Genomic DNA, 52,479 nt, shown 5'->3' with positions numbered 1-52,479 from the left:
TTGATGGTGTTCTTCAGCTCCAGGATCTCGCCGCGCACGTCCACGGTGATCTTCTTGGACAGGTCGCCGTTGGCCACCGCCGTCGTCACGTCCGCGATATTGCGCACCTGGGCCGTCAGGTTGGTCGCCATGGCATTGACGGAGTCGGTCAGGTCCTTCCAGATGCCGGCCACGCCGCGCCCTTGCGCCTGGCCGCCAAGCTTGCCGTCCGTGCCCACCTCGCGGGCCACGCGGGTCACCTCTGAAGCGAAGCCGTTGAGCTGGTCCACCATGGTGTTGATGGTGTTCTTCAGCTCCAGGATCTCGCCGCGCACGTCCACGGTGATCTTCTTGGACAGGTCGCCGTTGGCCACGGCCGTCGTCACTTCGGCGATGTTGCGCACCTGGCCCGTCAGGTTGGACGCCATGAAGTTGACGTTGTCGGTCAGGTCCTTCCAGGTGCCGGCAACACCTGGCACCTGCGCCTGGCCGCCGAGCTTGCCGTCGGTGCCCACCTCACGGGCCACGCGGCTCACTTCGCCGGCAAAGCCGTTGAGCTGGTCCACCATCGTGTTCATGGTGTTTTTCAGGGCAAGAATCTCTCCCTTCACCTCCACGGTGATCTTCTTGGAAAGGTCGCCGTTGGCCACGGCCGTCGCCACGTCGGCGATGTTGCGCACCTGGCCGGTCAGGTTGGACGCCATCGAGTTCACGTTGTCGGTCAGGTCCTTCCAGGTGCCGGAAACGCCCTTCACCTGTGCCTGCCCGCCCAGCTTGCCCTCGGTGCCGACCTCGCGCGCCACCCGCGTCACCTCGGAAGAGAAGCCGTTGAGCTGGTCCACCATGGTGTTGATGGTTTCCTTCAGCTCCAGGATCTCGCCCTTCACGTCCACGGTGATCTTGCGCGACAGGTCGCCGCGCGCCACGGCCGTCGTGACGGTCGCAATATTTCGCACCTGGGCCGTCAGGTTGGTGGCCATGGCGTTGACCGAGTCGGTCAGGTCCTTCCAGGTACCGGCAACACCTGGCACCACGGCCTGGCCGCCCAGGCGCCCGTCGGTGCCCACCTCGCGGGCCACGCGCGTCACTTCCGAGGCGAAGGAACGCAGCTGGTCCACCATGGTGTTGGTGGCTTCCTTCAGCTGCAGGATCTCGCCGCGCACGTCCACCGTGATCTTCTTGGACAGGTCGCCATTGGCCACCGCGATGGTCACGTCGGCGATGTTGCGCACCTGGGCCGTCAGGTTGCCGGCCATCTGGTTGACGGAGTCGGTCAGCTCCTTCCACACCCCCGACACGCCCTTGACCTGGGCCTGTCCGCCCAGCTTGCCCTCGGTGCCCACCTCGCGCGCCACGCGGGTCACCTCGCTGGTGAACACCGACAGCTGCTCGATCATGGTGTTGACCAGGCGGGCCGAGCGCAGGAATTCGCCCTTCAGCTCGCGGCCGTCGACCTCCAGCTCCATGGACTGGCTCAGGTCGCCCTTGGCCACCGCGCCGATGGTGCGGGCGATCTCGGCCGTCGGGCGGACAAGGTCATCCAGCAGCATGTTGATGGACTCGACCTTGGTGGCCCAGCCGCCGATGGAGCCCGGCAGCGACATGCGGTGCTTGAGCCGGCCTTCCTTGCCCACCGTGGCCGACAGGCGGGTCACCTCGGCGGCAATGCGCGCCTCCTGGGTCGTGATCTGGTTGAAGGCCGCGGCGATCTGGCCGTCGAGGCCGTCCCAGTCATTGGGCAGGCGGACCGAGAAGTCGCCATCGCGGAAGGCCGTCATGGCCGCCAGCACCTGGCGCGAGCGCGGCGCCGTCAGCTCAGCACCCGCCCGAACGCCGTCGACCGCTGCGGACTTGGAAACCGTCTTGGAGGTGACGCGCTTCTTGCGTGGTTGCTGCGCGATGTCGACACTCATGAGCCCGCCCGATCCAGAAGTTAAGAGTCATTTCATTCGCACCCGCCGTGGCTGTCCCTGACGCCGCCGCCGATGCGAAAAGTGCCCGCTTCTAGCATGGCAACCTAGGGGGATCAAGTCCCTCGTCCGGGTCGCCCGCGCCGGTTGGCGCGAGTCATTTCATTCCGGCTTCGCGGGCATGCTCGACGGCATAGCGGATCAGCTCCGCCTGGCCTTCCAGATCGAGCTTGCGCTTGATGCTCTGGCGATGCGCCTCGACGGTGCGCACCGACAGATCCAGCTCGCGGGCGATCTGCTTGCTGGAGGCGCCGTGGCCCAGCCGGCTCAAGATCTCGCCCTCGCGCGGCGTCAGCACCGGCTTGGGCGCCTGGCCGCGGAAGAGGCGGCCCGACACCGCCGCGCTGAGGAAGGTGCCGCCGGCCGCCACCGCATCGATGGCCGACACGATCTCGGTCGCCGGCGCGTCCTTCAGCACATAGCCGCGCGCACCGGCGGTCAGGGCGCGCTGCACATACTCGGGGTTGTCATACATGCTGAACATCAGCAGCTTGATGGCCGGCCGGGCGGCCAGCATCTCGGCGCCCAGCGCGATGCCGTTGCCGTCCTTCAGCCCCACGTCCATCAGCACGACGTCGGGCGCCGTGCGCGCCAATTGCTCCAGGGCCTCGGCGCGGCCGCCGGCCTCGCCCACGACCTCGAAACGCGGCACCGAGGCCAGGCGCACGGACAGGCCCTCGCGCACCATGGGATGGTCGTCGACAAGCAGGATGCGGATGGGTGGCGTGGTCATGCAGCCGCCAGTTTGACCGTGAGCCGGCTGCCGAGTCCAGGCGCAGTGATCATGGTCAGGCGCGCGCCAAGGGCCGCGGCGCGTTCACGCATGCTGCGCAGGCCCAGGCCCTGGTCGGCCACGGCTTGGGCCGCCTCGGCATCGAAGCCCTGGCCATCGTCATGGACCTCCAGCGTGATGCCACCGTCGGGCTCGAAGCGCAGCACGGCACTCACCGTCGTGGCATGGGCATGGCGGGCGGCGTTGTTGAGGGCCTCCTGGGCGATGCGGAACAAGGCCGTCTTGACGGCCTCGGGCAGCTCGATCTCCTCGCCCTCCACGCTGGCCTGGAAGTGCGTGCCGCCGGCGGCGTCGAACTCGGCCGCCAGATGCTGCAGCGCGGCGGCGAGGCCGAGGGTGTCCAGCAGGGCCGGGCGCAGCGCATGCGAGATATGCCGCACCTCGGCCAGCGTGCCGTTGAGCTGCTTCAGCGCCAGTTCCTGCAGCCGCGCGGCGCCTGCGGGCTCGTGCTGGGCCGACTCGATCAGCAGCTTGGTCGCCACCAGGGCCTGGCTGACGCCGTCATGCAGCTCGCGGGCCAGGCGGGCGCGCTCGTCCTCCTGGCTCTGCACGACCTGGCGGGCCAGGGCGCGCAGCTTGGCCTCGGCGCTGCGGTGTTCGCTGAGATTGAGGGCCAGGGCGCCGGCGCTGATCAGCGCGACGCCGAAGACGGCCACGGCGCCCACCCACAGCATGGTCGCCGTGATGTTCTGGCGCGCGCCGCGCTCCAGTTCGGCCATGGTGGCCTCGATGCCGTCCATGTAGAGGCCGGTGCCCAGCATCCATTCCCACTGCGGCACGGTCACGACATAGCCCAGCTTGGGCGCGAGCAGGCTGCTGGAGGGCTTGCGCCACAGGTACTCGACATAGCCACCGCCGGCGCGGGCCTGGGCGATCAGCTGCTGGATGGTGGGCCGGCCGCGCGGATCGCGCAGCTCCCACAGGTTCTGGCCGATGAGCTCGGGCTGGCGCGAATGCATCAGCACGCGGCCCTGCAGGTCGTAGACGAAGAAATAGCCGTCGCGGCCATAGTCCAGCGAAGACAGGATGGCCAGCGCCCTCTCCTGCCCGCCCGGCTGGCCCAGCAGCGGCTGGATGGTGCTGACGGCGAGGTCGACGTAATGCTTGAGCTCGGTGCGACGCGCATCCATGTAGCTGGCGCGCACCAGGGCGTGTTCACGCTCGGCCAGCTCGCTTTCCTGCTGGCGCACCGCTAACGCGATCAGCGCCAACGAGGCCAGCAGGGGCAGCAGGGCCAGCAGGAAGAGGCGGCCTCGCAGGCTGAAGCTTGGCCATCGCGGGCCTGGCTCTCTCGAGGTGGCCTGTCTATCGGTAGCACCCATACCAGCCCGTCACAAAGACATCCGCCACCGGCCGATCCGGAAACTCGCCTTCAAACCGGACGTCCATATCGACCTTGCTGGTGGTGACGCCAAATGCCTTCACCAGTTCGCGAAGGTAGGCGGCTCGCGCCTGGCCCAGCTTCAGGCGTTGGCCCGGCGAACCTTCCGCAGATGAGGTTCTGATCGTCAGTGCGAGTGAGTCGTCGTTGCAGTCGCTCGGGCCGCGGAGCTGGGCAAGTCTGCCCCCCAGGGCCTGGCGCTGCATGGCGTCGAGGGCGACCGCCCCGGGTTCGAACTGCACGAAGGCCGCTCGCTGCCACCGAGGCGGCGTCGTCGCCAACGCCGGACAGGCTACCGCAGCCAAGCACGGCAGCAGCAACAGGCGGCGCAGTCTGATCGGAACGAGCCGGCCAGACATGCGCGCCTACAGCAAAGACATTGATCGCAGCGACGATCTCATCGCCCGAGTGTCGCCGCAGCGGGCGCCGCCTTGCGCTGGATCGGCTTCCACGCCTCCAGGCGCTTCATGACGTCGGCAATCGCCGCATCCAGCTGCGTGTCCTCGCCGCGGTTGACGGCGGCCGGATCGAGGTCGACGTCGATGTCCGGCGACACGCCTTCGTTCTCGATGCGCCATTCGCCTTCCGGCGTGTAGAAGCGGAAGTAGGGCACGGTCAGGAAGCCGCCGTCGATGAGGTTGGGGTTCACCGAGATGCCGATCAGCCCGCCCCAGGTGCGCTTGCCGATCAGCGGCCCCAGGCCCACGCGCTTGAAGGCATAGGGCATGAAGTCGCCGCCCGAGCCGGCGTCCTGGTCGATCAGCATGGCCTTGGGACCGTAAATGGCGCCACCCGGCGTGTCGAAGACCAGGCCGTCACGGTCCTTCCAGCTGCCGAGATAGGGCCGGGCCAGCAGCTCGGTCACGTAGTTGGCCGCCTGGCCGCCGCCGTTGCGGCGGTCGTCGACGATGAGCCCTTGCTTGTCGACCTGGGCGAAGAACATGCGGTTGAAGTGCTCGAAGCCCTGGCCGGCCGTGTCGGGCATGTAGACATAGGCGACCTTGCCGCCGGTCTTCTGCTGCACCTTCTGGCGGTTGCCTTCGATCCAGGCCCAGCGGCGCAGCAGGGACTCGTTGGCAATGGGCTCGACGGTGATGTCGCGGCGGCCCTTGCCCGCGGCGTCCTGCGCCAGCGCGACGGTGACCTGCTTGCCGACCATGTTCTCCAGCAGCGCATAGATGTTGGTCTTGGCGTCCAGCTCATGGCCGTTGATGGCGAGGATGAAATCGCCCTCCTTCACGCCCAGGCCCGGCACGCTCAGCGGCGAACGCAGATTGGGGTTGAGGCGGTCGCCGGCATAGAGCTTGGCGATCCTGTAGCGGCCCTGCTCGACAGCGAAATCGGCGCCCAGCAGGCCGACGGCGACGCTGGCCTCCTGGTGCACATCGCCACCGCCGGTGCGGTTGTGGCCCACCTGCAGCTCGGCAATCATCTGCACCAGCAGGTCGTTCAGGTCCTCGCGGCGCTGCACATGGGCCAGCTGCGGCAGATAGCGGTCGTAGACGGCCTGCCAGTTCAGGCCGTGCATGCTGGCGTCGTAGAAGAAGTCCTTCTCCATCCACCAGGCCTCGTCGAAGATCTGCTTCCACTCGGCCCGGGGGTCGACGCGGGCGCGCAGGCCGGAGGTGTCCAGGGGCTTGCTGTCGCCCTTGTCATTGGCGTCGCCCACCTCGAGCTTGCCGCCGGCCACGGTCAGCAGCAGCTTCTTGCGGTCCTCGCTGAGCGAGAACTCCGCGACGCTGCTGCGCAGCAGCTTGGCCTTGCGCTCCTCGAAGTCGAAGCGCCACAGCTCGGCCGTCGCGCGGCGCTCGGCCTGCGGCGGCTCGTTGCTGGCGCCGGGCTGCGGACGCTGCAGGTAATACAGCGCACCGTCGGAGGCGACGGCGAGGCTGTCGTAGTTGCGCTCGGCCACCGGCAGGGCCACGACGCGGTCGGCCAGGCCTTCCAGGTCGATCTTGATGGGCTTGACCGGCTTCACGGGTTCGGGCTTGGCCTTGTCGTCCTTCTTGGCGTCGGCCTTCTTGTCGTCCTTCTTGGCCTCTTCCTTCTTGTCGTCGTCCTTCTTCTCGTCCTTCTTGCCATCCTCGTCGCCGGCCTTGGGCGCCAGCGGCGACTTGCCGTCGGCGGCCAGCACCAGGGCATACAGGCCGACGCGGCGCGGGCGTTCCTGCGTGGACAGATCCAGCCCCACCGCCGTCGGGCCGGAGTTGATGGAGGCCGTGAAGTAGAGGTAGTCGCCCTTGGCCGAGAAGGTCGGGTTGGCGGCATGGGCCAGGCCGTCGGTGACGGCATGGTTGCGCCCCGTGGTCATGTCATGCAGCCAGACGCGGCCGAAATAGTTGTCGCCCGAGCTCGTGAAGGCCAGCCAGCGGCTGTCCGGCGAGATGGAGAGGTCAATGCCACCACGGCGCACGTCGGTGGCGACCTTGACGAGCTGGCCGCGCTGCGGACCGGCCGCCAGTCCCAGGCGGTAGAGGTTGAGGTGGTTGTCCACCAGCACGATCTGGTGGCCGTCGGCCGACCAGTCCGCCAGCGTGAAGTAACCCTCGCGGGGCAAGGCAAAGCGCTCCTTGGCGCCCTGCCCGTTCTGGGCCGCCAGCACCAGCTCGTGGCGCATGCCGGGGGCGTCGGAGATGTAGGCGATGCGCTGGCCGTCGTTGCTCCACAGCGCGTCCTTCTCGCGCACGCCGGCCGTCTCGGTCAGGTTGCGCACCGTGCCGTCCTTGACCGGCACCGTGAAGACTTCGCCGCGGGCGCTCACCACCACGCGCTTGCCCGTGGCCGACAGACGGGCCTGGGTGATGGTCTTGCTCGCGTCCTTCCACTGCGCCCGGGCCTGGGGCGCCGTGCTGGCGAGCTGGATGTCCAGCAGGCGGGGCGTGCCGCCAGCCAGCTCGATCTGCTTGATGCGGCCGCCCGATTCATAGACCAGGGTCGTGCCGATGGCGTCGACGCTGCGCACATCCCACTGCGTCTCTTTCGTCAGCTGGCGCAGCGATTGCGTCGCCGGGTTGAAGGCGAAGAGATTGGCCGCGCCGTCGGCCCGGTCGGAGATGAAGACGACCTCGCCGCCGGCCCAGATGGGGGCCGAATCGCTGGCATTGACGTGAGGGATCTGCTGCCATTTCTGGCTGGCCATGTCCATGATCCAGACCGGCGGCGTCGTGCCGCCACGGCTCTGGCGCCAGCCGGACTCCGCCACATAGGCCGCGCGATAGGGCCGGTAGGCGAGCTGCTTGCCGTCGGCCGACCAGGCGCCCTCGGCCGCCACGGCCTTCATGACCTGCTTCTCGTAGCCGCCCTCGACGCTGACCTCGTAGAGCTGGTTGCTGCGGTTGTTCAGCACCTCGCGCGGCGAGGCGAACAGCACGCGCTTGCCATCCGGGCTCCAGCCGCTGACGACATCGGGCGTGGGGTGCCAGGTCAGGCGCTTGGGCTGGCCGCCATCGAGGCCGATGACATAGACGTCGGTGTTGCCGTCATAGCTGGCCGAGAAGGCGATCTGCTTGCCGTCGGGCGAGAAGCGCGGCGCGAACTCGCTGGCCGCATGGCTGGTCAGGCGGCGGGCGTTGCCGCCATTGCGGTCGGCCAGCCAGAGGTCGCCGGCGTAGACGAAGGCCAGGTGGTCCTTGGAGACGGCGGGCTGGCGCAGCATCAGCGTCGGCTCGGCAGCCTGGGCCAGGCCGGAGGTCATCCAGGCACAGGCCAAGGCAAGGGCGATACGGGACAGGGTCATCGGGATCTCCGACTGAGTCGCAAAACCCGCGACTCTAGTGCCCCGCAAGCGCACGGGAGAAAAGTCAGCCCGATCAGCCCGGTTGGCGCTTGAACTTGCTCCTGATGCCGCCGGCGATGACGACCAGGCCGGGGATGAGGATCATGGCCCAGATGATCTTGTCCAGATTGGTCTTGACCCAGGGCACATTGCCGAAGACATAGCCCACCCCGATGATGCCGCAGACCCAGAGGATGCCGCCGCCCACGTCGTACAGCGTGAACTTGCTGCGCGTCATCTGCGCCACGCCGGCCACGAAGGGGGCGAAGGTGCGCAGGAAGGGCATGAAGCGCGCCGCGACGATGGTGACGCCGCCGTATTTCTCATAGAAGGCATGGGCCTTGTCGAAGGCCGCCTTGTTGAAGAAGCGCGAGTTCTCCCACTGGAAGACGCGCGGCCCGAAATAGCGCCCGATGGTGTAGTTGCTCTGGTTGCCGGCGATGGCCGCCACCGTCAGCAGGCCCATGGACAGCCACAGGTCCATCAGCCCGACGCCGCACATGGCGCCGACGACGAAAAGCAGGGAATCGCCCGGCAGGAAGGGCATGACGACGACGCCGGTCTCCACGAAGATGATCAGGAAGAGCAAGGCATAGACCCAGGCGCCATAGGTCTGCACGAAGGTCGCCAGATGCTGGTCGACGTGCAGGATGAAATCGAGGAGGAAGGTCAGGAAATCCATGGCGCGGCATTATCCCGACGAGTCCATGACACGCCGCCGATAATCCAGGGGATGGATTTGTCCCTGCCCGAAGTCCCCGCTCCCCGAGCCATCCGCGAACTGCCCGACGAGCTGATCAGCCAGATCGCCGCCGGCGAGGTGGTCGAACGCCCCGCTTCGGTGGTGCGCGAGCTGGTGGACAACGCGCTGGACGCCGGCGCCCGCAATGTCCTCATCAAGCTGATGGCCGGTGGCGTGCGCAGCATCGTCGTCGAGGATGACGGCTGCGGCATCCCGGTTTCCCAGCTGCCGCTGGCGCTCAAGCGCCACGCCACCAGCAAGATCGCCTCGCTGCACGAGCTGGAGTCGGTCGCCACCATGGGCTTCCGCGGCGAGGCCCTGGCGGCCATCGCCTCGGTGTCCGAGATGGCCATCGCCAGCCGCACGGCCGACGCCAACCATGCCCACCGCCTGGACGCCCGCAGCGGCGAGCTGGGCGCCGCCGCCCGCTCGCGCGGCACCAGCGTCGAGGTGCGCGAGCTCTTCTTCGCCACGCCGGCCCGCCGCAAGTTCCTGAAGACCGACGCCACCGAGCTGGCCCATTGCGTCGAGGCGGTGCGCCGCCATGCCCTGGCCCGGCCCGACGTCGGTTTCGCGATCTGGCACGAAGGCAAGCTCGTCGACCAATGGCGGGCCGGCTCCAGCGAGCAGCGCATTGCCGACGTGCTGGGCGAGGACTTCATCGCCGAGAGCCGCGCCTTCGAGCACTGCGCCGGGCCGCTGGCCCTGACCGGCCGCGCTGGTCTGCCGGAAGCCGCGCGTTCGCGGGCCGACCAGCAGTATGTCTGGGTCAACGGCCGCCATGTGCGCGACAAGCTCATCAGCCATGCCATCCGCTCGGCTTATGAAGACGTGCTGCACGGCCAGCGCCAGCCCTGCTATGTGCTCTTCATCGAGATCGCGCCCGAGCTGGTGGACGTGAACGTGCACCCGACCAAGATCGAGGTGCGCTTCCGCGACGGCCGCGCCATCCATCAATCGGTGCGCCGCGCCTTCATCGACGCGCTGGCCCAGTCGCGCGCCGACGCCGCGGGCGTCGAATCGGCCATGGCGCCGCTGGGCTTCGAGCCGACCATGCCGGCCACTCTCTTCGTCGCCGAGTCGCGCCCGGCCTACCAGGCTGCCCCGGCCTTCGTGGCGCCGGTGCCGCCGACGGCCGAACAGGTCAGGCTGTCCCTGGTCCAGCACGAGGCGCTGTGGAATCCCGCCGAAGCGCCCGAGCCCGCGCCCACGACCGCCGCGCCGACCATCACGCTGAAGATGAATCTGCCCGATGAAGACTGGCCGCTGGGCCGGGCCATCGCGCAGATCCAGGGCGTCTACATCCTGGCCGAGAACAAGCAGGGCCTCGTCATCGTCGACATGCATGCGGCCCACGAGCGCGTCGTCTACGAGCGCCTCAAGGCCCGCCTCGGCGCGACGCAGATCGAAAGCCAGCCCCTGCTGATCCCCGTCAGCTTCGCCGCCACGGCCGAGGAGGTCGCCGCGGCCGAGCAGCATGCCGAGACCCTGGGCAAGCTCGGCCTGGACGTGTCGCCGCTGTCCACCCGCACGCTGGCCGTGCGCTCACGCCCGGCCCTGCTGGCGGCCAGCGACCTCGTCGCCCTGACCCGCGAGCTGCTGGCCGAGATGGCCCAGTTCGATGCCAGCTCGGTGCTGGAGCGCGCCCAGCACGAGATCCTGGCCACCATGGCCTGCCACGGCGCCGTGCGCGCCAACCGCCAGTTGACGCTGGACGAGATGAACGCCCTGCTGCGCGACATGGAAACCACCGAGCGCGCCGACCAATGCAACCACGGCCGCCCGACCTGGCGCCAGCTCGACATGCGCGAGCTGGACGCCCTGTTCCTGCGCGGCCGTTGAAAGAAGAAGACCGAAATGGCCACCATCACCCTCAAGGGCAAGCCCAAGCCCGCCGCCAAGACCCGCAACGCCGAGGGCGAGAAGCGCGCGCCGGTGCGCGGCAAGGGCGTCTCCAAACCCCGCACGACGCTCGCCAAGGCGCAGGCCGACCGCGCCGAGCGCGAGGAACAGTTCCAGAAAGCCCAGCAGCAGCGCGAGCGGCCTGCGCCTTCCCGCGAGGAGCGCCCGGCCCGGCCCAAGACCGGCAGCGCCTTCAAGCCCGAGCGCCCGCAAGGCCCGCGTGGCGATGCACCGCCGCGTCCCGAGCGCGGCGCCCGCCCGCCCTACCGTGACGAAGCGCCGCAGCGGGCCGAACGCGGCCCCCGCTCGCGCCCCGACGAGCGCCCGCCGACGGACCGCCCACCGCGCGTCGACCAGCGCCGTTCGTCCAACCGCGGCCCCGGCTTCGAGCCGCCGCAGCGCCCGCAGCAGCGCAACAACCCGGCCCGCGAAGTCGCACCCGAGGACGGCGAGCGCCTGTCCAAGCGCATGGGCGAGTTGAAGCTCGCTTCGCGCCGCGAGGCCGACGAATGGATCGCGGCCGGCTGGGTGCGCGTGAACGGCAAGGTCGCGGTGCTGGGCCAACGCGTCCACGCCGACGCGCAGATCGATATCGATCCCGCCGCGCGCCAGCAGCAGGCCGAGCTCGTCACCGTGCTGCTGCACAAGCCCATCGGCTACGTCTCCGGCCAGGCCGAGGACGGCTACGAGCCGGCCGTCGTGCTGTTCCAGCCCGAGAACCGCTGGAAGGAAGACCCGTCCGGCATCAAGCCCAACGCGGGCCACCACCGCAACCTCGCTCCCGCCGGCCGCCTGGACATCGACTCCACCGGCCTGCTGGTGCTGACCCAGGACGGCCGCATCGCCCGCGTGCTGATCGGCGACGACTCCGACGTCGAGAAGGAATACCTCGTCCGTGTCGAGTTCGTCGGTCTGCCGGGTGCCGAGCCGGTGCCCGAAGGCACGCTGCCCAATGCAGCGCTGTCAAACAACAAGCTCGCCCTGCTGAACCATGGCCTGGAACTGGACGGCGAGCTGCTCAAGCCCGCCAAGGTCAGCTGGCAGAACGAGCAGCAGCTGCGCTTCGTGCTGCGCGAGGGCAAGAAGCGCCAGATCCGCCGCATGTGCGAGCTGGTCGGCCTCAAGGTCGTCGGCCTGAAGCGCGTGCGCATCGGCCGCATTCCGCTCGGCCATCTGCCCGTCGGCCAGTGGCGCTATCTCGCCCCATGGGAAAAATTCTGACCACCCCCTACCGGCTTCGCCGGCCCCGTCAAGGGGGCGCAGCTGGTGGCCCGGCCAAGCCGGTTCCACGGCTGCCGCTGGGGAAGGCACCGCATCTGCGATGAATCCTGTCTGTTTGGCCGGCCCCACCGGCTGCGGCAAGACGGCGGCGGCCCTCGCCATTGCCGAGGTGCTGCCGGTCGAGATCATCAGCGTCGACTCGGCGCTGGTGTACCGCGGCATGGACATCGGCACGGCCAAGCCAACGGCGGCCGAGCAGGCCGCCGTGCCCCATCACCTCATCGACATCCTCGATCCGCTGGAGAGCTATTCCGCGGCCGAGTTCGTGCGTGAAGCCAAGCGCCTGGCTGCCGAGATCGCCGCACGCGGCAAGCTGCCCCTGCTGGTCGGCGGCACCATGCTGTATTTCAAGGCCCTGTTCGACGGTCTGTCCGCCCTGCCCCAGGCCGATGCCGAGCTGCGCGCCGCCATCGATGCCGAAGCGGCCCAGCGCGGCTGGCCGGCCCTGCACGCCGAGCTGACCCAGCTCGATCCCGAGACGGGCGCCCGTCTCGCCCCCAACGACAGCCAGCGCATCCAGCGCGCGCTGGAAGTCATCCGCCTGACCGGCCAGCCGCTGAGCGCCCTGCACGCGGCCTCGCGCGACGAAGGCGTCGACTGGCCGCTGTTTTCGCTGGAGCCCGGCGACCGCGCCTGGCTGCACGAGCGGCTGGCGCAGCGCTTCGACGTGATGCTCGAGCAAGGCCTGGTCGATGAAGTGAAGGCCCTGCGCGCCCGCGGCGACCTGTGCCTGGCCCTGCCGTCCATGCGCTGCGTCGGCTATCGGCAGACCTGGGAAGCCTTGGACGCCAACGACTTCTCCGACCTGCGCGACCGCGGCATCGCCGCCACCCGCCAGCTCGCCAAGCGCCAGATCACCTGGCTGCGCAGCATGCCCCAGCGCCGCGTCATCGACTGCGACGGCCCCCAGCCCATCGCCGAACTGCTCGCCGGCCTGCAGCGCCTGCTCGGTTAGTTTTCACGCCCTGCTTGCGTTGCGCCCGCAGCCCCGCTAGAGTGATATCACTTTGATTCACTTTTGAGACGAGACCACCATGCCCACGCCCGCCGCGCCCCGCAATCTCGTGACCGAGAAGCCGGCCCACGCCGCCAATGGCTATCTGATGGTCGTCATCGGCCTGGCCCTGGGAGGAACGGGGGCACAGATGCTGGTGCGCGGCGCACCCGTGATCGGCGTGCCGCTGATCCTGCTCGGGGTGCTCGTGTTGGCCGGTCTCTACATGCTCAACCCCAACCAGGCCGCCGCGCTGACGCTGTTCGGCGCCTATATCGGCAGCGACCGCGGTGCCGGCCTGCGCTGGGCCAACCCGCTGGCGATCAAGAAGCGCATCTCGCTGCGCGACCGCAACCTGAACGCACCCATCCTCAAGGTCAACGACCAGCGCGGCAACCCGATCGAGATCAGCGCCGTCGTCGTCTGGCAGGTGCGCGACACCGCCCAGGCCCTGTTCCAGGTCGATGACTACGAAGCCTATGTGCGCGTGCAGGCCGAGGCAGCCATCCGCCATCTGGCCGCCTGCTATGCCTATGACCACTCGGACGACGCCGACGAAGCCAGCGTGACGCTGCGCGGCGGCCAGGATGCCGTGGCCCAGGCGCTGCGCGCCGAGCTGCAGGCCCGCTTCGCCGACGCCGGCGTCGACGTGCTGGACGCCAAGATCAGCCACCTGGCCTACGCTCCGGAAATCGCCCAGGTCATGCTGCGCCGCCAGCAGGCCGAGGCCATCGTCGGCGCGCGCAGCAAGATCGTGCAGGGCGCGGTGGGCATGGTCGAGGCCGCGCTGAAGGGCCTGAGCGAGCGCGAGATCGTCAACCTGGACGACGAACGCCGCGCGGCCATGGTCAGCAACCTGCTGGTGGTGCTGTGCTCTGATCGCGAGACCCAGCCCGTGGTAAACACCGGCACGCTCTACACCTGAGCCCATGAAGCGGCGCCTCTTCAACATCGCCTGGCCCCTCACGGCCCTGCTGATGCTGGCCACGCTGCCCTGGCTGCCCGAGCAGGTGGGCGACCCGGGCAAGCAGGCCTCGCGGGCGGTCTTCCTCGGCATCATGCTGTCCTGCGTGGCCCTGGGCGGCCTGTTCAGCAGCGCCTTCGTGCACTGGGCGGACCGCACCCGCCCCGGCCAGCTCAGCGTGCCCCACGGCGAGCACTGGATGGCGCCCGAACGGCGCCCGGCCACGCTGGCGCGATTGATCGAGCACCTCGCCGGCGCCGGCCTGATGCTGCTGGCGCTGCTGGGCGGCATCCACGCGTTTGCGCTGCTGCAGGGCCAGCCGGGCTGGCCGCAACCGCCACTCATCACCTGGCAGCTCGGCGCGGCCGGCCTGGCCTTGTGGTTCCTGGTGTGGTTCTGGCAGTTCTACCGCCTCTTTCCAGCGCCGCCGGCCGACCCGACCCCGACGCCGCATCACCGCCCGCGCCGCCCCGGCAGGCCCGGGTGAACACTGCACATGGCCAGTCCTGACAAGAAGTCCTTCCCGCTGCGCATCGACCCCGCCCTGTGGGCCGAGGTCGAGCGCCTCGCCGCGATGGAGCTGCGCAGCGCCAATGCCCAGGCCGAGCTGCTGCTGCGCGAGGCCCTGGCCAAACGCGGCATCAAGCTCGCACCGCCCCAGGGTCGGGCCGGCACCGCTCGCAAGGACCCAGAATCCGGGTCATGAGTCTCTTGAGTGCGCGCCGCCTGGCCAAGTCCTATGGCGAGGTGGCGGTTTTTTCCGATGTGGACCTGGACCTGGAAGCCGGCGAGATCGTCGCCCTGCTCGGTGAATCGGGCAGTGGCAAGTCCACGCTGCTGAACTGCCTGGCCGGCCTGGACGAAGCCGATGCCGGCGCCATCACACTGGCAGGCCAGGACCTGCGCGCCCTGGACGACGAGGCCCGCTCGGCGCTGCGCCGCAAGGAACTGGGCTTCATCTTCCAGGCCTTCCACCTGCTGCCCCACCTGAGCGTGGCCGACAACGTCGCCCTGCCTCTGCGCCTGCTGGGCCAGCGTGACGACGGGCGCGTGCAGCAGATGCTCGCCGCCGTCGAGCTGGACTGCCTCGCGGCGCGCATGCCGCGGCAGCTGTCCGGCGGGCAGCTGCAGCGCGTGGCGATCGCGCGGGCCCTGGTGCACCGCCCGCGCCTGGTGCTGGCCGACGAGCCCACCGGCAATCTCGACCCCCGCCACGCCGGCGAAGTGCTGGACCTGCTGCGGCGCTGCACCCAGGAGGCCGGTGCGGCCTGCCTGCTGGTGACGCATTCGGAGCGCGCCGCCGAGGCGACGGACCGGCGCTTGCGCCTGGATGCGAGCGGCCTGCACGCAGCATGAACCTCTGGCGCCATTTCTGCTGGCCCGCCTGGCGCGACCAGCCCGGCCGCGTCGTGCTGGCCGTCATCGCCGTCATGCTCGGCGTGGCCCTGGCCTTCGGCGTACATCTGCTCAATGGTGCGGCCCTGACCGAATTCGCGCGCGCGGCGCGCGGCGTCGACGGCCAGCCCGACCTGGTGCTCAAGGCCCGCGACGGCGCGCTGACCGATGCCGATCTCGTCGAGCTGCTGAACCGCCCCGAGGTCGCCGCCGCCAGCCCCGTCGTCGAAGCCATGGCCCTGTGGCCCGGCCAAGCCGGCCCGGGTGGCCGCGGCCTGTCCATCCACCTCATCGGCCTGGACCCGCTGGCCCTGCTGGCCTCGGCCGCCCAGGGCCGGCCGCTCGCCGCCGAGCTGACGCCCCAGGTCGACGGCGGCCCGGCCGAGTTGATGGGCGCCAACGTCGTCCACCTGAACGCCGCCGCCCGCAAGCTGCTGGCTGAAGGCGCCAGGACGCTGACGCTGCGCCTGCCTGGCAACGGCAAGCCGCGCGACATCCAGCTCGCCATCGGCGGCCGCGTCGCGGCCGACAACACGCCGCTGGGCGTGCTGGACATCGCCGATGCCCAGGCCCTGTTCGGCCGCCTGGCCAGCCTGGACCGCATCGACGTGCAGCTCTCGCCCGGTGTCGACGCCAAGGCCTGGACGTCCACCCTGCCTGCGCGCTGGAAGGCCGAGCCACCCGACGACGCCGGCGCCCGGCTGAACGACATGACGCGCTCCTACCGCGTCAACCTCGGCCTGCTGTCGCTGATGGCGCTCTTCACCGGCAGCTTCCTGGTCTACGCGGTGCTGTCCCTGGCGACGGCCCAGCGCCTGCCTCAATGGGCCCTGGTGGGCGTGCTCGGCGTGTCGGCGCGCATGCGCTGGCGGCTGATCCTGACCGAAGGCCTCGTCATCGGCGTCGCCGGCACGGCCCTGGGCCTGTTGCTGGGCGTGGGGTTGGCGGCGGGAGCCCTCAAGCTGATGGGGAGTGATCTGGGCCTGCATGGCGCCACCGACTCGTCGGCCGAGCTGGTCTTCAACCAGCCCTTGCTGCTGCCGGCCCTGGCCTATGGCGCCCTCGGCCTCGCCGCCGCCCTGGTCGCCGCGCTGGCGCCGGCGCTGACGGTCAAGCGCATCGCGCCGGCCCTGGTGCTCAAAGGCCTGGGCCTGCCGGCGGCGCGCACGCTGCCGGCCTGGGCCGGGCTCGCGCTGTTGGCCCTGGGCGCGGCCCTGGCCTGGCTGCCCCCCGTGTGGAACGACACGCCGGTCGCCGCCTATGCGGCCATGTTCTTCCTGTTGATGGGCGGGCTGGCCCTGGTGCCGGCCCTGGTGCAGGCCATGACGGCCCTGCTCGCGCATCTGCCCGAAAGCGCACAGAGCGCCCTGCTGCTGCTGGCCCGCGAGCGCAGCCGCGACCAGGCCACCGAGGCACGCCGCTCGCTGGCCGGCGTCCTCGTCGCCCTGGCCCTGGCGGTGGCCATGACGGTCATGATCGGCAGCTTCCGGGAGTCGCTGATGCGCTGGCTGGACGAGGCCCTGCCGGCCGACCTCTATGTGCGCAGCTCGCTGCGGAGCGCCAACGGCATGCCCGATGCGCTGCCGCCGGCCCTGCTGCAAGACCTGACCCGATTGCCCGAAGTGGCCCGCACATCGCCGCAGATCACGGCCCGGCTGCGCCTGGCTTCCAGCGGCCAGGCCGTGGCCCTGACGGCGCGCGACATCAGCGCCGGCGGCCTGCCGCTTATCGAGCGCTGGAGCGGCGCGGCCGACGGCAGCGCCCTGCCCATCTGGGTCAACGAGGCCGCGCGGGACCGTGACGGGCTCAAGCCGGGCCGCGTCATCCAGGGCCAGCTGGTCGACGGCGGCCGCACGCTGAAGATGCAGGTGCACGGCGTCTGGCGCGACTACTCGCGCCAGAACACCGCGCTGTGGATCAACCTGGCCGACTACCGCCGCGCCAGCGGCGATGCACGTACCGCCGAGCTGGCCCTGTGGCTGGCGCCGGGCCAATCGCTCGAGGCAGTGCAGGCTGCGGTGCGCCGCCTGGGCGGCGAGGATGTCGAGATGGCCGCCGCGGGCGAGTTGCGCGCGCTGTCGCTGAAGATCTTCGACCGCAGCTTCGCCATCACCGTCTGGCTGCAGGCCGTGGCCCTGGCCGTGGGCTTGTTCGGCGTCATCGCCAGCCAGTCGGCCCAGGCCCTGGCCCGCAAGCGCGAGTTCGGCCTGCTGCGCCATCTCGGCCTGTCCCGGCGTCAGCTGATGCGGCTGCTGCTCCTCGAGGCCAGCCTGCAGGGCGGCGCCGGCGCCTTGGCCGGCCTGGCGCTGGGCCTGGGCCTGAGCGCCATCCTGGTCTACGTCGTCAACCCGCAGAGCTTTCACTGGAGCATGGAGATGCATCTGCCGCTGCTGCGCCTGGCCGTCCTCGTCGGCCTGGCCTTTGCCGCCGCCGTCGGCGCCTCGCTGCTGGCCGGCCGGCGCGCCCTCGGCCAGGACGCGGTGCGCGCCGTCAGGGAGGATGCTTGATGAAGCGCCGCGCCCTGCTGCTGGCCGCCCTGCCCCTGCACGCCCGCGCCGTCGCGCTGCGCTTCCCGGCCGACTTCGGCGCCCATCCGGCCCAGGGTGTCGAGTGGTGGTATCTGACGGGCCTGCTGGCCGACCGTGAAGGCGCGGCGCCGCGCTTCGGCTACCAGCTGACCTTCTTCCAACTGCCCGGACCGGCGCCGGCCGGCCATCCCAGCGGCCTGGCGGCGCGCCAGCTGATCCTCGGCCATGTCGCCCTGTCCGACCTCGGCGCGAAGCAGCAGCGCCATGGCCAGCGCCTGCTGCGCGTGCTCCCCGGCGCCGCGCAGGCGCTGGAGGGCGACTGCGACGTCAAGCTGCGCGACTGGACACTGAAGCGCGAGGGCGATGGCTATCGTGCCGCCTTCAACGGCCCGGGTTTCGCGCTGGAGCTGCGGCTGGCCACGCCCGAGCCGCCCCTGCTGCAGGGCGAGGCCGGCCTGTCGCGCAAGGGCTCCGATCCCAAGCAGTTCAGCCACTACTACTCCCGCCCCCAGCTCGCCACCCAGGCCGAGCTGACGCTGGATGGCCGCCGGTCCCGGCTCGCCGGCCGCTCCTGGCTGGACCACGAATGGAGCGACCGCTATCTCGGCGACACCGCGGGCTGGGACTGGCTGGGCGTCAACCTGCACGACGGCCGCGCGCTGACCCTGTTCCAGCTGCGCCGCAAGGACGGCAGCCGCGACTGGGCCGGCGGCAGCCTGCGCACACCCGGCCAGCCCGACCGCAGCTTCAGGCCCGAGGACGTCGACATGCAGCCGACGCGCCACTGGACCAGCCCGGCCACCGGTGCGCGCTACCCGATGGAGTGGCGGCTGAAAAGCCCCGCCGGCGAGATGCTGCTCGCCAGCTATTTCGACACGCAGGAGATCGATGCCCGCAACAGCAGCGGCCTGGTCTACTGGGAAGGCGCCGCCCAGCTGTTGGACCGCCAAAAGCGGCCACTCGGCGCCGGCTATCTGGAGTTGACCGGCTACGCGGGACGCCCGCCGCTGCTCTGACCCACAATCCGCGCCCGATGACCCGTCAACCCACAAGGCCCACCTTCGGCTGGGACAACCTCGGCGGCGAGCGCGCCGCGGGCCTGCCCGCCGTCGACGACCTGCCCCACAAGCGGCTGCTGACCAGCGGCCGCGCCGCCCTGTTTGCCGCCATGAAGGCCCTGGGCGTGCAGGCCGGCGACAGCGTGCTGGCCCCCAGCTACCACTGCCCGACGCTGATCGCGCCGCTGCGCGCGGCCGGCGCCCAGGTGCAGTTCTATCCCCTCGGCCCCGACGGCCTGCCGGTGCTGGACGCCATCACGCCGGCGCCGCGCACCCGCGCCCTTGTCGTGGCCCAGCTTTTCGGCCTGCCGCGCTCGCTGGCGGCAGCCCGCGCCTGGTGCGACCGCCATGGCATCGCGCTGGTGGAAGACTGCGCCCACAGCTTTTTCGGCCAGGCCGGCGAGCGCGCCGTCGGCCATTGGGGCGACCTGGCGACGGCCAGCGTCTCCAAGTTCTTTCCGGTGCCCGAGGGCGGCCTGCTGGCCTCGGCCCTGCCCTTGCCCGCGCAAGCCCTGCAGCCGGCCGGTGCCAGGCAGCAGCTCAAGGCCTGGGTGGACTTGCTGGAGCGCGGCAGCGAGCAGGGCCGCCTGACCGGCCTGAACACGGCGCTGGGTGCCCTCTTCCGCCTGAAGAACGGCCCGCCGCGCGCGCCGGCCCCCAGCAGCCCGCCACGCGTGCTGAGCGAGGCCGAGAACATGGCCGAATGCGATCTGAGCCGCTGCGAACACGCGCCCACCGAGCTGGCGCACCGCCTCTTCGGCCTGCCTCGCCAGCGCATCGTCGCCCGCCGCCGCGCCCACTACGAGACGCTCTACCGCTTCGCTCAGAACCTGGCGGGTGCCCGCCCGCTGCTCGGCGGCCTGCCGGCCCAGGCCGCACCCTATGTGATGCCGCTGTGGGTGGACGATGCCGAACCCGCCTATGCCGCCTTGCGCGCCGCCGGCTGTGCGGTGTTCCGCTGGGACCGCGTCTGGCCTGGCGTGCCTGACTTCCACGACGACCACGGCGTGCGCTGGCGCACCCATGTGCTGCAACTGCTCTGCCACCAGGATCTTGACGACGCGATGCTGACCCGCACCTGCGCCGTGCTGAACGACAAGCTGTAACCCATGAGTTCCACGACCGAACGCCCCGCTTCCAAGCAGGCCCGCTCCCTCAGCGGCCTGGCGCCCTTCCTGCGGCCCTACCGCGGCCGCATCACGCTGGCCCTGGTCGCCCTGCTGCTGTCCGCCATGGCCACGCTGGCCTTCCCGCTGGCCCTGCGCGGCCTCATCGACGCCGGCTTCGCGGCCGGCGACCCCGGCGAGCGCCTGATGGCCCTGCGCGAGCATTTCCTCGCCATGTTCGCCGTCGGCGCGGCCCTGGGCCTGTTCTCGGCCTCGCGCTTCTACATGGTCACCTGGCTGGGTGAACGCGTGACGGCCGACCTGCGCAATGCGGTCTACACCCATGTGCTGCGCCAGAGCCCCGAGTTCTTCGAGACCACGCAGACCGGCGAGGTGCTCTCCCGCATCACGACGGACACCACCGTCGTGCAGACCGTCGTCGGCTCCAGCCTGTCCATGGGCCTGCGCAACATCGTCATGGGCACGGGCGCGCTGGTCATGCTGGTCGTGACCAATCCCTATGTGATGGGCCAGGTGCTGGGCATCCTCGTCCTCGTCGTGGCACCGGCCCTGTACTTCGGCCGCCGCGTGCGCAAGCTGTCGCGCGCCAGCCAGGACCGCGTCGCCGACACCTCGGCCATCGCCGCCGAGGTGCTGAACGCCGTCACCGTCGTGCAGAGCTACACCCAGGAGGGCGCGGAGTCGAAGCGCTTCGCCAACGCCAGCGAGGCCGCCTTCGACACGGCCCGCAAGCGCACCCGCATCCGCAGCTTCATGGTGGCCTTCATCATCACGGCCGTCTTCGGCGCCCTGCTGTGGGGCCTCTACCAGGGCACCCAGGCCGTCATCGCCGGCAAGATCACGGCGGGCCATCTGGGCCAGACCGTCGTCTACGTGACCCTGCTGGTCAGCAGCGTGGCCGTGCTGGCCGAGGTCTGGGGCGATGTGCTGCGCGCGGCCGGCGCGACGGAGCGCCTCATCGAGCTGATGGAGGCGCGCTCACCGGTGGCCGACCCGCCCAAGCCGCAGGCGCTCGCGGTGGTCGCGGGCGGCAGCCGCGTCGAGTTCGACGCCATCACCTTCAACTACCCGTCACGGCCGCAGACGGCGGCGCTGGATGGCCTGAGCCTGACAGTGCAGCCCGGTGAGACCGTGGCCCTGGTCGGCCCCAGCGGCGCCGGCAAGACGACGGTGTTCCAGCTGCTGCTGCGCTTCTACGACCCGCAGTCGGGCCAGATCCGCCTGAACGGCGTGCCCACGCGCGAGCTGAGCCTGGCCGACCTGCGCGCCAATGTCGGCCTGGTGCCCCAGGACAGCGTCATCTTCTCGACGACGGCGATGGAGAACATCCGCTACGGCCGGCCCGAGGCCAGCGACGAGGAAGTCATCGCCGCGGCGCGGGCCGCCTTTGCCGACGACTTCATCCGCGCCCTGCCCGAGGGCTATCAGAGCTTCCTCGGCGAACGCGGCGTGCGCCTGTCCGGCGGCCAGCGCCAGCGCATCAGCATCGCCCGCGCCATGCTGAAGAACCCGCCACTGCTGCTTTTGGACGAAGCGACGAGTGCGCTGGACGCCGAGAGCGAACGCGTCGTTCAGGCGGCCTTGGAAGCCGCCATGCAGCACCGCACGACCCTGGTCATCGCGCACCGGCTGGCGACAATCCAGAAGGCGGACCGCATCGTCGTGCTGGATGCGGGGCACATCGTGGACATCGGCCGGCACGACGAGTTGGTGGCGCGTGGTGGGCTGTATGCGAAGTTGGCGGCGATGCAGTTTGGGATGGAAGCGAGTTCGGACGCCAGAGAACCCTGAACTGAAAGCTAGGCGCGAAAGCCATGGATAGCGTTGTTGTTCGGACTCCGTTCAACCCGGTCGGATTGATCGTCGTCGGACTTACCCTTCCCATCACTGCGCTGGGGGCTTTCCCCCTCGAAACCAGTCCCCACGCCACACTCTTCTTGGTCGTCGTGGGAGCTTTGCCGCTCTTGACGCTCTGGCTCTCCCTCGTTGGGCGCAGTCGCACGGTGACCATCCTGCCCTCGCAGAATGTCGTCTACGTCAGATGGCGAACATTCCTTTTCCGACAACGCGAACAGGCATTCCGACTTCAATCGTTTGTCGCTGTCGTGTCATACCTAGCTGACAGGCACCCCGTCCCGGTGAACCGCCTCGAATTCGTCACCGCCAACTCCAAGGCGCTGTGTATCGTCGAGTACGGGCCACGCAACGCGTCGTCCTTTTGGTCGATAGCCACGCATTGGTCGGAAGCGGACCACATCGCCGAGCTCCGTCCCCTTTTGGCTCGGTGCTGCGGTCTCAAGGACGCAGGCTTTCTCGGCTATCAACGAGACAACCTGCCTCTCTGAACATGCCAGCTTGCGCCATCGTCACAGCGGCCTCATCCAGATTCGCTCGCACCCCAGATGAACAAACCGTTCATCTAGGGTTCGCGCGTCATTGACGTCAATTCAAGGGCAACCCGCCGCGAACAGCTCCTCCACCCAGGCCGGATAGTCGATGAACGGATTGCGGTTGCCCTGCCGCTCGACGATGCGGGCATGGCGGCGGATCTCGTCGGCGCTGACCGGGTCGGCACGGTGCCAGGCCACCAGGGTGCAGCGCTTGCCGAACAGGTTGCCGCTGCTGCCCACGGTGTCGGACAGCTCCAGGTTGCCGACGCCGGTGCTGTCGTTGCCCTCATAGCGGATGGCCATGTAGAACATCATGCGGGCCACGTCGCCCTTGACGGCGGCGCGCGGCTCGAAGCTGTCGGCGTCGGTCAGGTTGCCCGGCGCTTCGCCGATGGCGCTGCCGCCCCAGTCGAAGTCCTTGTTGCCGCGCGTGCTGTTGACGGACACGTCCTCGGGGCGCAGGTGGTGGATGTCGGTATGCGCCCATTGCGCTTCGTCAGGGAAGCCATGGCTCTTGGCCCAGACATGCTCGCGGTTCCAGGCGTCCTGGTCGCTGGAGTTGGCCCCCGCGTTGTGCGTCTTGGCCTGCGAGCGGTTGGTGTAGAGCAGCAGCACGTTGGCCGTGTTGGCCGGGTCCTCGTCGGTGTACTTCAGCGCTTCCCAGACGGCCGAGTAGCTCATGCGCACATGGTTGCGCCCGGCGGCCTCGTTCAGCGCGGTGCGCAGGGCCACGCCGGTCTTGCCGATGGCCTGGGTGTAATAGGCGTTGAAGCCAGGCCAGGTGGCGCCGCCCGTCGGGGGCTGGGTGTAGGACGCCGTCACCGTGACGCCGGCGAAGGCCTTGAAGCCATAGAGGCCGACGTGATAGGTGGTGGCCTGGGGCTGCGCGAAGGTGCAGTTCTCGTCGTTGCCGACCGTCAGCGGGCGGCAGTCGAAAGCCGATGAGGTCGGCTCGGAACCGGCGCGCACATACAGGTCGGAGGCGCCCGTGCCGCCGCTGGTGTTCACGACGAGGTTGGTGGCGCCCGCGGGCACGTCGATGCGGTAGCGCAGCCAGGCGCCGACGGCGCCGGACTGGTTGGTCACCGGAACGCCGGGCTGCAACGTCACCGTGGCCGGGGTGCCCGAGCCGGCGGTGTAGTTGCCGAGCAGGCTGAGGCCGCTGTAGGCGCGGTAGGCCTGCACGCGCACGTAGTAGGTGGCGGCCGTGGGGCTGGCGAAGGCACAGCTCTCGGCGTTGGTGCCGCCGGCCGAGGAGCAGTCGTTGGTGCTGCTCGTGGCGGTGGAGCCGCGGCGCACATAGAGGTCGGCATCGCCGCTGCCGCCGCTCAGCGTGAAGCTGAGCTGGGTGGCGCCGGCCGGCACCACCAGGGTGTAGTCGCGCGTCGTGTTGACCGCACCCGAGAGGCCGGTGACGGCGACTCCCTTGGTCAGCGCGGTCTGCGCCTGCGCGGCCGGAGCCGCCACGAAGGCGGCCGTGGCCGCCAATACTCCGATCCAATCCCAACGACCCATCTTGCAATCCTTTTGGTTTTGACTAGGCCGTAAAAGATTACCGAGGCCGGGTGACGCCTGGGTGACTGCGCCGCCACAGTCGGGTTTCTCATAGCTGCAAGCTGGGGACAGGGTTTGCGCGGAGCGGCGGGCAGCCAGCCCCCCGCCAGCGGCGGCCTCGCGGCAGCGGAGACAATGCGGCCATGAGCCAGCGCCCCCCTCAGCAATACGAAGACTTCATGCGCCATGTTTTCGAGCATGGCGTGCAGAAAAGCGACCGCACCGGCACCGGCACGCGCAGCGTGTTCGGCCACCAGATGCGCTTCGACCTGGCCCAGGGCTTCCCGCTGGTCACGACCAAGAAGGTGCACCTGAAGTCCATCGTGCTGGAACTGCTGTGGTTCCTTCGCGGCGACGGCAACGTCAAATGGCTGCAGGAGCGCGGCGTGACGATCTGGGACGAGTGGGCCCGCCCCGACGGCGACCTCGGCCCCGTCTACGGCGTGCAATGGCGCTCCTGGCCCAAGCCGGACGGCGGCCACATCGACCAGATCGCCGACGTGGTCAAGACGCTGAAGTCCAACCCGGACTCGCGCCGCATCATCGTGAGCGCCTGGAACGTGGCCGACCTGCCCCAGATGGCGCTGATGCCCTGCCACGCCTTCTTCCAGTTCTATGTGGCCGAAGGCAAGCTCAGTTGCCAGCTCTACCAGCGCAGCGCCGACATCTTCCTCGGCGTGCCCTTCAACATCGCGTCATATGCCCTGCTGACCATGATGTTGGCCCAGCAATGCGATCTGCAGCTGGGCGACTTCATCTGGACGGGCGGCGACTGCCACATCTACGACAACCACGTCGAGCAGGTGCAGACCCAGCTGGCCCGCGAGCCGCGCGCCTACCCGACCATGACCATCAAGCGCCGGCCGGCTTCGATCTTCGACTACGCCTACGAGGACTTCGAGCTCAGCGGCTACGACCCGCATCCGGCCATCAAGGCACCGGTGGCGGTATGAGCAGGATCACTCTCGTCGCGGCCGTTGCCCGCGACGGCGCCATCGGGCGCGACAACGCCCTGCTCTGGCACCTGCCCGAGGACATGGCGCGCTTCAAGGCGGTGACGGCCGGCAAGCCTGTCGTCATGGGCCGCAAGACCTGGGATTCGATCCCGGCCAGATTCCGCCCCCTGCCCGGGCGGCGCAACGTGGTCGTCAGCCGCTCGGTGAGCGAACTGCCCGGCGCCGAGGTCTTCGCCAGCCTGGACGCGGCCCTTGCCGCCTGCGCGGCCGAGGCCGAGGTCTGCGTCATCGGCGGCAGCGACATCTATGCCCTGGCCTTGCCGCAGGCTGACCGGCTGGCGCTGACCGAGGTGGACGCCGCCTTCCCTGATGCGGACCGGCATTTCCCGGCCTGGCCGCGCGAGCACTACACCGAGGCCGACCGCAGCTCACACACCAGCGCCACCGGCCAGCGCTTCGATTTCGTCGACTACCTACGCAAGGAATAGAACCAGATGTCCGGAAAAGGCTTCCACGTCCACGGCCCTCATGAGCACGAGCTCGAGCATGCCGCCCAGCACGAGCCCAAGGGCTTTGCCGGCAAGCTGGCCGTCATCACGGCCATCCTGGCCACCGTCGGCGCCTTCTTCTCCTACACCGGCGGCGTGACGCAGGTGAATGCGGCCCTGTACAAGAACGACGCGGCCATCAAGAAGACCGAGGCCAGCAATCAGTGGGCCTTCTTCCAGGCCAAGAGCAGCAAGCAGAACCTGTCCGAGCTGGCCCTGGAGCTGAGCAGCAGCGAGGAACAGAAGGCCAAGTACCGCGACAAGATGGCGCGCTACGAGAAGGAGAAGAACGAGATCAAGGCCAACGCCGAGAAGCTGGACGCGGAGTCCAAGCATTTCGAGGACCTGAGCGCCGAGCAGATGCATCTGCACCACCGCTGGGCGCAGGCGACGACGGCCCTGCAGATCTCGATCGCACTGGCGGCCATCACGCTGCTGACCAAGCGCCGCTGGATGGAATGGGCCACGATCGCCGCCGGTGGCATCGGCCTCGTCCTCGGCGGCCTGGCGGCCGCGCACATCTGACGCGGCGCCAGCGGCGCCTTCCCCCTCAGAGCTTGTAGCTCAGCGACAGCGCGACATTGCGCGGCGCGTTGTAGATGGCGCCATAGGCCAGGCCGCCGATGGCCTTCTTGTCGAACAGGTTGTTGACGTTCAGGCGCAGCGTGGCGGCCGGCGTCAGCTCATACGCGGCGAAGGCATTGACCACGGCATAGGCCTTCTGCGTCGCGCTGCCGAGTTTGCTCACATCGGACTGCCAGCGGCCACCCACGCCCAGGCGCAGCGCCGGCAGCGCAGCCAGGCGGCTGTCGACGCGGAAGTTGACGGTGTTGCGGGGCACCCATTCGTAGATGCCCTTGCCATCCGGCCCGGTCAGGTTCAGATGGGTGTAGCCGGCGGTCAGCCTGGTGTCCTTGCCGATGCGGCCGGTCGCCTCCAGCTCGAAGCCCTTGGACTTCACGTCCTTGCCTTCGTACCAGTACTGGCCGTCGAGATTGCTGCCGGTGCCGCTGATGACGCCGCCATAGGTCGCCAGGCCCTGCTGCTTGGCCGTGAACACGGCGAAGGTGGTCAGCAGGCCCTTGTTCAGCCACTCGGCCTTCACGCCGGCCTCGGCATTCACGCCCTTCATCGGCGCGAGGTACTCGCCCTTCTTGTCGGTCTGGTCCTGGTTCTGGAAGATGTCCGAGTAGGAGACATAGCCGATCAGGTCGGGCGTGAAGGCATAGGTCAGGCCGACATAGGGGCTGACCTCCTGGGTGTCGGGATAGGCGGTGTTGGTGGCGACGTTGCCGTAGATGGACGCGCCGCTGCGCTCGAGCTTGACGGCATTCACGCCGACGATGCCCTTGAGCGCGTCGGTGAGGCCGATCTGAGAGGCGGCGTACAGGCGCGTCAGCGTCTGCTCGCCCTTGCGGCTCGGCTCACGCGCGCCCCAGGTCGGCTCGGCGTAGGCGTCGCCGCCATAAGGGAAGGCGGGCAGCGGATCCAGCATGTGGTTCTGCACCGGGAAGATGTCGGCCGACGTCGTTTCCTTCGACTGGCTCAGGCCCACCAGCAGGCTGTGCTTGCGGCCGAAGGCGGAGAACTCGCCGCTGACATTGGCATCCAGCACGCGGTGGTCCGCGTCGCTCTCGCTGCGGTAGGGCCAGCCCACCAGGCCGGTGTTGTCGGGCTTGAGCACGCCGGTCTGCGAGTAGGCATAGAGCAGGCGCGTCGATTCGTCGCCGTGGCGGCTGTTGTAGGTCAGCTTGGCCTCCCAGCCCTCGCCCAGGCAGTGGGCGTACTCGACGAAGGCGTTGTAGGACCTGGTGTTCCAGTAGGTCCACTTCTGCGACGTGGAGGAACCCACCGGGAAGTCGGCCTGGCTGCCGTCGGAGCGCAGCAGCGTCAGCGAGCCCCACATCGGCGAGTCCTGCTTGGCGTCGACGGCGGTGATGCCCACCGTCAGCACGCCGTTCTCGCCGATCTGGCCGTCCACCACGCCGTAGAGGGACGTGCGCTTGTCGTGCAGGTCGCGCAGATAGGAGTCCTTGTCTTCATGGGCGACCACCAGGCGGCCGGCCCAGGAGCCGTCCTGGCTGAGCACCTTGTTGTAGTCCAGGGCGGCGCGCTTCTGGCCATAGGAGCCGAGCGTCACGTTGAACTCGCCGCCGTCCTGGTTGGTGGGGCGCTTGCGGATGTAGTTGATCGTGCCCGACGCATTGCCCACGCCGGTCAGCAGGCCGTTGGCGCCGCGGATCAGCTCGATGCGCTCGAACAGGAAGGTGTCCTCGCGGCCCACGACGGTGCCGTAGGAGTTGGTCATGCCCAGGCCGTCGACCTGGGTCAGCTGGATCTCGAAGCCGCGCGAATTGAAGGTGGCGCGGTTGGTCTCGTACTGCTCGACGTTGATGCCGGTGGCCAGCGACAGGGCCTCGTTGCTGCCCGTCAGGCCGAAGTTGGCCATGTCTTCCCGGTCCAGCGTGCTGATGGTCTGGGGCGTCTCCTTCAGCTCCATCGGCAGGCCGGTGGCGCCCTTGGAGACGCGGTTGGCCCGCTTGCCGGTGATGACGACGGACTCGATCTGCTGGGGCTGGGCCTGGGTCTGAGCTTGGGCGATAGCGTCGCCCACCACGGCGCAGGCCGCGGCGGCGCAGGCGCTCATCAAGAATTTGTTCTGCATGGGAAGACCTGGGAGGGCGCGGTACACCGGCGCGGGCGGTGTCGCATCCCGATTGGGGTTGAAAACGCCGTCATCATAAATACAAATGCGAATGATTCGTATCTAGATTGGCATAAAATCAGACTATTCGACGTCGCGGCCTCCAGCGACGTGCGACCGCAGGAGATCCCATGTCCACTCATTTCCGCCGCGTCTGGGCCTGGCCCGTGGCGCTGGGCGCCCTCACCACCACCGGCCTCCTCAGCGCCCTCGTCTCCGACGGCTGGGGCGACGGCTGGTCCTGGTTCGCCCTGGGCCTGCCCTTGCTGATCGCCACCCGCCACAGCCTGCGGAGGCCCACATGACGGCGCGCTCCCTGCGCATCTGGGCCTGGCTGCACAAATGGAGCAGCCTGGTCTGCACCGTCTTCATGCTGCTGCTGTGCCTGACCGGCCTGCCGCTGATCTTTGCGCACGAGATCGCCCACCTCACCGGCAAGGCCGTCGACCTGCCGCAGCCTCAGGCCAAGGCCGAGCTGGCGACGCTGGATGCCGTGGTGGCCGCCGGCCGCGCCCGCCATCCCGAGCGCGTCGTGCAGTACGTGTCGCCCGACGAGGAGGACGCCCGCCTCTGGTACGTCACGCTGACGCCCACGCCCGATCCCACCGACGACTACCGCTCGGTGGCCGTGGACGGCCGCAGCGCCCAGGTGCTGGCCGAGCCGCGCTTCGACGAGGGCTTCATGTACTGGATGCTGAGGCTGCACGTCGACCTCTTCGCCGGCCTGCCCGGCAAGCTCTTCCTGGGCTTCATGGGCCTGCTGCTGGTCATCGCCATCGTGTCGGGCGTGGTGCTCTACGCGCCTTTCATGCGCAAGCTCGACTTCGGCACCGTGCGCCAGGCCAGCGGCCCGCGCACGCGCTGGCTGGACCTGCACAACCTGCTGGGCATCGTCACGCTGGTGTGGGCCCTGGTCGTGGGTGCCACCGGCGTCATCAACACCTGGGCCGACCTGCTCATCAAGAACTGGCAGTACGACCAGCTCAGCGCCCTGCTCGCGCCCTACAAGGGCCAGCCCCTGGTGCCCGAGGCCGAGCGGGCGCCGCTGCAGCGCACGCTGGCCGCGGCCCAGTCCCATCTGCCGGACAAGAAGCTGAGCTTCATCGCCTTCCCCGGCACGGCCTTCTCCAGCCCCCATCACGTCACCTACTTCATGAAGGGCAACACGCCGCTGACGTCCAAGCTGCTGCAGCCGGTGCTGGTGGACGCCCGTAGCGCCGCGGTGACCGTGGCTCCCGAGCTGCCCTGGTACCTGACCGCCCTGCTGGTGTCCCAGCCCCTGCACTTCGGCGACTACGGCGGCATGCCGATGAAGATCATCTGGACCCTGCTCGACATCGCGACCCTCATCGTGCTGGGCAGCGGCCTCTATCTGTGGCTGAAGAAGCGCCGCCAGGTCGTCATCGTCGAGACGCCCGCTTCCACAGGCGCCGCCGGCATTGCCACGGCGACGGCACGCGCCGGCCGGTGATGCGCGACCCGGGCTGGCGTGGCGTCGTGGAATGGGCCGTCGTCATCGCGGCGGTCGTGGCGGTGTTCGCCTTCGTTCCCTTCACGAGCTGAGGACCCGGGCAAGCATCGCTACGATGGCCCCGCCATGCTCAACCGCATCGACGAAGAGATCACCTTCCGCAAGCTCGAGATCCTGCTCGCCTTCCTGGAGAGCGGGAACCTGGCGCGCGCCGCGGAGCGGCTGGGCATCAGCGCGGTCAGCGTGCACCGAGCCCTGCATTCGCTGGAAACCGGCACGCGCTGCAGCCTGTTCCGGCTGGAGGGCCGCAACCTGCAGCCCAATGACGCCGCTCACGCGTTGGCCGACGTCGCTCGCGAGGTGCTGCAGACCATGTCGCACGGCATCCGCGCCACGCGCGAGATCGCGGGCTATGCCGCCGACCGCATCCGCATCGGCTCGCTGTACTCGCTGACCAGCGTTACCGTGCCCGCCCTCATCATGGGCCTGCGACTGCGCAAGCCCGACATCCAGACCGAACTGGTGCTGGGCTCCAACAACGACCTGCTGCGCAAGCTGCGCGAGGGCAGCCTGGATGCCACCGTCATGGGCCATCCCGAGGGCGCCGGCGACGTCGAATTGCAGCTGCTGTTCGAGGACGACATCTTCTTCGCGGCACCGGCGCAGTCGCCGCATGCACGGCAGCAGGAGATCGACCTCGGCGCGTGCGCCGACGAGCGCTTCGTGTCGCTGAACGAAGGCTATGTGACCCACGACCGCTTCGTCGACGCCTTCCGCATGGCAGGCTTCGAGCCCAACGTCGTCATGACCACCAACGACATCTTCTCGCTGATGAACCTCGTTGGCGGCGGCATCGGCTGCACGCTGCTGCCGGGCCGCATCCGCGGCGTGCTGCCGCGCAACGTGGTTCTCGTGCCGCTGCAGGCGCGCTTCCAGATGCGCCAGAAGATCAGCGTGTGCTTCCTGCGCACGCGCGAGCGCGACCCCAATCTGTTGTCGCTGCTGGCGGCCTGCCGCAGCCATTCGGCGGAGCTGCAGGCGGCTGCGAGCCCGGAATGAGGTCCGGCGCGCGCATGGCGGGCCAGAATCCCGCATGAAACTCGCAATCGCCGTTCAGTTCGACGGAGCTCAGGCCCAAGCCGCCGCCGTCGCCTTCGAGGCTTGGGATGCGCCGGAAGCGACGCAGACCTACACCTCGCACATCGCCCATGTCGAGAAGGCCGCGCGCGGCGAGCTGGATCTGCGCGAGCTGCCCTGCCTGATGCAGCTGCTGCGGGAGCACAAGCTTGAACCCGAGCTCATCCTCATCGACGGTTTCGTCCATCTCGACGTGGCCGAGACGCCCGGCCTGGGCCGGCACCTGTTTCAGGCCCTGGGTGGCACGACACCCGTCATCGGCATCTCGAAGACGAACCGGCCAGGCTTGCCGGCGCAGTTCGAGGTCATGCGGGAGGAGGAGGCGAAACCGCTGATCGTGACCTGCGCGGGCATCGACATCGGCTCGGCCAAGGCGCGCCTGCGCGCGATGCACGGCAGGAAAGTGGTCCCCACGCTGATGAAGCTCGCGCTTCGCCTGGCGAAGCACGGGGACTGAAGCCGCCGCGTCAGTACACCAGCGAGAAGGTGACGTAGCCCTCACCTTCCTCGGCCAGATGCTTGATGCCCGAGGTGCCGGCGCTGATGCCGATGAACCTGAGCTGCCGCTGCGTTTCCCTGGCGTGCTTGGCGAGCGCCAGCGCGGCGGTCATCCTCTCATTGGCATGCGGCGCCAGGTCGTTGTAGGACAGCTCGAGATTGGCGCCGGCCGTCATCAGCGAATTCAGGAAGGCGGGTTGGAGCGTGTTTTGGTGCACGTAGGCTCTCCTTGGTGTGCAACCAGCATAGTCTTGAACCCGGCCTTTCGGCGGCGCCGACTCAATCCAGCTTGGCCCCGGAGCGCTTGACGACCTCGGCCCAGCGCTTGGTCTCCGCCGCCACCATCTGGCCGAAGGCGTCGCCGTAGACATTGGGCGTGTCCGCCCCCAGCCCGTTCCAGATCTTGCGGATCTCCTCGCTGGCGAAGGCCGTGCGCAGCTCGGCCTGCAGGCCCGCGATCGCCTCGCGTGGCGTGCCCTTGGGCGCCCACAGGCCGTACCAGGTCGACACCTCGTAGCCCGGCACGCCGGCCTCGGCGGCGGTCGGCACATCGGGAAAGCCGACGGCACGCTTGCTGCCGGCCACGGCGATGGCCCTGATCCGGCCCGACTTGATATGGGTGGCCGATGAGCCCAGGCCATCGAACATCAGCTCGACCTGCCCCGCCACCAGATCCTGCAGGGCCGGCCCGGCGCCCCTGTACGGGATATGGGTGATGAAGGTCTTGGTCTGCAGCTTGAACAGCTCGCCCGCGAGATGGTGGGAAGTGCCGTTGCCGGCCGAGCCGTAGTTGAGCCTGCCGGGCTTGGCGCGCACCGCCGCCAGCAGGCCCTTCAGGTCACTGACCGGCAACTGGCCGGGGTGGACGACGATGACCTGGGGCACGCTGGCCAGCAGGGCCACGGGGATGAAGTCCTCTTCCAGCCGATAGTCCAGCCGCGGGTACATGGACGGCGCGATCGCATGGTGCACGGCGCCCATGAAGAAGTTGCTGCCGTCCGGCGCCAGCCTGGCCGCGACCGCGGCGCCCACCGTACCGCCGGCACCGCCCTTGTTGTCGATGATCACCTGGCGGCCCAGCTGGCGTGTCAGCGCCGCCGTCAGCGGGCGCGCAAATGCATCCGTGCCGCCGCCGGCGGGAAAAGGGACGATCCAGGTCTGCGGCTTGCTGCCTTGGGCTTGGGCCAGCCAAGGGGTGAGCAGCGCGGGCAAAACGGTGCGGCGTTTCATCGATGTCTCCTGTTTTGTGGGGCGCACGGTAAGTGCACGGCCAGCGCAGGATCAATCAGCCCCTTCGCCAAACGCTTACGCAAAGCGGAACGTTCAGCGGCCGATGTTTGCGGCCGGCGTAAACGTCGGTCGGCGAAGTTGATTGATCAACCGCGGTGGTGCTCCCACACTCCAGCCGTCAACGCAGGAGAACCGGATGAACGCCCCCGCCTGGAACCAGCGCGACCGCCAGCGCCGCGAGCGCCTCTCGCGAGCCGCCGGCCTGGCCGGCGTGCAGGGCCGGCATGTCGCCACCGACGCCGCCGTGGCGCTGCTGGAGGCCGTGCTGCAACCCGGCGACCGCGTCTGCCTGGAGGGCAACAACCAGAAGCAGGCCGACTTCCTGGCGCAATCCCTGACCCAGGTCGACCCGCAGCGCGTGCACGGCCTGCACATGGTGCAGTCGGTGCTGGCCCTGCCGGAGCACCTGGACGTGTTCGAGAGCGGCATCGCCAAGCGCCTGGACTTCAGCTTCTCCGGGCCGCAGGGCGCACGCCTGGCCAAGCTGGTGTCGAGCGGCGGCATCCAGATCGGCGCCATCCATACCTATCTGGAACTCTTCGCCCGCTACTTCGTCGACCTGACACCCAAGGTCGCGCTGGTGGCTGCGCACGCGGCGGACCGGCAAGGCAATCTCTACACCGGCCCCAACACCGAGGACACGCCGGCCATCGTCGAGGCCACGGCCTTCTCGGGCGGCATCGTCATCGCCCAGGTCAACGAGATCGTCGACACCCTGCCGCGCATCGACATCCCCGCCGACTGGGTGGACTTCGTCGTCCAGGCACCCAGGCCCAATCTCATCGAGCCGCTGTTCACGCGCGACCCCGCGCAGATCAGCGAGGTCCAGGTGCTGATGGCCATGATGGCCATCAAGGGCATCTATGCCGAGTACGGCGTGCAGCGTCTCAACCACGGCATCGGTTTCGACACGGCGGCCATCGAGCTGCTGCTGCCCACCTATGGCGAATCGCTCGGCCTCAAGGGCAAGATCTGCCGGCACTGGGCCCTGAACCCGCACCCGGCGCTGATCCCCGCCATCGAAGCCGGCTGGGTCGAGTCCGTCCATTCCTTCGGCTCCGAGCTGGGCATGGAGGACTACATCCGCGCCAGGTCCGACGTGTTCTTCACCGGCGCCGACGGCAGCCTGCGCAGCAACCGTGCCTTCTGCCAGGCCGCTGGCCACTACGCCTGCGATCTCTTCATCGGCTCCACGCTGCAGATCGACCTGCAGGGCAATTCCTCCACCGCCACGCTGGGGCGCATCGCCGGCTTTGGCGGCGCGCCCAACATGGGCGCCGACGCGCGCGGCCGCCGCCACGCCAGCCCCGCCTGGCTGAAGGCGGGTGAACAGGCCCGCCGGGGCCGCCAAGGCGCCACCGGCACGCCGCGCGGCCAGAAGCTGGTCGTGCAGATGGTGGAGACCTTCCGCGAGCACATGCAGCCGGCTTTTGTCGAACGCCTCGATGCGTGGACGCTGCAGCAGCAGGCCGGCATGGCCCTGCCGCCCATCATGATCTATGGCGAGGACGTGAGCCACATCCTGACCGAGGAAGGCATCGCCAACCTGCTGCTGTGCCGCAGCGACGAGGAACGCGAACAGGCCATCCGCGGCGTGGCCGGCTACACGGCCGTGGGCCTGGCGCGCGATGTGCGCATGGTGGAGAACCTGCGCGACCGCGGCGTCATCCAGCGGCCCGCCGACCTCGGCATAGCCCCGCGCGACGCGACGCGCAATCTGCTGGCCGCACGCAGCATGCGCGACCTCGTACGCGCCTCGGGCGGCCTGTACGCGCCGCCCAAGCGTTTCCGCAACTGGTGACCTAGCATGAATGCACCCGGACTTGAGACCCTGGACTACGCCTTCGCCGGCACGCGGCCGGCCGGCGCCTTCACGCCCGTGCTGGTCGGCGTCGTCGGCTCCGGCAATCTCGAAGTGCTGCTGGAGCCGGCGCCCGGCACCGACTGCCTCATCCACATCGAAACCTCGGCGCGCGGCTTCGCTGCCATCTGGGCCGCCGTCGCGCGCGACTTCCACCAGCGCCACCAGCTCGCCGGCGTGCAGCTGTCCATCCACGACATGGGTGCCACGCCCGCGGTGGTGAGCCTGCGGCTGGACCAGGCCGCCCAGGAGCTGAAGCCATGACGACCCTCTCCTATGCCGAATGCTCGGCCCGCGAGCGCCTGGGCCTGGTCGTGGATGCCGGCAGCTTTCATGAATGGCTGCCACCGGCCCAGCGCCTGACCAGCCCCCATCTGGCCCAGCTCGGCCTGCCCGCGGCCTTCGACGACGGCGTCGCGATCGGCCGCGCGACGCTGGCCGGCCACGAGGTCTTTGTCGCGGCCCAGGAAGGCGAGTTCATGGGCGGCGGCGTCGGCGAGGTGCATGGCGCCAAGCTCGTCGGCCTGTTCAGGCGCGCCCTGCGCGACAAGCCCAAGGCCGTGCTGCTGCTGGCCGAGTCGGGTGGCGTGCGCCTGCACGAGGCCAATGCCGGCCTGATCGCCGTCTCCGAGGTCATGCGCGCCCTGCTGGACGTGCGCGCCGCCGGCGTCCCCGTCATCTTGCTGATCGGCGGCGCCAACGGCTGTTTCGGCGGCATGGGTATCGTCGCCCGCTGCGCCGACCACATCGTCATGAGCGACCTCGGGCGGCTGGCCATGTCCGGCCCCGAGGTCATCGAGGCTTCGCACGGCGTCGAGGAGTTCGATTCGCGCGACCGGGCGCTGGTGTGGCGCACCACCGGTGGCAAGCACCGCTGGCTGACGGGCGACTGCGACACGCTGGTGGAGGACGACGTGGCCGCCTTCCGCGCCGCCGCCATCGCGGCGCTGGACGCGGCCCGCCCCGTCACGCTCGAGGCGCTGGAGCAGGAGCACGCCAGGCTCGCCGCGCGCCTGGCCTTCGACTGCGCCGAGGCCATCGCGCTGTGGACCACGCAAGGCGTGCCCGATGCGGCCCGCGTGCCCGATCTCGACGTGGCCGGCGTGCTGGCCCTGGGAGCCCGCTGATGGACTGGCAGACGCTTGCAAACCAGCTCTTCGGTGCCGGCCACGGCCTCATGCGCGAGGGCGACCTGCTGCACGGCATGGTCGAGTTCGACGGCACGCCGCTGGCCGTCATCGGCACCACCGGCCACGCGTCCATCGGCGTGCAGCTGGCCCTGGCCCAGGCCCGCCTCGTGCTCGACACCCTGGCCCGCCATCCCGGCCGCGCCCTGCTGCTGCTGATCGACACCCAGGGCCAGCAGCTGCGCCGCCGCGACGAGCTGCTGGGCATCAACCGCGCCATGGCCCACCTCGGCCTGTGCATCGACCTCGCGCGCCGGCGCGGCCATCGCGTGCTGGGCCTCGTCTACGACCAGGCCCTGTCCGGCGGCTTCATCACCTCCGGCCTCATCGCCGACGCCTGCGACGCCCTGCCCGAGGCCGAGATCCGCGTCATGCGCCTGCCGGCCATGGCCCGCGTCACCAAGCTGCCCGAGGCCTTGCTGGCCCAGCTGTCCGAGTCCAATCCGGTGTTCGCACCAGGTGTCGGCAACTACGTCGCCATGGGCGGCGTGCGCCGGCTCTGGCAGGGCGACCTGGCCCAGGCCCTGCGCGAGGCCCTGGCCGACGCGCCGACCGAAGACCGGCGTGCCGAGGATGGCGCCGCGCGTGGCGGGCGGCGCCTGGCGGCCGGCATCATTCAACGCGTGCTGGATGCCGCCTGAGGCCATGGGCGACCTGCACCGCCACCAGATCGCGCGCGTCACGGCGAATGGCTGGCAGCGCCTGCTGGATCGCGACTGGGATGACGAGGCGCGCGACTGCCTGAGCCATTGGGCCGGGCAAGGCCTGCCCCTGGTCGTCACGAGCCAGCACCCCGATGAAGACGGCATTGCGCTGGGCCTGTGCGCTCCGCAGCGCTGGCGCCATCGCCGCCTCGCGCTGCGCGTGGCGCGGCACGAGATCCAGTCCTTCGGCGAATTCCCGCGCCTGGAGCAGCTGGCGGCTCCACCGTCACCCGGCGCCCGCGAGTTGGCCCTGGCCTTGCGGGCCTGCGGGGCAACGGGCCGCGTCTACGGCAGCCACGGCTGGCAGCACCTGACCGGGCTGCAGCATGTGCGGGAAGGCTCCGACCTGGATCTCTGGATCGGCGTCACCGGCCTCGAGCAGGCCGACACGGTGGCGGCAGCGCTGGACGCCATCGCCTCGCCCTCCCCCCGCCTCGACGGCGAGCTCGTCTTCGACGACGGCGCGGCCGTCGCCTGGCGCGAATGGCTGGCCTGGCGCAGCGGCCGCGCCCAGGCCCTGCTGGTCAAGCGTCTGCATGGTGCATCGATGGAGGTGCCCGCATGAGGGCCTGCCTTGCGCGCGTGGCAGCCGCGCCAACACCGCGCGAGATCGGCCGCGCTGCGACGCTGGCGCTCTACGACGAGCTGGCACTGTCGCCCAAGCCCGGCCTTGTCACGCTGACCGACCGCGGCAGCCATGACGACATGGACGCGCACACCTTCATGCGCAGCCTGTTCGCGCTGCGCAGCTATTTCGTACGCATTGCCGAACTGGGCGCGGCCGGCGCGCCCTTCGAGGCGCTGGAGCAATGCGGCATTGCCGCCGAAGCGCGCATGCTGGCCGCCACCGGGGGTGTCAACACCCATCGCGGCGCCATCTTCATGCTCGGCCTTCTGTGCGCCTCCGCGGGTGCGCTGGGCCGCGCGCCCGCGCCGGCGCTGGTCCGGCAGACGCTGCTGGCGCGCTGGGGCGCGGCGCTCGCCGCCCGTGCGCAGCGCCCGCCCACGCTGCCGGGCGGGCTGGCCGCGCGCCGCTTCCAGCTGCGCAGCGCGTCGGCCGAGGCGGCGCTGGGCTTTCCCACGCTGTTCGAAACCGCCCTGCCCGCCTTGCGCGAGGCTCGCTCGCGCGGCCTGCCAACAGCAGCGGCCCGGGTCGACACCTTGTTCACCGTCATGGCCGTGCTGGACGACAGCAACCTCGCTCACCGCGGCGGCCTCGAAGCACTGCGTTTTGCGCAAGCAGCCGCGCGAGGCTTCCTGGCCGCCGGCGGGGCCGCCCGAGGCCTCGACGCCGCCCGAGCCATCGGCGCCGAGTTCGTGCGCCGCCGCCTGTCAGCCGGTGGCGCGGCCGACACCCTGGCCGCCGCCTGCTGGCTGGAACGCGTCTGCGGCTGAATGGGTCTGGCCCTGCTTTTTCCCGGGCAGGGTGCCCAGCATCCGCAGATGCTGCCGTGGCTGCGGAGCCAGCCCGAAGCCGGCGCCGCCCTGGAGGCCCTGGATCGGCACCTCGGCCGGGATTGGCGCGACAGGCTTGCCGATGCAGCATGGCTGCACGCCAACCGCGTAGCCCAGCCGCTGTTGACGGGCGTCTGCCTGGCCGCCTGGCAAGCGCTGGCGGCGCATCTGCCCCCGCCCACAGTGATCGCCGGCTACAGCGTCGGCGAGCTGGCCGCCTTCGCCGCAGCGGGCGTCTTCGACGTCGCCACGGCCCTGGATCTGTCCGCCATGCGCGCCGAGGCCATGAGCGACAGCGTGGCAGGCCAGCAGACGGGCCTGCTCGCCCTGCAGGGCCCGAATGCGTTGCGCCTGGCCGAAGCTTCCCTGCCCATCGCCATCCACATCAGCGCCGAGCGCATCATCGTCGGCGGCAGGGTTGCCGAGTTGCAAGACCGTGCCGCCAAGTGGTCGGCCACCGGCCTGAAATGCACGCGCCTGCCCGTGGCCATCGCCTCGCACACGCCGGCCATGGCAGCGGCAGCGAAGGCTCTCGCCCAACACCTCGCCATGCTGGATCTGCGCCCGCCCCGCACCGCCCTGGTCTGCAACTTCACCGGCACCACCCTCCGCAGCCCGGCAGCGCTGGCCGCAGCCCTGGCCGGCCAGATCGCCAGCACGGTTCGGTGGGGCGACTGCATGGACAGCATCGCCGAGCGCAATATTCGTTGCGTGCTGGAAGTCGGGCCCGGCAACGCGCTGGCGGGCATGTGGCGGGAGCGTCATCCCGGCGTTCCGGCGCGCTCCATCGACGAGTTCCAGGGGCCGCAAGGCGTGTGCGCATGGGTCAGGAGCCAGCTCGACTGACGGCGGGGCCAGAAACAGCAAACCCGGCCAAGGCCGGGTTTGTGTTTTGGTGGGCGGTGCAGGGTTCGAACCTGCGACCCCTGCCGTGTGAAGGCAGTGCTCTACCGCTGAGCTAACCGCCCGGGTGTTCGGTGGCCGTTATCCAGGTTCCAAGCAAGGCTTGGTGGGCGGTGCAGGGTTCGAACCTGCGACCCCTGCCGTGTGAAGGCAGTGCTCTACCGCTGAGCTAACCGCCCTGGAAAAACGGACCCGTTTCCGGGAACCCGTGATTATGCCACGGCTTCGGGAGCCGGCTCGATCTTTCGCCACTGGCAGGCGCCGCCGGCCGCCTTGTCGAGGTCGGTCAGCAGCTTGGCATGGGCGGCCGCCTCGGCCTCGCTGGCGCGCAGCACGGGCAGCGCGAAGCGGCTCAGGTCCACGGCCTCCACCGTGGCATGGCTGTCGCCGCCGCTGCTGTCGCCATGGTCGTCCATCAGCAGCGCGTCCTGGCCGCGCGTCAGGCGGATGTAGACATCGGCCAGCAGCTCGGCGTCCAGCAGCGCGCCGTGCAGCACGCGCTTGGTGTTGTCGACCTCCAGGCGGCGGCACAGCGCATCCAGCGAATTGGCCTTGCCGGGGAAGAGGTCGCGCGCCATCAGCAGGGTGTCGCGCACGCCGCCGACATGGTCGGTCAACACGCCGCGCTTGAGGCGCTTGAGCTCGGCGTTGATGAAGCCGATGTCGAAAGGGGCATTGTGGATGACGAGTTCGGCGCCGGCGACGAAGCCCAGGAACCGGTCGGCGATCTCGGCGAACTTGGGCTTGTCCGACAGGAACTGTTCGGTCAGGCCGTGCACCCGCAGCGCATCCTCATGGCTGGCCCGCTCGGGGTTGATGTAGAGGTGCAGGTGGTTGCCGGTGAGCTGGCGGTTGACCATCTCCACGCAGCCGATCTCGATGACGCGGTCGCCCTTGTCGGCCTCCAGGCCGGTGGTTTCGGTGTCGAAGAAGATCTGTCTCATGCCGGTCTCGCGTTGCGCTTGGTCGCCCAGGCGAAGATCACCGCGCCGGCAATGATCATCGGCAGGCTCAGCCACTGGCCCTGGCTCCAGTTCAGCGCGCGCAGGCCGAGGAAGTCATCTGGCTCGCGGAAGTATTCCGCCAGGAAGCGCAGCAGGCCATAGCCCATCATGAAGACGCCGGAGATCTGGCCGGTCGCGCGCGGCTTGCGGGCGTAGAACCACAGGATGATGAAGAGCAGCAAGCCTTCGCCGGCCGCCTGATAGAGCTGTGACGGGTGGCGGGCGATGCCGCCGTCCTTGGCCTGGGGAAAGACCATGGCCCAGGGCAGGTCCGCCGAAGCCGGCCGGCCCCACAGCTCGCCATTGACGAAGTTGCCCAGGCGCACGGCCATGATGCCCGTCGGCACGCAAGGCGCGACCAGGTCGGACACCTCGAAGAAGCTGCGCCCGCGGCGGCGCCCGAACCACCACAGGCCGAACAGCACGCCCAGCAGGCCGCCGTGGAAGGACATGCCGCCATCCCAGACGCGAATGACCTCGGTCAGGTGCTGCAGGTAGTAGGCGGGCTTGTAGAAGAAGCAATAGCCCAGCCGCCCGCCAAGCACGACGCCCAGCACGCCGTAGAAGAGCACGTCATCGACGTCCCGCTTGACCCAGCCGACAGCGGCATGCTGGGGCATGCGCGCGCGCAGCGTGGCCAGCCACAGAAAGAGGCCGAAGGCGATCAGGTAGGTGATGCCATACCAATGGATGCCCCCGGAGCCAATGTGGATGGCGATGGGGTCGAACTGAGGATGAACCAGCATGGCTCGCAGGGAAGAAGAGCGGCCGGCATCATAGCCAGCGCCCTTCCCCGCCCCGTCAGGCCAGGCCGGCCAGCAGCTTCTTCGCGTCCTCGACGTTCTTGGGGTTGGCGCGCTTGTTCTGCACGAAGCGCTCCAGGGCGGTCTTGGCCGCCGCCTTGTCGCCCTTGGCGATCAGCGCCTGTCCCAGGCGGTGGTCGATGGGCAGGCGCTCGGCGCCTTCCAGCGTGCGGGAACGCTCCAGCGCCTTGATGGCTTCGTCGGCCTGGCCCTGCTCCAGGGCAGTGCGGCCCAGGCCGTAGGGGCCGGCCGCATGCGCCGGGTAGTCGCGCTGCAGCGCCTCGAACACGCCTCGCGCCTTGGCGTGGTTCTTCTGCTCCATGTGCTCGAAGCCGACGCGCGTCCAGGCGCCGCGCAGCTCGCGCTGCAGGGCGCGGTCGTCGCCCGCCTTCGCGCCGCCCAGTTCGCGCTCGGCGCCGGCCCAGTCCTTGTCATTCATGGCCACCAGGGCCCGCAGCAGCCTGGCCTGCTCCGGCTGGCGGGCCTGCACCTCGGCCGCCAGCTCCTTGGCCTTGGCCGTGCTGCCACCGGCAAAGCCCGGAGCCATCAGATAGAACTGGGTCAGGCCGGTGCGCGCCTCGAAGAGCTGCGGGTCGAGCTCGACGGCCTTGACGAACTGCTCCTTGGTCTTGGTGGCCAGGCCCGCCATCTTGAAGACGCTGGCCGTCATCGCCTGCTGACCGTAGACGCGGCCCAGCGCATAGGCGCAGGCCGCGCTCTTGCCAGCACAGGCCTGCACGGCAGGAATGCCGGCCTCCAGGCGGGCCGCATCGTTGTCCTCCACGGCGGCCAGGGCCAGGGCGATGGCGGACTGGTCATCACCCGGCTTGGCCTGGGCCGCGCGCGCGAGTTCGGCCGATTTGCCGGCGTCCAGCCAGGCCTGCCATTGCGGGTCCTTGAGCAGCTCGGCCTGGGCGGCGCCCGCCATCAGGGTCAGGGCGAGGGGAAGCAGGCGAAGGGTCATGCAGGGGGTCTCCAGAATGTGAATTCGTCAACGTTCTAGCAGCACTCGCGGCGACGCGGGTTTTCACGCATGACTTCAGGCATGGGCGCGCACGTGCTCGGCGAAGCGGGCGACGACAGGCGGCGCATCGGCGCGCCAGATCAGGCTGGTCTCGACCTGGGGCGCTCCCGGCATGTCGCGATAGCTGACGCCGGCGCGCTGCAGGCCCTGCAGGCTGGCCGGCACCCAGGCCACGCCGATGGCGGCCGACACGAGGTTGACGATGGTCTGCATCTGGATGGCCTCCTGGGCCACGCCTGCGCTGCCGTGGTGAGCCAGGATGGCGTCGTACAGCGAGGGCGCGACCTCGCGCGGGAAGATCACCAGAGGTGCCGCCCGGCACTGGTCCTCGGTCGGTGCCGCGTCGCTGCTCGGCAGGGCCAGCACGAGCGCCTCCACGCCGATGGACAGGCGCTGAAAGCCAGACGGCGCGGCGCCGGGTGTGTGGATGACGAAGCCGGCATCGATGCTGCCGGCCTCGAACTCGCGCAGCTGCACGTCAAGCGTCGCCTCGCGCAGGGCCAGCGCCACCTGCGGGCAGGCCTCGCGGAAGGAGCGCAGCCATTGCGGCAGGCCGCCAAAGCCCACGGTCGACACAAAGGCCAGGCGCAGCCGCCCGGCCAGGCCTTCGGCCACCGCCCTCACCTCGGCCGGCAGCGCGGCGGCGTCGTGCAGCAGCTTCTGCGCGCTGGCCTGCAGGGCGGCGCCCGCCGGCGTCAGGCGCACGCTGCGGCTGCTGCGCTCGAACAGCTGCACGCCGAGCTGGGCCTCCAGCTTGCGCACGGCCTGGGTCAGCGGCGGCTGGCTCATGTGCAGGCGCTCGGCGGCGCGGCCGAAATGCAGCAGCTCGGCCACGGCGAGGAATTGCTGGAGGGGGCGCAGCTCGATCATTGATTCACCATGCATATCAATGCAGAGAGAACAATATATTTGAAAAGCTTGGCCCGCCGCGCCAAACTGCCGGCTTCTCCAGGAGTCAGCCATGAGCTTCAACCGCCGTAGCAAGAACATCACCGAGGGCGTCGCCCGTGCCCCCAACCGCTCCATGTACTACGGCATGGGCTACCAGGAGACCGATTTCGGCAAGCCCATGATCGGCATCGCCAACGGGCACTCCACCATCACGCCCTGCAATTCCGGCCTGCAGAAGCTCGCCGACGCAGCCGTCATCGGCCTCAAGGCCGCGGGCGCCAACGCCCAGCTGTTCGGCACGCCGACCATCTCCGACGGCATGGCCATGGGCACCGAGGGCATGAAGTACAGCCTGGTGTCGCGCGAGGTCATCTCGGACTGCGTGGAAACCTGCGTCGGCGGCCAGTGGCTGGACGGCGTCATGGTCATCGGCGGCTGCGACAAGAACATGCCCGGCGGCATGATGGGCATGCTGCGCGCCAATGTGCCGGCCATCTACATCTATGGCGGCACCATCAAGCCCGGCCACTACAAGGGCCAGGACCTCAACATCGTCAGCGTCTTCGAGGCCGTCGGCCAGTTCAGCGCCGGCAAGATGAGCGAGGAAGACTTCTGCCAGATCGAGAAGCGCGCCATCCCCGGCAGCGGCTCCTGCGGCGGCATGTACACGGCCAACACCATGAGCTCGGCCTTCGAGGCCCTGGGCATGAGCCTGCCCTACTCGTCCAGCATGTCCAATGTCGAGGATGAGGTGGTCGAGAACACCAAGAAGGCGGCCAACTACCTCGTCGAGGCCGTCAAGGCCGACCTGAAGCCGCGCGACATCGTCACCAAGCAGGCCATCGAGAACGCCGTCGCCGTCATCATGGCCACCGGCGGCTCGACCAACGCCGTGCTGCACTTCCTGGCCATCGCCCATGCTGCCGAGGTGGAATGGACCATCGACGACTTCGAGCGCATGCGCAAGAAGATCCCGGTGCTGTGCGACCTGAAGCCCAGCGGCCAGTTCCTGGCGGTGGACCTGCACAAGGCCGGCGGCATCCCGGCCGTCATGAAGGAGCTGCTGAAGGCCGGCCTGCTGCATGGCGACTGCATCACCATCACCGGCAAGACCGTGGCCGAGAACCTGGCCGAGGTGCCCGAGCTGTCGCCCGAGCAAAAGGTCATCCGCCCCGTGGCCCAGCCCATCTACGAGCAGGGCCACCTGGCCATCCTGCGCGGCAACCTGAGCCCGGAAGGCTGCGTGGCCAAGATCACCGGCCTGAAGAATCCCGTCATCACGGGCCCGGCGCGGGTCTTCGACGACGAGCAGTCGGCCCTGGCGGCCATCCTGGCCGGCAAGATCCAGGCCGGCGACGTCATGGTGCTGCGCTACCTCGGCCCCAAGGGCGGCCCGGGCATGCCGGAGATGCTGGCGCCCACCGGCGCGCTGATCGGCCAGGGCCTGGGCGAGAGCGTGGGCCTCATCACCGACGGCCGCTTCTCGGGCGGCACCTGGGGCATGGTGGTCGGCCATGTGGCACCCGAGGCCTATGAGGGCGGCGTCATTGCGCTGGTTCAGGAAGGCGACTCCATCACCATCGACGCCCACCAGCTGCTGCTGAACCTCAACGTCGGCGACGAGGAAATCGCCAAGCGCCGTTCGGCCTGGGTCAAGCCGGCGCCTCGCTACACGCGCGGCGTGCTGGCCAAGTTCGCGAAGAACGCCTCCAGCGCAAGCACGGGCGCAGTGTTGGATTGAATTTCGGGCCGAGCGCCGGGCCGCTCCCTAGCCGGCCCGCTTTGGCGATGTGCTAGCGGCTCAACGCCGCGAGCATCGCCGTCCCCCAGGGGGACCGACCAGGCACGCCCGCGTTCAGCGGTGCGTGACTGGGCGAGGGGCTCGTCAGCGCCTTTTCTTTTCGCCCGGCTTGGCCTGGCCCAGCCCTTCCATCAACTGCTGGCGCCGGGCTTCCTTCTTGGCGTCCAGGGAGTTCATGGCCTTGCGCTGCGTGAGGCCGCTGGAGTCCGCCCAGGCCCACCAGGCCATGGCCAGGGCGAACGGCGACAGCACGATGATCCAGGCCCAGAAATCGTCCTTGTGGAACTGCACCCAGCCGCCCAGGCGCAGCACCAGCAACAGTACGCCCAACAACACGAACGCCATGCGGCTTCTCCTTCAGGTATCTTTGGCAAACACTGTAGTCCAACGCTCCGAAAGGTTCGCATGAAGAAAGCCCTGATCCTCAGCTTCGCCGTCGCCGTCGCGCCCGCCGCCTTTGCCAGCCAGGAACTGGCACAGAAGAAGAACTGCATGGCCTGCCACGCCCTGGACAAGAAGCTCGTCGGCCCCGCCTACAAGGAAGTGGCCGCCAAGTACGCCAAGGACAAGGATGCCTACAAGAAGCTGGCCGAAAAGATCCAGAAGGGCAGCAAGGACGTCTGGGGCCCCGTGCCCATGCCGGCCAACACCCAGGTCAGCCCGGCCGAGGCCGAGACCCTGGCCAAGTGGATCCTGACGGTCAAGTAAGGCCGGCCACCCCACGAAAGACAGGCCCCGCGAGGGCCTGTTTCTCTTTGTGGAACCGTCACGACCGCTTCACGGGCAATTCATGGCCGCCTCGAAGAATCGGCGCGCAGGCTGTTCTGCGCTCCCTTCACCGGCGTCGCCATGACCACCATCCGCCCCTCGCACCTCGCCGCCATCGCAGCGACCGTCCTCGCCCTGTTCCCGGCCGGCGCGGCCCTGGCCGCCCCGGCCAAGCTGGAAGGCTGGGCCCTGATGCCGGCCAACACCTTCGCCACCGGCCCGACGTCCGGCCAGTTCGCCAGCGGCGCCGGCGGCAATGCCCTGCCCCTGCTGGACAAGCAGCCCGTGCAGGGCTTCTCGGCCGTGCTGGCCGGCCCGACGGCCGGCAGCTACCTCTTCATGCCCGACAACGGCTTCGGCGCCAAGGAGAACTCGGGCGACGCGCTGCTGCGCATGTACGCAGTAACGCCCGATTTCAGGACGGCCACGGGCGGCACGGGCACGGTCTCCGCCGCCAATTTCAAAACCGGCGCCGCCCTGCCCGGCTTCACGGCCGGCAGCTACATCACGCTGTCCGACCCCAACCAGCAGCTGTCGCTGAAGATCCAGGCCGACTACAGCCGCTACTACAACAGCGCCGCCAACCCGCTGGTCGACCCCAGCATCCGCAGCGGCCGCCTGCTGACCGGCGCCGACCTCGACATCGAGTCGGTGCGCAAGGACAAGAACGGCAACCTGTGGTTCGGCGACGAGTTTGGCCCCTACCTGGTCAAGACCAATGCCCAGGGCGAGGTGCTGCGCCGCGAGATCGGCATGCTCGGCGTGGCCTCGCCGCAGAACGAGGCCGTCGTCAATGGCACCCTCAGCCCCACGCTGGGCCGCTCCAACGGCTTCGAGGGCATGGCCATCAACCCGGCAGGCGACCGCCTCTACACGCTGCTGGAAGGCACGGTCACGGGCGACGCGGCCAAGACCCTGCGCATCAATGCCTTCGACGTGAACACCGAGGCCTACACCGGCCAGCGGTGGAACTACAAGCTCGACGCCGCCGGCACCAACATCGGCGACATGACGGCCATCAACGACCACGAGTTCCTCATCATCGAACGCAACGGTGCCACCGCCACCGGCGGTGGCACGCCCTTCAAGAAGATCTTCAAGATCGACCTGAACAACGTCGACGCCAGCGGCAACGTCATCAAGAGCGAGGTCGTCGACCTGATGAACATCGCCGACCCGAATGACCTGAACGGCGACGGCAGCGCCGCCTTCACCTTCCCGTTCACGACCATCGAGAGCGTGCTCATCCTGGACGCCCACACCCTGCTGGTCGCCAACGACAACAACTACCCCGGCACCGGTGGCCGCAACCTCGGCTCGGACAACACCGAGTTCCTGAAGATCCATCTGGACACCGCCCTCAATGTGGCGGCGGTGCCGGAGCCGGGCCAGTGGGCGCTGCTGCTGGGCGGCATGGGCATGGTGGGTTTTGTCGCCCGCCGTCGCCAACGCGGTTGATCCGAATCAACCAAAATAAAAGCCGCCCGAGTGCGGCCTTTTCACTGGCAAGGCCCGATCAGTAAGCTTGGCCCAGTTGTTCCAGGATTGCCGGGTTCTCCAGCGTCGACGTATCTTGCGTGACGCTCTCCCCCTTCGCCACCGACCTCAGCAGCCGCCGCATGATCTTGCCCGAGCGCGTCTTGGGCAGGTTGTCGCCGAAGCGGATGTCCTTGGGCTTGGCGATGGGGCCGATCTCCTTGGCGACGTGGTCGCGCAGCTGCTTGGCGATGGCCTTGGCCTCGTCGCCGCTCGGGCGGGGGCGCTTCAGCACGACGAAGGCGCAGATGGCCTCGCCGGTGGTGTCGTCCGGGCGGCCCACCACGGCGGCCTCGGCCACCAGCTCGGTGCAGCTGACCAGGGCCGATTCGATTTCCATCGTGCCCATGCGATGGCCCGACACATTCAGCACGTCGTCGATGCGGCCGGTGATGGTGAAGTAGCCCGTCTCGGCGTCGCGGATAGCGCCGTCGCCGGCCAGGTAGTAGCCCTTGAGCTCAGCCGGGTAGTAGCTCTTCTTGAAGCGCTCCGGGTCGCCGTAGATGGTGCGGATCATCGAAGGCCAGGGCTTCTTGACGACCAGGATGCCGCCCTGGCCGTTGGGCACGTCGTTGCCGGTCTCGTCGACGATGGCCGCCGTGATGCCCGGGAAGGGCAGCGTGCAGGAGCCGGGCACCAGCGTCGTCACGCCGGGCAGCGGCGTGATCATGTGGCCGCCGGTCTCGGTCTGCCAGAAGGTGTCGACGATGGGGCAGCGGCCGCCGCCGACATGCTGGTGGTACCACTCCCAGGCGGCCGGGTTGATGGGCTCGCCCACCGAGCCCAGCAGGCGCAAGGACGTCAGGTCGTACTTCTTCGGGTGCACGGCCTCGTTGGTCTCGGCCGCCTTGATCAGCGAGCGGATGGCGGTCGGTGCCGTGTAGAAGATGCTGACCTTGTGCTTCTGGATCATCTGCCAGAAGCGGCCGGCGTCCGGGTAGGTGGGCACGCCCTCGAAGACGATCTCGGTGCCGCCCAGGGCCAGCGGGCCGTAGGTGATGTAGGTGTGGCCGGTGACCCAGCCGATGTCGGCCGTGCACCAGAAGATGTCGTCGTCCTTCAGGTCGAAGGTCCACTTGGTGGTCAGGGCCGCATGCAGCAGATAGCCGCCGGTGCTGTGCTGCACGCCCTTGGGCTTGCCGGTGGAGCCCGAGGTGTAGAGCAGGAAGAGCGGGTGCTCGGCCTCGACCCATTCGGGCGCGCAGGTCGTCGACTCGGCGCTCATCAGGTCGTGCAGCCACAGGTCGCGGCCTTCCACCCAATTGACCTTGCCGCCGGTGCGCTTGTAGACGATGACGTCCTTGAGCGTCGGGCAGGAGCCGCCGTCCAGCGCCTCGTCGACGATGGCCTTCAGCGGCAGGGACTTGCCGCCGCGCTGCTGCTCGTCGGCGCACAGGATGGCCACGGCGCCGGCGTCCTGCACGCGGTCGCGCAGCGACTGGGCCGAGAAGCCGCCGAACACGACGGAATGGGTCGCGCCGATGCGGGCGCAGGCCTGCATGGCCACCACGCCCTCGACCGACATGGGCATGTAGATGACGACGCGGTCGCCCTTCTTGATGCCGCGGCCCTTGAGGGCATTGGCCAGCTGGCTGACCTTGTCCAGCAGCTCGGCATAGCTGACGTTCGTGACGCTGCCGTCGTCGGCCTCGAAGATCAGCGCCGTCTTGGCGCCCTTGCCAGCCTCGACATGGCGGTCCAGGCAGTTGTAGGAGACGTTGAGCTTGCCGTCCTCGAACCACTTGAAGAACGGCGCATCGCTGTCGTTCAGGGTCTTGGTGAAGGGCGTCTGCCAGCTGATCAGCTCGCGGGCCAGACGGGCCCAGTAGCCGGCGTAGTCCTTCTCGGCCTCTGCCACCAGGGCGGCGTAGCCGGCCTCGCCCTTCACGTGGGCATTGGCGACCCACTCGGGGCTGGGGGCGTAGGTGTTCAGCGTGCTCATGGCCTGTCGTCTCCTGATGTTGCTTGGCGCGGACTGTGCGTCGAGCATCTGACGATGCCCTGACGCCGCGTTACAAGCCGGTCACCGGAGTCTAGAGGCAGCGCCTGCCGCCTCAATCGGCGCCGACGGGCCGGGTCAGCATGGGGGGCGCGCCGACGAAAGGCTTGAAGCCCATGGCCTCGTAGAGCTCGGCCGGCACATAGGCCACGCGGCCCTGGATGACGAGGCTGGCGCGGTTCAGCGCGGTGATGTCCCGCGTCGGGTCGCCCTCCACCAGCAGCAGATCGGCCGCATAGCCCCGCTCGATGCGGCCGCGCTGGGCGCCGGCGCCGGCCACGCGCGCGCCGTTCCAGGTGGCGATGCGCAAGGCTTCGGGCGCCGGAATCCCCGCCTTCACGTAAAGCGCCAGCTCGCGGTGCAGGCCCAGGCCTGAGGCCCCGTCGGTGCCCGCCACCAGGGGCACGCCGGCGCGGTGCATGTCGCGCGTCAGCCCCAGCATGCGGGCATAGGAGGCGCGGTAGGCGGCCAGCTTGTCGCCGGCCAGGTCCATCGGGGCCACGCGCAGCTGGCGCTGCCACAGCACCGGCAGATGTCCGGCCACGCCGCCCAGCACCGGGTCCAGTTCGCCCTGGGCCTGGGTGAACATGGCCTCGAAGGTCACCAGCGTCGGGTCGACCACGGTGCGGCGTTCGCGCAGCAGCGCGACAAAGCGCCGCACCGCCGGGCTGGCGAGATCCACCTGGTGGGCGTCGCTGCCGACGCGCTGGAAGCGCAGCAGCGTGCGGCTGTCATCGCCGGGGCGGCCGACGAAGTTCAGCATCACCTGGTTGATGTGGGTCAGCTCGTCATAGCCGCCGCGCACGGCCTGCTCGGCCCGCATGAAGGCCGGTACATGGCCGTTCACATGCAGGCCCAGGCTGTGGGCCTTGTCGGTCAGCGGCCTGACCCATTCGGGCTGGATGGAGTTGTAGAGCTTGACGCCCCCGAAGCCGTGGCAGGCATACCAGCCCACCGCGTCCAGCGCCTCCTCCAGCGTCCCCGCGACGATGCCGGTGCGCGCCGAATGGGGGCTCTTGCCTTCGATGAAGCCGGCCGCGTGGACGTTGGGCCCGATGATCTCGCCGCGCTCGATGCGCTGGCGCAGGCGCTGCAACTCGGCGTTGTCGTTGCCGGTGTCGCGGACACTGGTGACGCCGGCGGCCAGGTGGGCCAAGCCCTCCCCGCTCCACAGATGGGCATGCATGTCCCACAGGCCCGGCAGCAGCGTGCGGCCACGGCCGTCGATGGCGCGCTCGGGCAGCACCCGGAGGGCTCCGGGCGCGGTCACCGCGTCGATGCGGCCATGCGAGATCCACACGTCGGCGGGCCCGCGCATGCGCGCTGCCGGCGCATCGAACCAGCGCACATTGCGGATCAGCGTCACGCCGTCCAGCGGCTTTGCCAGGCGCTGGCGCAGCGTGGCCAGGCGCTCGTCGGCGGCCTGCTGCTGGCGGGCCAGCAGGGCGGGCACCAGCGTCTCGGCGTCCTTCTCGGCAATCGCGAAGCCCGGCCAGGTGATGGCGAACAGCGCGTGGCCGGCGTCGTCGCGCACCCAGTAGTACCAGGGCTGGGCATCCGCGCCGGTGACGGCCACCAGGGCCAGCGGTCCGGTCTCCTCGTCGGGCGTGAACCGGGCCAGCACCTCGGCACGGACCCTGATCCCGCCCAGCGTGGCGCCACTGCCGTCGGGTTGGGCCAGCAGCATGCCCACCAGGGCGCCGTAGTAGCCGGGCGAGGCCTCCAGCGGGACGAAGACGAAGTCCTCGCCCGCCGGCGCCTCGCCGCTGTCGGCCCGCGAACGCCAGCGCGCCTGGTCCGCCACCACGTCGAAGTCCTCGGCGATCTCGGCGCCCAGGGTGCCGCGGCCGCGGCCGCGGTAGTCGCGCGGCGCGCCGTTGGCGGCGAGGCGGAAGCTCTCCTTCACGTCCGGCCCGCGGCCGTTGTCGCGGTAGCTGTAGTCGGTCTCGATGCGGCCGTCGGCCTGCACCTCGACACGCAGATGGCCGGCGACCTGGCCCTGCACCAGCACGGAATAGCGGGCGGCGGCGGCCGTCGCGACCGCCGCGCCGTGCAGCAGGGCGAGGGCGAGCAGGCCTCGAAGGACAAGGCGGTGATGCAGGATCATGGGGCGCTCCCTGGACGCGGGCGGCTTGCCCACCTACCCACGGACGCAGCCGTGCCGCCGATCCGGACAAGGCTCAAGCCCCCAGCAACACCCCCAGCAGCAGCCGCGCCTTGTCCCAGTCCCGCCTCACGGTGCGGTCGGTGAGCTGCAGGGCCTCGGCGATCTCGAGGTCGCTGTAGCCGCCGAAATAGCGCATCTCGACGACCTTGGCCAGGCGCGGCTCGGCGGCGGCCAGGGCCTCCAGGGCCTCGTGCACCTTGAGCACCTCGTCCTCCCCGGCCGGCGTGCCGTCGGCGACGTGGGTGTCCAGCGTCAGCTTTGCCAGGTCGCCGCCGCGGCGCTGAGCCTGGCGCTCGCGCACCGCGTCGATGATGACGGAGCGCATCACCTGCGAGGCATAGGCGAAGAAGGCGCGCCGGCTGTCCGAGCGCAGGCGGCCGCTGCCCAGGAAGCGCAGATAGCTCTCATGCACGAGCACGGTGGTGTCGAGCACGGTGTTGCGCCCGCCGTCGCGCAGGCGCGAACGGGCCAGCTTGCGCAGTTCGGTGTAGGCGGCGGCAAAGAGCCGGTCCTGGGCGCCGGGGCTGCCGGCGTTGACCTGCTCGATGAAGGTCTGGATGACATCGTTGGGCACGCGCGCATCCTGCCAGCTGCGCGCCCGCAGACCATCATCCGAAAAGAGGACGGAGTCCACGCCGGCGCTCAACGCTGTGCCAGCGCGATCTCCAACTGCCGCTGCGGCGCCTCGAACCACGGGCTGCGCTTCGAGTGCAGGGCCAGCGCCTGCCGGGCGGCCGCGGCGTGGGCGGTGGCCTGGGTGCGCCGGCCCAGGGCCAGCGCGCACAGGCCGGCGACCGACCGCATCCGCGCCAGCTGCAGGTCTCCCTTGCCCATGGAGGGCGCCAGGAACTCGATGCTTTCCTGCAGCAGAGCCAGGCCCTGCGCCTTGCGCTGGCCGGCGCAAAAGATCTCCCCACGCAGGGCGGGCTCGTTGTGGGGCGGAAGGTATTGCTGTTCCGGCTCCAGGCGCGGCGGCATCGCGGCAAGGGCGGCGTCCAGCCTGCCATGGGCGAGCTGCAGCCAGGCCCGCTCGATAGGCAGCCAACGGGGGTAGTGCCCGCCGGACACCGGGTCGGCCCACAGGCCGGTGAAGGCCGGTGCTCGCGCCAGGACCGCCTCGGCTTCGGCCAGCTCGCCGGCCATGAGGTGGTTGTGCGCAGCGGTGATCCAGTCGCCCGGCTCGAACGAGCGCGAGTAGCTGCCCATGCGCCGCCGCAGTTCCATCATCCGGCGCAGCGCCGCGATGGCCTCGCCGTGTTCGCCCCGGGCCTCGTGAATCGAGAACTGCAGCGACTCCACGGTGAATTGCCGCGCCAGCGTCGGGTGTGCCCCCAGGTAGGACGGCGCCGCTGCCGCCAACAGGCGCCGCGCCTCGTCGAACTCGTCGCCAATCGTTCTGCAATTGGCGAGCTTCAGGTCGACATCGGCGCGCAGCCCTGCCGGCACCACGGCGCTCAGGGCCGACAGTGCCGCCCGCGCCCGCTCCAGCGCGGCCACGGCGTCCGGCTGAGGCTCCTGGCCCATATAGCAGCGCACATGATGGAAGTTGGCCTGCGCCAGCTCGGCACGGATGGCATTGGGGCCGCCCAGCGAGCGCAGCGTCGCCACGGCGTGCTCGTAGGCTGCGATGCCTTCGTCGAGCTGGTTGACCTGCAGCAGGCGGCGTCCCAGATCCAGCTGCATGTCGATCACGGCAGGCGCCGCGGGCCCTTGCGCGGCCAGCATCTCGCGCAGCCCGGCGCGCAGCAGTTCGATGGCCTGGGCCATGTCCTGAGTGAACTCGCCCTTGAGCCACTGCACCCAGGCCTGGCTGCTCGCCGACTTCGGCTCCGCCGCTGCGGGCTGGCGCTCCAGCGCCTCCAGGGCTTGGCGCGCCCGGTCCTGCTGCCCGTCCTTGAAGGCCGCGCGTGCGACGACGACCTGCAGATCCACCCAGGCC

47 protein-coding genes, 2 tRNA genes and 1 pseudogene (1 of these 50 running past the window's edge) are annotated in these 52,479 nt (G+C 69.5%); 29 read left to right on the top strand and 21 right to left on the bottom strand.

Annotation, left to right across the window (positions count from 1 at the left end; genetic code table 11):
* The 6 genes from AC07OY_RS07575 to AC07OY_RS07550 all read right to left on the bottom strand — a co-directional run.
* The coding region (locus tag AC07OY_RS07575; protein WP_495041989.1) for a HAMP domain-containing protein at nucleotides 1-1,757 on the bottom strand (1,757 nt) is incomplete at its 3' end.
* A gap of 289 nt (nucleotides 1,758-2,046) precedes the next feature.
* Nucleotides 2,047-2,682 (bottom strand): response regulator transcription factor, encoded by a 636-nt coding sequence (locus tag AC07OY_RS07570; RefSeq protein WP_495041901.1) that lies wholly within the window; start codon nucleotides 2,680-2,682, stop codon nucleotides 2,047-2,049.
* On the bottom strand, nucleotides 2,679-4,064 hold the full coding sequence (locus tag AC07OY_RS07565; protein WP_495041900.1) for a cache domain-containing protein: 1,386 nt from the start codon (nucleotides 4,062-4,064) through the stop codon (nucleotides 2,679-2,681). Before AC07OY_RS07565 ends, AC07OY_RS07570 begins: the two co-directional genes overlap by 4 nt.
* On the bottom strand, nucleotides 4,048-4,365 hold the full coding sequence (locus AC07OY_RS07560; protein ID WP_495041899.1) for an OmpA family protein: 318 nt from the start codon (nucleotides 4,363-4,365) through the stop codon (nucleotides 4,048-4,050). Before AC07OY_RS07560 ends, AC07OY_RS07565 begins: the two co-directional genes overlap by 17 nt.
* Nucleotides 4,366-4,520: 155 nt before the next feature.
* Nucleotides 4,521-7,859, bottom strand: a complete 3,339-nt coding sequence (locus AC07OY_RS07555; RefSeq protein WP_495041898.1) for a S41 family peptidase — start codon at nucleotides 7,857-7,859, stop codon at nucleotides 4,521-4,523.
* 73 nt (nucleotides 7,860-7,932) lie between these two features.
* On the bottom strand, nucleotides 7,933-8,580 hold the full coding sequence (locus AC07OY_RS07550) for a VTT domain-containing protein (protein WP_495041897.1): 648 nt from the start codon (nucleotides 8,578-8,580) through the stop codon (nucleotides 7,933-7,935).
* 51 nt (nucleotides 8,581-8,631) lie between these two features.
* Between AC07OY_RS07550 and mutL the strand changes: the two genes are divergently transcribed.
* The 12 genes and pseudogenes from mutL (at nucleotide 8,632) to AC07OY_RS07490 (ending at nucleotide 22,234) form a co-directional block, all read left to right on the top strand.
* On the top strand, nucleotides 8,632-10,482 hold the full coding sequence (gene mutL / locus AC07OY_RS07545; RefSeq protein WP_495041896.1) for a DNA mismatch repair endonuclease MutL: 1,851 nt from the start codon (nucleotides 8,632-8,634) through the stop codon (nucleotides 10,480-10,482).
* 270 nt (nucleotides 10,483-10,752) lie between these two features.
* Nucleotides 10,753-11,763: pseudogene (locus AC07OY_RS07540) on the top strand (pseudouridine synthase); the annotation flags it as partial.
* A 100-nt stretch (nucleotides 11,764-11,863) separates the two neighbouring features.
* Nucleotides 11,864-12,778: a tRNA (adenosine(37)-N6)-dimethylallyltransferase MiaA gene (gene miaA, locus AC07OY_RS07535; protein WP_495041895.1), complete on the top strand. Its 915-nt coding sequence runs from the start codon at nucleotides 11,864-11,866 to the stop codon at nucleotides 12,776-12,778.
* Nucleotides 12,779-12,857: 79 nt separating this feature from the next.
* Nucleotides 12,858-13,742: an SPFH domain-containing protein gene (locus AC07OY_RS07530; RefSeq protein ID WP_495041894.1), complete on the top strand. Its 885-nt coding sequence runs from the start codon at nucleotides 12,858-12,860 to the stop codon at nucleotides 13,740-13,742.
* 4 nt (nucleotides 13,743-13,746) lie between these two features.
* Complete coding sequence (locus AC07OY_RS07525; RefSeq protein WP_495041893.1) at nucleotides 13,747-14,268, top strand: hypothetical protein; 522 nt, start codon at nucleotides 13,747-13,749, stop codon at nucleotides 14,266-14,268.
* 9 nt (nucleotides 14,269-14,277) lie between these two features.
* The gene (locus AC07OY_RS07520) at nucleotides 14,278-14,487 is read left to right on the top strand and encodes a type II toxin-antitoxin system antitoxin (RefSeq protein WP_495041892.1); all 210 of its coding nucleotides are present in this window, start codon (nucleotides 14,278-14,280) and stop codon (nucleotides 14,485-14,487) included.
* Nucleotides 14,484-15,137, top strand: coding sequence for an ABC transporter ATP-binding protein (locus tag AC07OY_RS07515; protein WP_495041891.1), 654 nt, complete (start codon nucleotides 14,484-14,486; stop codon nucleotides 15,135-15,137). The genes AC07OY_RS07520 and AC07OY_RS07515 overlap by 4 nt, the downstream gene beginning before the upstream one ends.
* A complete protein-coding gene (locus AC07OY_RS07510; protein ID WP_495041890.1) occupies nucleotides 15,134-17,683 on the top strand; it encodes an FtsX-like permease family protein in 2,550 nt (849 codons plus the stop codon). Before AC07OY_RS07515 ends, AC07OY_RS07510 begins: the two co-directional genes overlap by 4 nt.
* The gene (locus tag AC07OY_RS07505) at nucleotides 17,683-18,720 is read left to right on the top strand and encodes a lipocalin-like domain-containing protein (RefSeq protein WP_495041889.1); all 1,038 of its coding nucleotides are present in this window, start codon (nucleotides 17,683-17,685) and stop codon (nucleotides 18,718-18,720) included. The genes AC07OY_RS07510 and AC07OY_RS07505 overlap by 1 nt, the downstream gene beginning before the upstream one ends.
* 17 nt (nucleotides 18,721-18,737) lie before the next feature.
* Nucleotides 18,738-19,868: a DegT/DnrJ/EryC1/StrS family aminotransferase gene (locus AC07OY_RS07500; RefSeq protein ID WP_495041888.1), complete on the top strand. Its 1,131-nt coding sequence runs from the start codon at nucleotides 18,738-18,740 to the stop codon at nucleotides 19,866-19,868.
* Nucleotides 19,869-19,871: 3 nt separating this feature from the next.
* A complete protein-coding gene (locus tag AC07OY_RS07495; protein WP_495041887.1) occupies nucleotides 19,872-21,680 on the top strand; it encodes an ABC transporter transmembrane domain-containing protein in 1,809 nt (602 codons plus the stop codon).
* Nucleotides 21,681-21,703: 23 nt separating this feature from the next.
* Nucleotides 21,704-22,234 carry a hypothetical protein gene (locus AC07OY_RS07490; RefSeq protein ID WP_495041886.1) on the top strand — a complete coding sequence of 177 codons (531 nt, stop codon included), beginning with the start codon at nucleotides 21,704-21,706 and terminating at the stop codon, nucleotides 22,232-22,234.
* 102 nt (nucleotides 22,235-22,336) lie between these two features.
* Here AC07OY_RS07490 and AC07OY_RS07485 read toward each other — a convergent pair whose 3' ends face one another.
* Nucleotides 22,337-23,794: an endonuclease gene (locus tag AC07OY_RS07485; RefSeq protein WP_495041885.1), complete on the bottom strand. Its 1,458-nt coding sequence runs from the start codon at nucleotides 23,792-23,794 to the stop codon at nucleotides 22,337-22,339.
* A gap of 182 nt (nucleotides 23,795-23,976) precedes the next feature.
* Here AC07OY_RS07485 and AC07OY_RS07480 point away from each other — a divergent pair, with 182 nt between their 5' ends.
* From AC07OY_RS07480 to AC07OY_RS07470, 3 genes are read left to right on the top strand one after another with little or no spacing between them, the layout of a single operon-like run.
* Nucleotides 23,977-24,786 carry a thymidylate synthase gene (locus AC07OY_RS07480; protein WP_495041884.1) on the top strand — a complete coding sequence of 270 codons (810 nt, stop codon included), beginning with the start codon at nucleotides 23,977-23,979 and terminating at the stop codon, nucleotides 24,784-24,786.
* On the top strand, nucleotides 24,783-25,277 hold the full coding sequence (locus tag AC07OY_RS07475) for a dihydrofolate reductase (RefSeq protein WP_495041883.1): 495 nt from the start codon (nucleotides 24,783-24,785) through the stop codon (nucleotides 25,275-25,277). Before AC07OY_RS07480 ends, AC07OY_RS07475 begins: the two co-directional genes overlap by 4 nt.
* Before the next feature lie 6 nt (nucleotides 25,278-25,283).
* Nucleotides 25,284-25,862 (top strand): DUF4337 domain-containing protein, encoded by a 579-nt coding sequence (locus tag AC07OY_RS07470; RefSeq protein WP_495041882.1) that lies wholly within the window; start codon nucleotides 25,284-25,286, stop codon nucleotides 25,860-25,862.
* Between the two features lie 25 nt (nucleotides 25,863-25,887).
* On the opposite strand, the gene AC07OY_RS07465 is transcribed toward AC07OY_RS07470, so the two are convergent.
* Nucleotides 25,888-28,002, bottom strand: a complete 2,115-nt coding sequence (locus tag AC07OY_RS07465) for a TonB-dependent siderophore receptor (protein ID WP_495041881.1) — start codon at nucleotides 28,000-28,002, stop codon at nucleotides 25,888-25,890.
* Nucleotides 28,003-28,172: 170 nt separating this feature from the next.
* Here AC07OY_RS07465 and AC07OY_RS07460 point away from each other — a divergent pair, with 170 nt between their 5' ends.
* The 4 genes from AC07OY_RS07460 to AC07OY_RS07445 all read left to right on the top strand — a co-directional run bounded on the left by AC07OY_RS07460 (nucleotide 28,173) and on the right by AC07OY_RS07445 (nucleotide 31,106).
* Nucleotides 28,173-28,346 carry a hypothetical protein gene (locus tag AC07OY_RS07460; protein WP_495041880.1) on the top strand — a complete coding sequence of 58 codons (174 nt, stop codon included), beginning with the start codon at nucleotides 28,173-28,175 and terminating at the stop codon, nucleotides 28,344-28,346.
* Nucleotides 28,343-29,512 (top strand): PepSY-associated TM helix domain-containing protein, encoded by a 1,170-nt coding sequence (locus AC07OY_RS07455; RefSeq protein ID WP_495041879.1) that lies wholly within the window; start codon nucleotides 28,343-28,345, stop codon nucleotides 29,510-29,512. The genes AC07OY_RS07460 and AC07OY_RS07455 overlap by 4 nt, the downstream gene beginning before the upstream one ends.
* Nucleotides 29,513-29,638: 126 nt before the next feature.
* The gene (locus AC07OY_RS07450; RefSeq protein ID WP_495041878.1) at nucleotides 29,639-30,571 is read left to right on the top strand and encodes a LysR substrate-binding domain-containing protein; all 933 of its coding nucleotides are present in this window, start codon (nucleotides 29,639-29,641) and stop codon (nucleotides 30,569-30,571) included.
* A 34-nt stretch (nucleotides 30,572-30,605) separates the two neighbouring features.
* On the top strand, nucleotides 30,606-31,106 hold the full coding sequence (locus AC07OY_RS07445; protein WP_495041877.1) for an endonuclease V: 501 nt from the start codon (nucleotides 30,606-30,608) through the stop codon (nucleotides 31,104-31,106).
* A 10-nt stretch (nucleotides 31,107-31,116) separates the two neighbouring features.
* Here the strand turns inward: AC07OY_RS07445 and AC07OY_RS07440 are convergent, their stop codons facing one another.
* Together AC07OY_RS07440 and AC07OY_RS07435 are read right to left on the bottom strand one after the other, a co-directional pair.
* Entirely contained in the window at nucleotides 31,117-31,365 is a 249-nt protein-coding gene (locus AC07OY_RS07440) for a hypothetical protein (RefSeq protein ID WP_495041876.1), read from the bottom strand.
* Between the two features lie 61 nt (nucleotides 31,366-31,426).
* Nucleotides 31,427-32,377 carry a Bug family tripartite tricarboxylate transporter substrate binding protein gene (locus tag AC07OY_RS07435; RefSeq protein WP_495041875.1) on the bottom strand — a complete coding sequence of 317 codons (951 nt, stop codon included), beginning with the start codon at nucleotides 32,375-32,377 and terminating at the stop codon, nucleotides 31,427-31,429.
* Between the two features lie 196 nt (nucleotides 32,378-32,573).
* Between AC07OY_RS07435 and mdcA the strand changes: the two genes are divergently transcribed.
* From mdcA to AC07OY_RS07400, 7 genes are read left to right on the top strand one after another with little or no spacing between them, the layout of a single operon-like run.
* On the top strand, nucleotides 32,574-34,238 hold the full coding sequence (gene mdcA / locus AC07OY_RS07430; RefSeq protein WP_495041874.1) for a malonate decarboxylase subunit alpha: 1,665 nt from the start codon (nucleotides 32,574-32,576) through the stop codon (nucleotides 34,236-34,238).
* Nucleotides 34,239-34,244: 6 nt separating this feature from the next.
* Nucleotides 34,245-34,562, top strand: a complete 318-nt coding sequence (gene mdcC, locus AC07OY_RS07425) for a malonate decarboxylase acyl carrier protein (protein ID WP_495041873.1) — start codon at nucleotides 34,245-34,247, stop codon at nucleotides 34,560-34,562.
* A complete protein-coding gene (locus tag AC07OY_RS07420; RefSeq protein WP_495041872.1) occupies nucleotides 34,559-35,425 on the top strand; it encodes a biotin-independent malonate decarboxylase subunit beta in 867 nt (288 codons plus the stop codon). Before mdcC ends, AC07OY_RS07420 begins: the two co-directional genes overlap by 4 nt.
* Entirely contained in the window at nucleotides 35,425-36,126 is a 702-nt protein-coding gene (locus AC07OY_RS07415) for a biotin-independent malonate decarboxylase subunit gamma (protein WP_495041871.1), read from the top strand. Before AC07OY_RS07420 ends, AC07OY_RS07415 begins: the two co-directional genes overlap by 1 nt.
* The gene (gene mdcG, locus AC07OY_RS07410) at nucleotides 36,116-36,754 is read left to right on the top strand and encodes a malonate decarboxylase holo-[acyl-carrier-protein] synthase (protein ID WP_495041870.1); all 639 of its coding nucleotides are present in this window, start codon (nucleotides 36,116-36,118) and stop codon (nucleotides 36,752-36,754) included. The genes AC07OY_RS07415 and mdcG overlap by 11 nt, the downstream gene beginning before the upstream one ends.
* The gene (locus tag AC07OY_RS07405) at nucleotides 36,751-37,584 is read left to right on the top strand and encodes a triphosphoribosyl-dephospho-CoA synthase (RefSeq protein ID WP_495041869.1); all 834 of its coding nucleotides are present in this window, start codon (nucleotides 36,751-36,753) and stop codon (nucleotides 37,582-37,584) included. Before mdcG ends, AC07OY_RS07405 begins: the two co-directional genes overlap by 4 nt.
* Nucleotides 37,585-38,490 carry an ACP S-malonyltransferase gene (locus AC07OY_RS07400; protein WP_495041868.1) on the top strand — a complete coding sequence of 302 codons (906 nt, stop codon included), beginning with the start codon at nucleotides 37,585-37,587 and terminating at the stop codon, nucleotides 38,488-38,490.
* A 47-nt stretch (nucleotides 38,491-38,537) separates the two neighbouring features.
* On the opposite strand, the gene AC07OY_RS07395 is transcribed toward AC07OY_RS07400, so the two are convergent.
* From AC07OY_RS07395 to AC07OY_RS07370, 6 genes are all read right to left on the bottom strand, one after another.
* Nucleotides 38,538-38,612 (bottom strand) — tRNA-Val (locus AC07OY_RS07395).
* A 39-nt stretch (nucleotides 38,613-38,651) separates the two neighbouring features.
* Nucleotides 38,652-38,726: transfer RNA gene (locus tag AC07OY_RS07390), tRNA-Val, on the bottom strand.
* A gap of 33 nt (nucleotides 38,727-38,759) precedes the next feature.
* Nucleotides 38,760-39,491, bottom strand: a complete 732-nt coding sequence (gene dnaQ, locus AC07OY_RS07385; RefSeq protein WP_495041867.1) for a DNA polymerase III subunit epsilon — start codon at nucleotides 39,489-39,491, stop codon at nucleotides 38,760-38,762.
* Nucleotides 39,488-40,297 (bottom strand): prolipoprotein diacylglyceryl transferase, encoded by an 810-nt coding sequence (gene lgt, locus AC07OY_RS07380; protein ID WP_495041866.1) that lies wholly within the window; start codon nucleotides 40,295-40,297, stop codon nucleotides 39,488-39,490. The genes dnaQ and lgt overlap by 4 nt, the downstream gene beginning before the upstream one ends.
* A 55-nt stretch (nucleotides 40,298-40,352) precedes the next feature.
* Nucleotides 40,353-41,318 (bottom strand): tetratricopeptide repeat protein, encoded by a 966-nt coding sequence (locus AC07OY_RS07375; protein ID WP_495041865.1) that lies wholly within the window; start codon nucleotides 41,316-41,318, stop codon nucleotides 40,353-40,355.
* A 75-nt stretch (nucleotides 41,319-41,393) separates the two neighbouring features.
* Entirely contained in the window at nucleotides 41,394-42,248 is an 855-nt protein-coding gene (locus AC07OY_RS07370) for a LysR family transcriptional regulator (protein ID WP_495041864.1), read from the bottom strand.
* Between the two features lie 91 nt (nucleotides 42,249-42,339).
* Between AC07OY_RS07370 and ilvD the strand changes: the two genes are divergently transcribed.
* The gene (gene ilvD, locus AC07OY_RS07365) at nucleotides 42,340-44,010 is read left to right on the top strand and encodes a dihydroxy-acid dehydratase (protein ID WP_495041863.1); all 1,671 of its coding nucleotides are present in this window, start codon (nucleotides 42,340-42,342) and stop codon (nucleotides 44,008-44,010) included.
* 144 nt (nucleotides 44,011-44,154) lie between these two features.
* Here ilvD and AC07OY_RS07360 read toward each other — a convergent pair whose 3' ends face one another.
* Nucleotides 44,155-44,415: a TIGR04438 family Trp-rich protein gene (locus AC07OY_RS07360; protein ID WP_495041862.1), complete on the bottom strand. Its 261-nt coding sequence runs from the start codon at nucleotides 44,413-44,415 to the stop codon at nucleotides 44,155-44,157.
* A gap of 60 nt (nucleotides 44,416-44,475) precedes the next feature.
* On the opposite strand from AC07OY_RS07360, the gene AC07OY_RS07355 reads away from it, so the two are divergent.
* Complete coding sequence (locus tag AC07OY_RS07355) at nucleotides 44,476-44,778, top strand: c-type cytochrome (RefSeq protein ID WP_495041861.1); 303 nt, start codon at nucleotides 44,476-44,478, stop codon at nucleotides 44,776-44,778.
* Nucleotides 44,779-44,919: 141 nt separating this feature from the next.
* Nucleotides 44,920-46,296: an esterase-like activity of phytase family protein gene (locus AC07OY_RS07350; protein WP_495041860.1), complete on the top strand. Its 1,377-nt coding sequence runs from the start codon at nucleotides 44,920-44,922 to the stop codon at nucleotides 46,294-46,296.
* A 58-nt stretch (nucleotides 46,297-46,354) separates the two neighbouring features.
* On the opposite strand, the gene acs is transcribed toward AC07OY_RS07350, so the two are convergent.
* The 4 genes from acs to AC07OY_RS07330 all read right to left on the bottom strand — a co-directional run.
* Nucleotides 46,355-48,316: an acetate--CoA ligase gene (gene acs, locus AC07OY_RS07345; RefSeq protein WP_495041859.1), complete on the bottom strand. Its 1,962-nt coding sequence runs from the start codon at nucleotides 48,314-48,316 to the stop codon at nucleotides 46,355-46,357.
* A 112-nt stretch (nucleotides 48,317-48,428) separates the two neighbouring features.
* Nucleotides 48,429-50,480, bottom strand: a complete 2,052-nt coding sequence (locus AC07OY_RS07340) for an amidohydrolase family protein (RefSeq protein WP_495041858.1) — start codon at nucleotides 50,478-50,480, stop codon at nucleotides 48,429-48,431.
* A gap of 73 nt (nucleotides 50,481-50,553) precedes the next feature.
* Complete coding sequence (locus tag AC07OY_RS07335) at nucleotides 50,554-51,114, bottom strand: ECF-type sigma factor (RefSeq protein WP_495041857.1); 561 nt, start codon at nucleotides 51,112-51,114, stop codon at nucleotides 50,554-50,556.
* A 68-nt stretch (nucleotides 51,115-51,182) separates the two neighbouring features.
* Nucleotides 51,183-52,479, bottom strand: partial view of a protein kinase domain-containing protein gene (locus AC07OY_RS07330; protein ID WP_495041856.1) — the 3' end only. 1,598 nt of this gene lie beyond the right edge of the window; the window shows 1,297 of its 2,895 coding nt (coding positions 1,599-2,895); its start codon lies off the right edge, out of view — the gene reads right to left on this strand; it ends in the stop codon at nucleotides 51,183-51,185.

It is taken from the genome of Roseateles sp. GW821-FHT09H10, from assembly GCF_059415865.1.
The sequence above is the reverse complement of the archived record's forward strand: the minus strand, read 5'-3'. Positions and strand labels throughout refer to the sequence as shown.

Coding starts and splice junctions, on each gene's coding strand:
- AC07OY_RS07435 (WP_495041875.1), bottom strand. CDS start 32,377: ATGAAACGCCGCACCGTTTTGCCCGCGCTGCTCACCCCTTGGCTGGCC.
- acs (WP_495041859.1), bottom strand. CDS start 48,316: ATGAGCACGCTGAACACCTACGCCCCCAGCCCCGAGTGGGTCGCCAAT.
- AC07OY_RS07495 (WP_495041887.1), top strand. CDS start 19,872: ATGAGTTCCACGACCGAACGCCCCGCTTCCAAGCAGGCCCGCTCCCTC.
- AC07OY_RS07555 (WP_495041898.1), bottom strand. CDS start 7,859: ATGACCCTGTCCCGTATCGCCCTTGCCTTGGCCTGTGCCTGGATGACC.
- ilvD (WP_495041863.1), top strand. CDS start 42,340: ATGAGCTTCAACCGCCGTAGCAAGAACATCACCGAGGGCGTCGCCCGT.
- AC07OY_RS07530 (WP_495041894.1), top strand. CDS start 12,858: ATGCCCACGCCCGCCGCGCCCCGCAATCTCGTGACCGAGAAGCCGGCC.
- AC07OY_RS07550 (WP_495041897.1), bottom strand. CDS start 8,580: ATGGATTTCCTGACCTTCCTCCTCGATTTCATCCTGCACGTCGACCAG.
- lgt (WP_495041866.1), bottom strand. CDS start 40,297: ATGCTGGTTCATCCTCAGTTCGACCCCATCGCCATCCACATTGGCTCC.
- AC07OY_RS07520 (WP_495041892.1), top strand. CDS start 14,278: ATGGCCAGTCCTGACAAGAAGTCCTTCCCGCTGCGCATCGACCCCGCC.
- AC07OY_RS07340 (WP_495041858.1), bottom strand. CDS start 50,480: ATGATCCTGCATCACCGCCTTGTCCTTCGAGGCCTGCTCGCCCTCGCC.
- AC07OY_RS07525 (WP_495041893.1), top strand. CDS start 13,747: ATGAAGCGGCGCCTCTTCAACATCGCCTGGCCCCTCACGGCCCTGCTG.
- AC07OY_RS07475 (WP_495041883.1), top strand. CDS start 24,783: ATGAGCAGGATCACTCTCGTCGCGGCCGTTGCCCGCGACGGCGCCATC.
- AC07OY_RS07510 (WP_495041890.1), top strand. CDS start 15,134: ATGAACCTCTGGCGCCATTTCTGCTGGCCCGCCTGGCGCGACCAGCCC.
- AC07OY_RS07415 (WP_495041871.1), top strand. CDS start 35,425: ATGGACTGGCAGACGCTTGCAAACCAGCTCTTCGGTGCCGGCCACGGC.
- AC07OY_RS07455 (WP_495041879.1), top strand. CDS start 28,343: ATGACGGCGCGCTCCCTGCGCATCTGGGCCTGGCTGCACAAATGGAGC.
- mdcG (WP_495041870.1), top strand. CDS start 36,116: ATGCCGCCTGAGGCCATGGGCGACCTGCACCGCCACCAGATCGCGCGC.
- AC07OY_RS07370 (WP_495041864.1), bottom strand. CDS start 42,248: ATGATCGAGCTGCGCCCCCTCCAGCAATTCCTCGCCGTGGCCGAGCTG.
- mutL (WP_495041896.1), top strand. CDS start 8,632: ATGGATTTGTCCCTGCCCGAAGTCCCCGCTCCCCGAGCCATCCGCGAA.
- AC07OY_RS07450 (WP_495041878.1), top strand. CDS start 29,639: ATGCTCAACCGCATCGACGAAGAGATCACCTTCCGCAAGCTCGAGATC.
- AC07OY_RS07465 (WP_495041881.1), bottom strand. CDS start 28,002: ATGCAGAACAAATTCTTGATGAGCGCCTGCGCCGCCGCGGCCTGCGCC.
- AC07OY_RS07565 (WP_495041900.1), bottom strand. CDS start 4,064: ATGGGTGCTACCGATAGACAGGCCACCTCGAGAGAGCCAGGCCCGCGA.
- AC07OY_RS07490 (WP_495041886.1), top strand. CDS start 21,704: ATGGATAGCGTTGTTGTTCGGACTCCGTTCAACCCGGTCGGATTGATC.
- mdcA (WP_495041874.1), top strand. CDS start 32,574: ATGAACGCCCCCGCCTGGAACCAGCGCGACCGCCAGCGCCGCGAGCGC.
- AC07OY_RS07505 (WP_495041889.1), top strand. CDS start 17,683: ATGAAGCGCCGCGCCCTGCTGCTGGCCGCCCTGCCCCTGCACGCCCGC.
- AC07OY_RS07375 (WP_495041865.1), bottom strand. CDS start 41,318: ATGACCCTTCGCCTGCTTCCCCTCGCCCTGACCCTGATGGCGGGCGCC.
- AC07OY_RS07360 (WP_495041862.1), bottom strand. CDS start 44,415: ATGGCGTTCGTGTTGTTGGGCGTACTGTTGCTGGTGCTGCGCCTGGGC.
- AC07OY_RS07355 (WP_495041861.1), top strand. CDS start 44,476: ATGAAGAAAGCCCTGATCCTCAGCTTCGCCGTCGCCGTCGCGCCCGCC.
- AC07OY_RS07500 (WP_495041888.1), top strand. CDS start 18,738: ATGACCCGTCAACCCACAAGGCCCACCTTCGGCTGGGACAACCTCGGC.
- AC07OY_RS07405 (WP_495041869.1), top strand. CDS start 36,751: ATGAGGGCCTGCCTTGCGCGCGTGGCAGCCGCGCCAACACCGCGCGAG.
- AC07OY_RS07445 (WP_495041877.1), top strand. CDS start 30,606: ATGAAACTCGCAATCGCCGTTCAGTTCGACGGAGCTCAGGCCCAAGCC.
- AC07OY_RS07350 (WP_495041860.1), top strand. CDS start 44,920: ATGACCACCATCCGCCCCTCGCACCTCGCCGCCATCGCAGCGACCGTC.
- AC07OY_RS07460 (WP_495041880.1), top strand. CDS start 28,173: ATGTCCACTCATTTCCGCCGCGTCTGGGCCTGGCCCGTGGCGCTGGGC.
- AC07OY_RS07570 (WP_495041901.1), bottom strand. CDS start 2,682: ATGACCACGCCACCCATCCGCATCCTGCTTGTCGACGACCATCCCATG.
- AC07OY_RS07420 (WP_495041872.1), top strand. CDS start 34,559: ATGACGACCCTCTCCTATGCCGAATGCTCGGCCCGCGAGCGCCTGGGC.
- AC07OY_RS07470 (WP_495041882.1), top strand. CDS start 25,284: ATGTCCGGAAAAGGCTTCCACGTCCACGGCCCTCATGAGCACGAGCTC.
- AC07OY_RS07485 (WP_495041885.1), bottom strand. CDS start 23,794: ATGGGTCGTTGGGATTGGATCGGAGTATTGGCGGCCACGGCCGCCTTC.
- AC07OY_RS07515 (WP_495041891.1), top strand. CDS start 14,484: ATGAGTCTCTTGAGTGCGCGCCGCCTGGCCAAGTCCTATGGCGAGGTG.
- dnaQ (WP_495041867.1), bottom strand. CDS start 39,491: ATGAGACAGATCTTCTTCGACACCGAAACCACCGGCCTGGAGGCCGAC.
- AC07OY_RS07400 (WP_495041868.1), top strand. CDS start 37,585: ATGGGTCTGGCCCTGCTTTTTCCCGGGCAGGGTGCCCAGCATCCGCAG.
- mdcC (WP_495041873.1), top strand. CDS start 34,245: ATGAATGCACCCGGACTTGAGACCCTGGACTACGCCTTCGCCGGCACG.
- miaA (WP_495041895.1), top strand. CDS start 11,864: ATGAATCCTGTCTGTTTGGCCGGCCCCACCGGCTGCGGCAAGACGGCG.
- AC07OY_RS07480 (WP_495041884.1), top strand. CDS start 23,977: ATGAGCCAGCGCCCCCCTCAGCAATACGAAGACTTCATGCGCCATGTT.